The sequence below is a fragment of the Serratia symbiotica genome (assembly GCF_000821185.2).
GTDB lineage: Bacteria > Pseudomonadota > Gammaproteobacteria > Enterobacterales > Enterobacteriaceae > Serratia > Serratia symbiotica.
Genome location: NZ_CP050855.1, coordinates 2699253 through 2756923, shown reverse-complemented (window position 1 = coordinate 2756923; position 57671 = coordinate 2699253). Strand labels below are relative to the sequence as shown.

The window sequence follows — 57671 nt, the reverse complement described above, 5'->3', positions numbered from 1 at the left end:
GGATTGCGCCTTATGTCGTCTCTGTGAGTTCATGCGGGGCGGTAATCATTTCTGCTCGGCTTTGTTGAATAAATCAGATTTTGGTTCAGCAGTTCCGTGACAGCTCCATCAAATCGCAACTAATAAAAATCACATGTCTCTCAATGTAATGACGCCATCTATATTGATGTCATTAATAAAATCTTGATCGTGACTGACGATAAGAACGCTGCCGGTAAATCATTCAACGCCTGCGCTAACAGTTTTCTCGACTCCATGTCCAGATGATTTCCTGGTTCATCACGTATCAGATATCTGTAACCTGACCGGAAAAGTTTATGCAAAGTAAGACGTGTAAGCTGACCACTGCTTAATACGTCACCGGGCAAGAAAGGGTCTGTAGGGAGTTCCATCGCCAATAGTTGTTGCTCGATTTCCTCTTTCAACAGCCAATTATCACCAATCAGATCAAAGTCGGACAATGCGCAGTAACCATCTCTGACTCTGCTAAGAGCCAGTAGAATATCTTTTACGCCGAGAAAGTCGCATATTCTAAGCTGCGATAAATAGGATTTATCAGCACCTACTTGAGATAACCTCCCCACCTTTTATTATGATGCCCTCACCGCCGCTTTTGCTGTATCTGTAGTGGTCAACTAAAACTGGCCACCGCGTTAGAGTTTTTCCAGTATCGGTTTTCCGATTCGTTTGGTGGTAACCCACCGTTATATTCATGCGGCCTGAGCGCGCTGTAATACCCAACGATATAGTCCGTTATTGCGTGGGCTGCATCGCTGAAGTTTATGTAACCCGTCACCGGTACCCATTCGTTCTTCAGACTCCTGAAGAAGCGCTCCATTGGGCTATTATCCCAGCAGTTTCCACGCCGACTCATACTCTGTCTGATCCGATACCTCCACAGTGACTGCCGGAACTGTCTGCTTGTGTAATGGCTGCCCTGATCGCTGTGGAACATCACTCCGGCTGGTTTTCCCCGGGCCTCCCACGCCATCTCCAGCGCTTTGATGGTCAGCCTGCTGTCCGGTGAGAACGACATTGCCCAGCCCACCGGTTTTCTCGCGAACAGGTCGAGAACAACGGCGAGGTAGGCCCAGCGCCTGCCTGTCCAGATATAGGTCACATCGCCACACCACACCTGATTAGGCTCTGTCACTGCGAACTGCCGCTCAAGGTGATTCGGGATAGCGATGTGTTCAAGGCCACCGCATTTATACCGATGAGTGGGCTGTTGACAACTGACCAGCCCCAGCTCTTTCATGAGCCTGCCGGCGAGCCATCGTCCCATCCTGAAGCCCTTCATGGTTGCCATAGTTGCGATACTCCTTGCGCCAGCAGAGCCATGGCTGACGCTATGCAGTTCCAGTACCTGGCTGCGTAATACAGCTCGTCTGCCATCTGGTTTTTCAGGACGGTTTTTCCAGTATTTGTAGCTGCTGCGATGAACCCCGAACACGTGGCAGAGTGTGACCACCGGATAATGCGCTCTGAGTTTCCCGATTATCGAGAACTGTTCAGGGAGTCTGACATCAAGAGCGCGGTAGCCTTTTTTAATATTTCGTTTTCCATTTCAATACGTTGTATTTTTTTCCTCAGCTCACGTATTTCAATTTGTTCAGGAGTAATGGGAGAGGCTTTAGGTATTTTTCCCTGCCGCTCATCACGCAACTGCTTCACCCATCGCGTCATTGTGGAAAGGCCGACATCCATAGCACTGGCTGCATCTGCCACGGTGTAGTTCTGGTCAACGACCAGTTGAGCGGATTCGCGTTTGAACTCTGCACTGAAATTTCTTTTTTTCATTGAAGCACCTGTAATGTCCTGAGGTGAGCATATCACCTCTGTTCAGGTGGCCAAATTCAGTGTGCCACTACAATCAGCAAGAGAGCTTTCAAAGCCTGGCTGTTCGACACGGATAAAATGGCAAAGGAAGAAAGCAATGATATACAGCGTCGTATAGGCAATAACGACACCAATTGTGCTGAAGTAAGGCAGAAGAACAACGGCAATGGCTGGCGCAAGGAAGTTAGACAGACCTGCGGAGAGGTTATAGACCGAAATGGCCGCACCTTTGTGACGAGGCTCCAGTGCCGGAAATACCGCAGCCATCGGCACGAATGCCGCGACAAATATGCCTAATGCGATAGCAGGGATCAGCGCCATACCGAAATTATGACCAAAGTGCTGCGGCACATAGTAAAATACCAGGCTTGAAGCCGCCATCCCAAGGCAACCAAACCAGCGAACAACCCGCATCCAACCCATTTTTTCGGCGACGATCCCCCAGAAAATATTGGAGAAAATGGTAGTAAAGAAGAATACCGCCCACACCTGTAGCCATTCGGTCGTCGTGAAGCCTAGTTCATCTACAAACATCAGGGGCATAATCACCGCAAAACCAAATAGAGAAAGGGTGTTGATAATCCGCACCATGCTCGAATACATGATGCTGCGATTGGTGTACAGTAGCGTAATAGCGCGGCTTAGTTCATTCAGTTTCTCACGCGTCATAAGGTTGTGCATATGCGTTGGGGTTTGCACCTTACGCAATGAAATCATGGCAATCAATCCACCTGTGAGGCAGAAGAACAGCGCCATCCACAGCGTCCCCAACTCCCCGACAAGCGGGATAGTAAAGCTCGGAATATAGCTACCGGCTACGCCGATACCGATGGAATAGACCGCCCAGTACCAACCAAGCGCTGAACTGGAGTTTTCACTCTTCACGTTATGGATAATGACCACGATGAAAGAGTAAAGGAATAGCGGGTAGGCAAACCCGCGAATACCGTAAAACAGCAGGATCAGCGGGTAGTTTGTATGCCCCAGACCGAAGACAAGGAACAGAACATGGAAAATGCACCACAGCACAAAACCAATAAACATGGTTTTCTGCGGCGTGATAATTTCAGCCACCACACCGGAAACCCAGGCAGAAAGTGCCGCTGCTAACCCATAAAGCGTGAAGGCAAAAGAAGCCTGTGCAGGAGAGAATCCCAGCTCTTTGATGTAGTGGGACAAAAATGCCAGCTCAAAACCGTCTCCGGTCATAAACACGGCAATAGCTATGTAGCCCCACAGCAGATGTAGCGGTAACCCAAACCACTGTTTGTTAGTAACAGACATAGTGACCTCATTTTCGTGTACAAGAGGATCCCCCGGTTATGACTGGGGTTTTTTATTATAAAAATCAGTCATTTCTAAAATTCAGATCGTTCTCATACAAAGACTTAAATTGCGTATACCTTTTCAGTAGGCTTTTATGCTGTACAGGGCGTGCACGCCATGTCTGGTTGATTTCCGGTTTCTTGCAAACTGTAGCCAGATCTTTGCCCGCAGCCAGACACGCTAACCGCGCCGCGCCAAGAGCACCACTGGTTTCACCACCTTCGTGTGTCACGACTGAGATATTGAGAACATCCGCCAGCAGTTGCGCCCAGAGCGGGCTGCGCGCACCTCCTCCCACCAACGAGCATTGCGCTAAGTGTGTGCCACTTTCCTGCAACACATGAAGACCATCGGCGAGGCCGAAATTGACACCTTCCAGTACGGCGTAACCCATCGTTGCGCGATTGCTGGCGTGCGTCAGACCGTGAAACATCCCTTTGGCATCAGGATCGTTATGGGGAGTTCGTTCGCCCGATAGATAGGGTAAAAACATCGGCGCGTTTGCTCTTTGGCTATCGCTGAGTTGTGCTACCTCCTCCAGCAATGCGGCTTCAGTAATCCCTACCAGACGGCAGAACCATTGCAGGCAACTGGCAGCACTGAGCATCACGCTCATCTGGTGCCAACGATCGGGTAACACATGGCAAAACGCGTGGACAGCAGAAGCTGGAGCCGGGCGATATGCTTCGTTCACCACAAATAAAACCCCGGAAGTACCAAGTGAAATAAAGGCATCACCGGGATTTACAGCCCCCACGCCAATCGCACTCACCGCGTTATCCCCCCCACCCCCGGCAACAACCACTGACGGGTTCAATCCCCAACGTTTGGCTATTTCCGGTGCAAGTGTGGCGGAAATGTCGCAGCCTTCGACGAGTTCGGGCATGTTGCGTCTTGAAAGTCCGCATTTCTCCAGCAGCGCGTCAGACCAGTCGCGCCTGGCGACATCAAGCCAGAGCGTGCCAGCGGAATCCGACATGTCAGAGATTTTTTTTCCTGTCATTTGCCAGCGCAGGTAGTCTTTTGGCAATAAAACTGTGTCGATGCGTTTGAAATTATCGGGTTCTTGTCTGCGAACCCACAGCAGTTTCGGTGCAGTAAAACCTGGCATGGCGAGATTTCCGGCAATCGAATGCAGCTCAGGAGCGATTTCCTCAAGCTCCGCGCACTCCAGAGCACTACGGGTATCGTTCCATAAAATCGCCGGACGAATAACTTCCCCCGCAGCGTCAAGCAATACCGCACCGTGCATCTGCCCGCAGAGGCCAATGGCTTTTATCGCCGCCCAGTGTTGCTCACATTTCTCTTTCAATGTGGCCATCAGGTAATGGGTGGCTTCCCACCAGGCCTGTGGACTTTGCTCTGACCAGTGTGGATGAGGCCGCTGAAGAGTCAGAGGTGCGCTATGGCTGGTAACAATCTCGCCGCTTTCATCAATGACCAGCGCCTTGACTTCAGAAGTTCCAAGATCGATGCCTAAATACATGGTTCACCCCTCAGCGGATTAGCGCGTAAATTGCTTGAATTTTTTCACGTAACAGCACGTCGAAATCCTCACGCAGCGTTAACTCTCCGAACAGGGCCTTGTCGTTGGCAAAAAGCGCAATCGGGTCTTCTGCGTTAAACATGGCGTGAACCGCGTCTGCATCCAGAATGCCATCTTGATATTCGTAAGGCAGTTGCCCCTTATGCCACTGCTCCATGAAGACAAAGAACAGTGCAGGCAGCATTGCGGTTGCGTGCGGGATCACACCACGCTGATAACATGCGCTCATCGTCGGGGTAATCATTGCCGGGATTTTTGAGAAACCATCCGCCGCTACGCGCTGGTTGGTATCTTCAATATAGGGGTTGGTGAAGCGCTTAAGGACAATGTCACGGTATGTCGGCAGGTCGATGCTGTTATCACCCAGTCTTGGGATAACATCTTCGGTGACATAGCGATCGGCAATGGCATAAATGGCGTCAGTTAGGGTGCTTTCATGGATAAACTGCTTGCCCATCAGCGTTCCGGCCCAGGCAATACAGCTATGGGACGCATTCAGAATGCGGATTTTTGCCTCTTCGTATGGAATAACAGATTTAACCATTTCCACACCGACGGCTTCAAGATCAGGCCGAACATCGCGGAAATTGTCCTCAACCACCCATTGAATAAAGGTTTCACTCATCACCGGTGCTTTGTCATCAATACCGGTTTTTTCTTTAATACGTGCTGGCAGATCCGCCGCTGGGCGTGGTGTGATGCGGTCAACCATGGCATTTGGGCAACTGGCATTCGCTTTTAGCCAGTCAATAACGGCATGTTTTTCTCTCAGTGCGAGGAACTCTACCAGGCCATCATGGAAGCGTTCACCGTTATGACGTAAGTTATCACAGTTGAGCAACGTTAACGGACTGGCATGATTGACCATACGTTGTTCAAGAATACGGGTAATAACGCCATAAATCGTTTTATTACCGCCCTGCAAGTCACAGGCTAAATCAGCGTTACCGACCTCGAGTTTATGAGCGGTATTCAGATAGTAGCCGCCCTCCGTCACGGTAAAAGCGATAACTTTGGTCTCAGGTTTTGCACCTTCAGCAATCAATGGCTGCAAATCTGCCTGCCACGGTAACAATTTATGAATAGACGTTATTTCTTCATAAATACGTTTACCCTCAGGACTAACGGTTTCTAACACGTAGCGGCCTTGCTGCGCAGTCAGAGCGGTAACCACATGTTCAGCATCATTACGAATATTACCGGCGGCGATATGCCAGCGGGCATCTCCTTGTGCAATCAAACGGTGCAGATACCAGGCCTGGTGCGCGCGGTGAAAAGATTCCAAACCAATATGTAACCAGATGTAACCAGATTGCGTTGTCATAACATTGCTCTCAATTTCAGTTTGCGAGCAAGAATGTAATTGAAAAGTTAAATAATTTAAGGGCTTTATGTCACAAAGATCAATTGACCTAAAAAATAACAAATGATCAAAAAGAGGAGAAATTGAGTTGCCTGCACGTCCCAAAATGTGGATATACATTCGGGAGCTAACTCTCCCGTTTACAATATTAAAGTACTGAATAAATTTATAAATGAAGAAGATACCCGGCAGAAAGTTCGCGCCGCCTGGATGTACTACATAGCCGGGCAAAACCAGAGTGAAATTGCTATGCAACTGGGCATTTCACGTCCGGTGGTATACGCCTGATTGCTGCTGCGAAAGACGAAGGGATTGTTTCTATTGGGCTGAATCATCCTGTCGTGAGTTGCCTGGATTACGCACAGATGCTCAAAGAAAAATATGGGCTAGTTGAATGTAACGTTGTGCCCGCTTTTACTAGCGACGTGACGCTCGATAGCGTTTCCTTTGGCTGTTATCAGTTAATGGAAAAATACCTAAGAACCGATGGCGACAAAGTTATTGGGATAGGCTTCGGGCTTACGTTGAAAGAGACTATCAGACGCATCGATTTTGATAGCGCTAACACCCGCTGCGTCGCCTTAATCAGCGCCATGGATGCTGGTGGGAAATGTAACTATTACGATGACGTTCCACTGCTGTTGGCGAATAAAATTCAGGCTAACTATTATCAATGTCCTGCACCACGCTATGCGCAAACCTCCCTTGAACATCAAATGTGGTGTCCATATCGTCTGTTCAAAAGCGTTTCAAATGTCGCAAAAGAATCTGACGTTATTTTTGTCGGTATCGTCGCGCTCACTCAGGAAAGCCCAATATTTAAAGATGGGTTTATTACTCTCGAACAGCTTGAAATGCTGACGCTGCAAGGGGCTATCGGGGAAATTCTGGGTCGCTTCATTGATGCTAACGGTGACGTCGTGGAGAGTGATATCAATAACCTGATCACCAGTTACGATATGCGCCGCAGCCTACGGTGAAGATAAGCGCCGGGTTATTTTTTCAGCGCTTAAGGGCAAATGGATTAACGGCCTGGTCACCGATGAACACACTGCCCGTTAGCTGAGCGTTGGCGGAATTTCGATGCATTGAATCTTCGCATCTCCAGAATCAATGATTGAAAACACCGCCTCAAGCATAGCCGGGACATCCTGCCTGACCATATCGATATCATGCCCCAGTAATGGGACAAAAGGATCCCAGTCAAAGCAGCCCATCGGCGGTTGTCGCTCCCCTGTTTGCCCACGCGCAGCCAACCACTGAACTACACCTTCCAACGATATAGTCGAATTAACAAACAAACCATAGACGCCATTTTCTGGGGGAGTAAATGCTGTCAGCGTTTCCTGAACATGTTTTGGTGAATAGCCGTCGATAAAAATACTCTTCGCGCAAACCACTAGCCCCGCTTCTTGATGTGCATCGCGAAAACCCCGCAGACGCTCACGCGTGTTATGGTCATTGCGTCGTCCACCGACAAACGTTAGCGGAATTTTTTTTCCGAAACGCTTTTGGGTATTAATCAAAATACGTTCAGTGAGTAACTTTGCGCCGTCATAGTTATCGGAAATAACCGAAGGTGCCAATGTTCCAGGCAAATCGAGGTTTAAAGTATGTACGCCAGCCTGAGTGCAGAGTTTAGAAATTTCATCCGCCCGCGTCGCCCCTGTCGCAATAACCCATTCAACCTGCCAGGAAAGCAGGGTACGGACCGCATCAAGTTCCAGGTCCGGGTTGCGACGGGTGCACGTAATGATAGGAAACAGGCCGCGCTCACGCGCCATCTCTTCAAATTTTTCAACGATTGAACCGAAGTAGCGGTTGTCGTATTTCGGCACAATCATGCCGATAACACGTGATTTTTCTTTTCGCAGCAAGCTGGCCTGCCGATTGACGGCATATCCTTGTTCCTGCGCAATCTGCGTGACTTTCTCTGCCAGTTTTGCGCTGATGCGGCGCTTCTTCCAGGTGCCGTTAAGAATTGCGCTTACTGCACTCGCTGAAACGCCCGTCAGTTCCGCCAAATCGTAAATGGTAATTTTCTTCGTATTCCTGGCGTGCATCACAAATTTTTCTCTCCATGTCTAATTGTGCTTGTCGCAAATATCATCTGGTGCTAATTCTGCTCTATCGATTGAGCAAAAATGACGACATCCCAAAATTCTGGCCCACTGAAGAGGATTATAAAATGAAAAATACCATACCCTCTAAGAATAACTCTCTCAGCGGTAAAACTGCGGCCATCACAGGTGCAGCTTCCGGTATTGGTCTTGCATGTGCCAGAACTTTACTGGCTGCCGGCGCTAAAGTTGTACTTATTGACCGCGACGGTGAAAAACTGGAGAAATTGACGACTGAAATGGGTGAAAATGCATTTCCACTGGTCGTCGATCTGATGCAGTCACAGCAGGTCGATAAAATTCTTGAGGGCATTCTGGAACGCGCGGGACGTTTGGATATCTTCCATGCCAATGCCGGAGCCTATATCGGCGGCCCGATTGCAGAAGGTGATCCTGATGTTTGGGATCGCGTGCTGAATCTTAATATTAACGCTGCATTTCGTAGCGTGCGTGCCGTTCTACCTCATCTGATCGCACAGAAATCAGGCGATATCATCTTCACCAGTTCAGTTGCCGGTGTGGTGCCGGTTATCTGGGAGCCAATTTATACCGCGTCAAAATTTGCAGTACAGGCCTTTGTTCACTCCACCCGTCGCCAGGTTGCACAATATGGTGTACGTGTAGGCGCAGTGTTACCAGGCCCGGTAGTTACTGCCCTCCTCGACGACTGGCCGAAAGAGAAAATGGAAGAAGCGTTGGCAAATGGCAGCCTGATGCAGCCCATTGAAGTTGCTGAGTCCGTGCTGTTTATGGTTACCCGCAATAAAAACGTGACCGTTCGCGATTTGGTAATACTGCCAAATAGTATGGATTTGTAATTCCAAATAAACGGGCTATGAAGATGAAAAATAAAGCCGTAGAAAAAAATACTGTCATTGGCGTCGATGTTGGGTCGGGCAGTGTGCGCGCTGGGATTTTCGATCTTTCTGGGCATTTACTTGCCCATGCTACGCGCCCTATTACAACGTTTCGTAGTGCAGGCAACAAAGTTGAGCAGTCCAGTAACGAAATCTGGCAGACTGTATGCCAGAGCATTGGTGAAGCAGTTGGCGCTGCGGGTGTAGCGCCAGCAAGCGTAAGCGGTATTGGCTTTGGTGCGACCTGTTCACTCGTTGTGCTGGGTCGAGGCGGTGAACCGCTGCCGGTTGGGGATATCACGCAACCAGAACGTAATATCATTGTCTGGATGGATCACCGCGCAACTGAGCAGGCCGAACGCATTAACGAGACTCAACACCCGGTATTACAGTATGTCGGCGGCAAAATGTCACCGGAGATGGAAACCCCAAAAATCCTGTGGCTGAAAGAGAACCGCAGGGAAATCTATGATAGCGCATGGCAATTCTTCGACCTGGCAGACTTTCTCACTTGGCGCGCGACCGGTGATTTGGTTCGTTCAACTTGCACAGTAACCTGCAAATGGACCTACTTGGCGCACGAAAAACGTTGGGAGCCAGACTACTTCCGCATCATTGGTCTTAATGAGCTGGCAGATGAAGAATTTGTACGTATCGGCCAGAATATCAAAGAGCCGGGAACGCCTTGTGGACAAGGCTTAAGCGCCATGGCGGCTGATGAAATGAGATTGCCTGTCGGCACCCCTGTTGCCATCGGCATGATTGACGCACATGCGGGGGGTATTGGCACAGCGGGGATTGATAATGGTGCGCTGCATAATCTTGCCTGGGTTTTTGGTACTTCTGCCTGCACCATGACATCGACAGAAAACCCGGTCTATATTCCGGGCGTATGGGGTCCGTACTATTCAGCAATGGTTCCGGGTATGTGGTTAAGCGAAGGTGGTCAGAGTGTTGCCGGAGCGGCTATCGATCAGCTCGCAACCTTCCACCCTGCTGCTGGCGAAGCAAAAGAACAGGCGCAGGCGCTTAATGTTCCTTTGCCAGTATACCTTGCGGATTTGGCACTGGCTAAAATTACCGATCCTTCCCGCGCTATCGAACTGGCCCGAGGTCTACATGTGGTTCCGGAGTTTTTAGGTAATCGTGCACCGTTTGCTGATCCTGAGGCCAGAGCTGTTATTGCCGGGTTAGGGATGGAACGCGACTTGGACAATTTAATTGCACTGTATATCGCCGGGCTTTGTGGGATAGGCTACGGGCTGCGGCAGATTATAGATGCTCAACATCAGCAAGGAGTCAAGACTGATAAGATAGTCATTAGCGGTGGTGCAGGGCAACATCCGTTGGTACGTCAACTGCTGGCCGATGCCTGCCAGCAGCCCATTATCACTACGCAATGTAGCGAACCGGTGTTGCTGGGTTCAGCGATTTTGGGTGCTGTAGCCGGGGATGTTGCATCAACCGTGCATGAAGCTATGACGCTAATGACTAAACTGGACAGGCAATTCGAGCCACAAGAGGCTTATCGCCAGACGCACCAGTCACGCTATGAGAGCTATAAGCTCTTACAGCAAACGGCTAGGGCGATTCGAAATAATTAAAATAGGGCGGATCACTGCCCGCATAAGATAACCTGTGTCATTCATGGACATCGTTTCACTATAATACCTCACGATGAACAGGGAAATTCAGCTGTGATTACCGCGAGTAAAACTCTATGAAACGTCTGGTGATGCGGAGTTAGTATGCTGTCGCTGTGATATTTCGCCTCCCACATTACGTAAATGGAGGCGCAGGTATCTGGCACAGGGAATGGTTGGTCTGGAAAGCCATAGCTGTCGCCCTAGAAGCTTACCATCAACTAAAACCGGCCCAGACGAAGTCAGCGCTGTTCTGGAGTCACGTTCACAGTAGAATTTGGGTGCCAGGCGGATCCAACGCGAGTTCAAGTGGCTTCATTCAATCTCTTTGGCGATGGCAACGATCCATAAGGTTGTTAGCCAGAATCAGATTAAGCCAGTGGTTAAATTTCGACAGAAAGCTGATTTTATTCGCGACAGGGTATTAAGGCTTTACTCACGTCGCACAGCTGTAAACACGCTGGATTTTATCAATTGTGTTATTGAAGAAATGCCTTTCTCAATACAGTGGTTCCAGACGGAGCGGGAAAGAGAGTTTTTTGCCGTTAAGGTATAGGAAGAATTAAAAGAATGCGGTATCAAATTCCGCCCAAACAAGCCTGCTTCACCTCATACACCGGGTACCAGACACTGTTTACCCAGCCGGACATTCAGGAGGCGGCCTGCTGAGCGCACTTGGCCTAACAGCCGGTTGTGTGAACTGTTGCCTTACCCAGAAAATCATTTCGTCTGATAGTGGTAATGAGTTTATCCCCCCCCCCAAAAAAAAATGCAAAAACCATGTGAGTTGGCGCAACGCTTACGCTGCTATTGGCGCTGGCGGTGCTGATCGGGCTGACAGCCTGGTTGAGTTGGCGCGGGTGGCACCAAGATAAGCGCCGCGATGATCGGTTGAGTCGTTGGCTATCGCCGGGGTGGCTGCGCGTTACCTGCTCGCTGAGTTGGCTGGCGGTGCTTACCGGCGGCTACTTGCTGAACCAGCAGCAGATGCCAGTGTCTTAGCATCTGCTGTGGCAAGTGCTGTCTGGTTGATCTTTCAAGCAGCGCTCTCCTTCCTGCCTAGCTGGATTGCTCAGGAAGGGCGGCGGGTCGCCAGCCCCCGCCGCACGCATAAAAATGTACCTTACGATCACGCTTTGCTCGAAATACCCAATACCCAGGCTTCTGGCGCGTTGCCGTCCAGCAGAGCCTGTGTTGAGCCGTCGTAATCGATGCGGCCATCCACCACCAGCAGTGTGCGCGGCGCGATACGCACGGCGTCCTCCAGATTGTGCGACACCATCAGTAGCGTCAGCTTGCGCTGTTCGCACACAGCCAGCAACAGTTGCAGCATCTCATGGCGTAGCGCTGGATCAAGCGCCGAGAAAGGTTCGTCGAGCAGCAGGATCGGCCGTTGGCGGATCAGGCAACGTGCCAGGGCAGCACGCTGCCGCTGACCACCGGACAACTGCGATGGTAAACGCGGCAACTGTTCTTCCAACCCCACCTGACGGGCGATCTGCGCCAGTTGCTGCTGTTGATCCGCGCTCAGGTGCAGGCCGGGATCCAGACCCAGGCCAATATTCTGCGCCACCGTTAGGTGAGCGAACAGGTTATTTTCTTGAAACAGCATCGATACCGGGCGTTTGGCTGGCGGCGTGACGGTGTGATCTGCGCCGTTAAGCACCAGCTTGCCACTGGTGGTTGGCAAAAATCCGGCGATCAAGCTTAGCAGGGTGCTTTTCCCTGCACCGCTTGGCCCTAGCACCGCAACGCGCTCACCCGGCTGGATGCACAGGTCAAAGCACATGGCTAGATGTTCATAGCGATAGGTCAGTTTTTCAAGCGTCAGCATATGTCCTTCATCTTTCAAGTTGCCGCTTTGTGGCATTCAACTCGTTTTCCGACCGATTTGTCGCTCAGTTGCCACCTTGCAGCACCTTGAAATCTATAGGGCTGAGCGGCCTGGTAAACGTTCGATCAGGGTAAACAGCAGGAAACATAGCAACAGCAACAGCAGCGCAGTCACTGCGCCATCGTGACTGCGGTAGGCACCCATCTGCTGGTACAGGTAAAAAGGCAAGGTACGGAAATGCGCGTTGCCAAACAAGGCGACCACGCCGAAATCGCCGATGGACAGCACGCAGGCGAAAGCCAGCGCTTGTGCCAGCGGCTGGCGTAGCGCTTTCAGTTCAATCAGCCGCAGCCGTTGCCAGCCGTGTATGTCCAGTGACAGACATAGCAGGTTGTAGCGTTCGGCCAGATCACACATCGGGTTTTCCAACACCTTCAGCGCATAGGGCAGCGCCATCAGCGCGTTGCTGAGGATCACCAGTGCGTAGGGTGACTGTGGCACTCCAAGGGTATGGCTGAGCAGCAAGAAGAAGCCGGTAGCCAGTACGATGCCCGGCATTGCCAGGATCACCATGCCGCTCAGCTCCAGTGTCTGGCTCCAACGGAGCCGTTGCCGTAGCTTTAGCTCACGGCTGCTCCATAGCAACATCAGGGTCAGCGCCACGCACAATAACCCGGCACCGAGCGCGATGCGCAGCGAGGTCATTAGCGCCTGCCATAGCTGCGGCTGCTGCAACACGCTTGCCAGCGCCTGGTTGATGCCGTTGGTCATCACCGCCAGCAGTGGCGGCAGCAGCAGCAACAGGGCGGCGGCGATCAGCAGGCCATCGACGATGCGGCACCACTGGCTGTCTGCCGGGTTGCGCCAGTGGTGGGCATGGGTGTTGCCCACCGGCAATGCGCGGCTCAGTTGCTGGCTGAGCAGCACCAGCCCCAGGCAGCAGCCCAACTGGATCAGTGCCAGCAGCGCGGCGCGGCTGAGATCGTAGTCGTAGCTCAACGCCTGATAGATCGCCAATTCCAGGGTGGTGGCCTGCGGCCCGCCGCCCAGCGCCAGCACTGTGGCGAAGCTGGCGAAGCACAGCATAAAGATCAGTGCAGCGCTCGGCAGGAGTTGGCGGCGCAGCGCTGGCCATTCGACAATGCGCCACTGCTGCCAACTGTTCATACCGAGCTGAACCGCCAGTTGGCGCTGTTCGACCGGTATATTCTCCAGCGCATGCAACAGCAGGCGGCTGGCTAGCGGCAGGTTAAAAAAGAGGTGCGCCAGTAAAATGCCCCGTAAACCGTAGGGCGAGAAGCTGTAGTTAACACCCAGCCAACTGCACAACGTGGCCAGCCAGCCCTGCTGGCCATAGACGCTGAGTAGCCCGAACACCGCCACTAGCACCGGCAGCACCAACGTCATGGCGCATAGCCTAAGCAGCCACTGCCTACCAGGGAAACGGCGGCGATACAGCGCCCGCGCCAGTAAGATGGCGGGCAGCACCGAGAGCAGTGCCGACAGCAGTGCCTCCCAGAAGGTGAAGCGCACCACATGCCATAGGTAGCTGTCCTGCCACAAGTTGCGCCAGTCGCTTTCTGGTGCATAGTGCCACAGTGAGCCGAGCGCCAGCGTGGCGATGGTCAGGATCAGACCTGCGGCCAACAACCCAGGCCACCACCAAATGGGGATCAGTGGCTGACGGCGGTTTGCCATGCCCGAACCCAATTGCCGCGATGTTTAGCCACTTCGTCGGTGCGGTATTGCAGTGTGGTTTGCACAGTGGTCATCTGTTCAAAGCCGATCGGCAGTGGGGTGTCGATGACGGGATACATCCAGTTGCCGAGAGGGATGCTGCTCTGGAATGCTGGCGTCACCATAAACTGCATGAAGCGCTTCGCCAACGCAGGCTGTTTGCTGGCCTTGAGTTTGCCGGCAACCTCGACCTGAAGATAGTGGCCTTCGCTGAATTGGGCGGCGGCATAACTGTCTTTTTTTTCTTTGATCAGGTGGTAGGCCGGGGAAGTGGTGTAGCTGAGCACCAGATCGGCTTCGCCCTTGAGGAACAGGCCATAAGCTTCGCTCCAACCCTTAGTGACGGTGACGGTTTTTTTCGCCAGTTGTTGCCAGGCCTCTGGCGCTTTTTCGCCATAGACTTTTTGCATCCATAGCAGCAGGCCAAGACCAGGGGTACTGGTGCGCGGATCTTCGTAAATTACCCGCCAGTGTTGGTCACGGCTCACTAGTTCTTGCAGGCTTTTAGGCGGGTTTTTCAGTTTGTCCTTGTTGTAGACGAAGGCAAAGTAGCCGTAGTCGTAGGGCACGAAGGTTTTATCCTGCCAGCCCCCCGGTACGGTCAGTTTGCTGGTATCCACATCGCTCGGTGCGAACAGGTCGGTTTGCTGCGCCGCTTGCAGCAGGTTGTTGTCCAGCCCAAGCACCACGTCGGCGGCGCTATTTTTGCCTTCCATGCGCAGACGGTTCAACAGCGATACGCCGTCTGCCAGTGTGACGAATTGCAATTCGCAGCCGCAGTCGGCCTCGAAGGCTTTTTTCACTGCTGGGCCGGGGCCCCAGTCGGCGGCGAAGGAATCATAGGTATAAACCGTCAGTGTCGGCTTGGCGAGCGCCGATGCGGCGCACAGCAGCAGTAAACAGGGCAGGTATTTTTTTTTGACCACTTTGCACTCCTGAAAAATAAAAGGGCAAGGGTATCTGAGGGGGCGAGGCGGTGAGGCTGGGTCGCTAGGCTCAAATCCCTCCGCCGGTATTGACCGGATCAGGTTCGACGGGTGTGCTCTCAGCAGAAAAGGGCCAGCCCCTTTTCCGCACCCCGATGAGACGGCACCATTGTAAAGACTAACCGATGCAAGTGAAAGGCGCTAAGAACCGCATTTAGTCCTCTGACGGTGCAAACCAGGCAGATTTGAAGTCAAACCAGCCGAGGGTGTTCATGCGCACACCGCGCATGCTGCGCTGGCCGTGTAATTGCAGCCAGTGGTGAAACAGCGGATGTAACAGGTGGCTGCTGACCAACCGTTGGCAGAACGCTGCCAGCGGCAGGCTGTTGGCGCGCCACAGTGCGGCTTGCTCGGCCAGATCCTCACTCATGCAGTGCTGCATCAACGGCATCTCATACAGAGTGGCGAACAGCGAGAACGCCAACGGTAGGGTGAAGTTGGCGCTGCCGAGCCACAGATCGCTCTGCGCTTTGCCTTGGTGCCAGGTGGGGTAATCCACGCTCTGTACCCTCAATGTGATGCCGTGTTGTGCCAGCAGCGGTTTGATGGTTTGACAGATGGCGTGGAACTCCGAGTGCTCGTTGAAATAGGTGATCGTCAGCGCGCTCAGGCTTGGCGGTTTCGGCTGTTGCGTCAATGTACGGTTATGATGCCAGCGCGGCAGCAGGCCGTAGGCGGGCGACCAGTAGCGTTGATAGACAGTCTCGGCGTTGTTCAACAGGGAAATCGGGTTGAGCAGTGCGCACAGCCAACTACGGATAGCCGCATCGGCCGCCAGCGGTGAGCGTTGATCGAACAGCAGAAAATAACAGCCTTCCTCCAGTCGGCTTTCCAGCTCGTTTTTGCTGGTGTCGTCACCCTGCAATTGTACGCCGGAGTGCATCAGCTCTTCAGTCAATTCTGGTAGTACCCAGATATTCACTTCGTCGATCAGCGCCCGGTAGCCAAAATAGTCGTCGAAGGCGTGGATCTTCATTTGGCTGTGGTGGTTACGCACCATGCTATACGGCCCAGTGCCGATCGGGTGGCGGGCGAAATCCGGCAGGCTTTGCCATTCACGCGGCAGGATCATCGCATGCACGCTGCCCAATAACCATGGTAGCCAGTAATCGGGGCTGTGCAGATGCACATCGATGACGTGAGGGGATGGTGATGTCACATGCTTGATGTGTGAAAACAGTGGCTGCGGCATCAGGCGGGTGAGCGAACGGATGACATCTTCCATCTCCAATTCGCGACCGTGGTGAAAACGAATCGCTGGACGCAGATAAAAACGCCAGTGTAGTGGCGTCAAGACTTGCCAGTGATGGGAAAGATCTGATTCTGGTTCCCCATTTTCCTCATTTATCCGCGTCAAACCGCTGAAGATCTGCCGAGCCAAGTGTGTTTCCGAACGCCGCAGTGCTGAGCCGGGCAGCAGGTTGTACAGTTGGCGATAGTAGAGCACCCGTAGAATGTGTTTTCCTTGGCGAAAGCGGCGGCCGAGTTGGGATAACAGCATTTGGCGAAGCTCATTTTTATTGCCGACCAACTGTACCAACTGATCGATGCGATCTTGATCCAGTAACTCTTCAGCCCACTGCTGCTGCAACGCCAGGCCGGTGTAATGGAAGGTGAGGAGAGAACGCTTGCTGCGCCCCGGTTCCGCTTGCCAGGTGAGCCAATCCCGCTGCTGCATGGTGTTCAGCAGCGAACGCATATGACGCCGCGAGCACTTGAGCACGTCTGCCAACTGCTGAAGCGTGGTTTCGGTGGTCTTGCCATGGTAGCGCTGCCACAAGCGGATGAACTGCTGCTGCAATCTGGAAGTGGACATAAAAGAGGAATACTCCTGTGTCAATTCGTCAATTTATCTTTTCCCATATTACGCCGACAATTTTCCTCAACGAACGGGGGAGGGCGAATAATGAAAACTTTCTTGTCAAAACAGTTTTATCAGCGCTATTTCAGTGCGGTGCGCCGCCAGCACGCTGATTGGTTGGGGGTGGTGCCAGAACAGGCACGGCTGGAGATGCTGGCTCACCTGCTCCAGTGGGATCTTAGGCCGTATCCCACCGTTGAATCTGACACCGCAGCAGACCCAACAACCCGTTATCCCGACGGAGGGGGCGGCCAATAGTGGGCTATGGGCAAGCCCGACAACGTAAACTAGGCCTGTGTTACCCGCCGCTCATTTGGCCCACTACACCTCACGACCCGCACCTTGCTGCGGGTCAAATGACTACAGCCTTGACATGAAGGACAAACAGTATCGCGAGCCTCTGTGATAAGGCAACAAAGTGATGCCCAATGGATTTCATACCTTAGCTAGGCGGCAAGGGGAGAAAATCCAACAACGCTATGATTTGAAATACGAAGAGCAAAAGAGTTTCTGAGTAATGCGGCTGTTTCGCCAGCCAGTGGGGCAACCCACAGGTTTTTTTATCCTGTCAGGCGTTCATCTTCTTGCAATTTACATCAGCTATCCTAAGGTTTTCACTTCTAAGAGCACTGACTAAGAGAAGATATGAAACGCCCCAATTGGTTGTCCCAACGCTTTAATCCCATCTTTGCCGCTTTCCTGCTGATCGCCTTTCTTTCCGGCATCGCTGGCGCGTTACAGGCACCGACGCTGAGTCTGTTCCTGACCACTGAGGTGAAAGTGCGGCCGCTATGGGTCGGGTTGTTCTATACCGCCAACGCGGTGGCTGGCATCCTGGTCAGCTTCCTGTTGGCTAAACGTTCCGATACTCGCGGCGATCGGCGTAGGTTAATTTTGCTGTGTTGCGTGATGGCCGTCGGCAATTGCTTGCTGTTCGCCTTCAACCGTGACTATCTGACGCTGATCACCCTGGGGGTGTTGATGGCGGCGATCGCCAATACCGCGATGCCGCAAATTTTCGCTTTGGCGCGGGAATACGCTGACAATGAAGCGCGTGAGGTGGTGATGTTCAGTTCGGTGATGCGCGCTCAACTGTCGCTGGCGTGGGTGATCGGCCCGCCGCTGTCGTTTGCGTTGGCGCTGAACTACGGTTTCACCAGAATGTTTCTGATAGCTGCTGCTACCTTTGTCGTCTGTTCGTTGCTGGTCGGGTTCACCTTGCCCTCGGTACCGCGTGCGAAGGCGATGGACAATACCTTGCAGGGCGGTACTACTGTGCTGATCGCTCCTGCCAACGCTTGGCGCAACCGCGATGTGCGTCTTTTGTTTATCGCCTCAATGCTGATGTGGACTTGCAACACCATGTACATCATCGACATGCCGCTGTACATCACCGCCGATCTCGGCTTGCCGGAGAACCTGGCGGGGGTGCTGATGGGTACCGCAGCCGGATTGGAGATCCCAGCGATGTTGCTGGCGGGTTACTGTGTCAGGTACTTCGGCAAGCGCAACATGATGCTGTTTGCGGTGCTGGCTGGGGTGCTGTTCTACGCCGGGTTAGTGGTGTTCAATGGTCGGTCGGCGCTGATGGCGTTGCAGTTACTCAATGCCATCTTTATCGGCATCGTCGCGGGTATCGGCATGCTCTATTTCCAGGATCTGATGCCGGGGCGGCCAGGTGCTGCGACGACGTTGTTTACCAATAGCATTTCTACCGGGGTGATCTTGGCGGGTGTATTACAGGGAGCACTGGTGGAAAATCTGGGTCACTATGCAGTTTACTGGCTGGCAGCGCTGCTGGCAGTGGCAGCGCTGTGGATGAGCACCCGGGTGCGGGACGTCTGAGAAACGTTGGCATTATTGACCTATATCATTGAGAATGATGCGCCACACAGCCAAGCTATGCGGGCACCGAGTGCGATTGCTGCGCTCTTTTCCATCTTGCTTGAGATGCCGATCCGTTTAGAAAAAAGTGGGTACGTTATGGATACACTGACACCGCTCAGACCTGTTCCTTCACTGTGCGCCGTTGCTGCTGCATTGATTATTTGGTTCCTTATCCCAGTGCCGGCAGGCGTTGCCGCTAACGCCTGGCAGTTGCTGGCGCTGTTTGTCGGCACCATCATTGCCATCATCGGTAAGGCGATGCCGATCGGTGCCGTTGCGGTGATCGCCATTGCGCTGGTGGCTGTTACTAGTGTCACTCATCCCGACAATCCGGGCGCGGCGTTGGACGATGCGCTGAGCGGATTTTCCAACCAGTTGATCTGGTTGATTGGTTTTTCAATCATGATCTCCCTTAGTCTGAACAAAACCGGGCTGGGTGCGCGCATTGGCTACTATTTCATTTCGCTGTTTGGCAAAAAGACGCTGGGCATCGCCTATGCGCTGACGCTGGCAGAATTGACTCTGGCACCGATTACCCCCAGCAATACTGCGCGCGGCGGCGGCATTATCCACCCGATCATGAAATCGATCGCTGAAAGCCTCGGCTCTAAACCTGAACTGAATACCTCTGGCATCATGGGCCGCTATCTGTCGTTGGTGAACTACAACATTAACCCGATCACCTCGGCGATGTTTATTACCTCCACTGCCTCTAATCCGCTGATCGTTAGCCTGATTGCCAAAGGTACGTCCGGCAGCGTCGAGCTTTCCTGGTCGATGTGGGCGGTAGCCGCGCTGGTGCCGGGGCTTTGCTCTTTGTTCGTCATGCCGCTGGTGGTTTACCTGCTGTATCCGCCTGAGGTGAAAAGCACCCCGGATGCGCCGCGTTTCGCTCGCGACAAACTACAGGAACTGGGGGCGTTGACGCTGCCGGAGAAAATCACCCTGGCGGTGTTCACGCTGCTGCTGCTGTTGTGGGCGGGCATTCCGGCGATGATTTTCGGCCCGGCGCTGACAGTCAACCCGACTACGGCGGCGCTGATTGGTCTGGCAGCGCTATTGGCGACCGGCGTGCTGAGCTGGCAGGACGTGCTGAAACACAAAGGTGCCTGGGATACTGTGGTGTGGTTCTCGGCGCTGGTGATGATGGCCAGCTTCCTCGGTAAGTTGGGGTTGATCGACTGGCTATCGCAGACTGTGGGCAAAGGTATTGACCAAATGGGCATGAGTTGGGTAGGTGGTACCGTGCTGTTGATCATTATCTATCTGTATTCTCATTACTTCTTTGCCAGCACCATCGCGCACGTCACCGCGATGTTTGCCGCTTTCCTCACTGCTGGGATTGCGCTTGGTGCACCGCCAGCACTGCTGGCGCTGATTTTGGCGTTTTCTTCCTCATTGATGATGTCGCTGACCCATTATGGCACTGGCACCGCACCGATTATTTTTGGCTCCAACTATGTCACGTTGGGTGAGTGGTGGAAAACCGGGTTTGTGATGGGCGCGATTAACCTGCTGATCTGGATGGTAATCGGCGGGGCTTGGTGGAAGTGGCTGGGTTACTGGTAATACCCGTCATACTTGAAGCAACTGCTGCGTATGTTATTCGGCCCAGCCCTGGGCCTCGTCCCTTCGGTCGCTGCAGGCAGCGTTCAAATCTGCTCCCGGCAGATTTGTCACTCCCCGGTCACTAAGAGCCTATCCCATTAGGCTCTAGGGGCCTGGCTGACTTGCCGCAGCACCGATTATTTAGGCTATGAGAAGATGATCAGTGCAAAAACGCTGGCTGTTGTGCCTCAAAATGGGAGATATCCGCTTCGCGCTGTAGCGTCAGGCCGATGCTATCCAGCCCATTGAGCATGCAGTGGCGGCGGAAACTGTCGATCTTGAACGGGTAGCTTTTGCCGCCAGCATTAACCGTTTGGTGCTCCAAATCGACCATGAACTCAATGCCTTCGTTGCTCGCCACCTGCTTGAACAGCTCATCGATCTGCTGTTCGCTCAGGGTGACTGGCAGTAGCTGGTTGTTGAACGCGTTGCCGTAGAAGATATCGGCGAAGCTCGGTGCAATCACCACCTTAAAGCCGTAATCAGTCAATGCCCAAGGTGCATGCTCACGCGAAGATCCACAGCCAAAGTTTTCCCGTGCCAGCAGGATACTGGCCCCTTTATAACGCGGTTTGTTCAGCACGAACTCCGGGTTTGACTGCTGGCCTGCATCGTCGAGGAAGCGCCAGTCGTTAAACAGATGCTGGCCGAAACCGGTGCGGGTGACTTTCTGTAAGAACTGTTTGGGAATGATGGCATCGGTATCAACATTAGCAGCATCAAGCGGTGCTACTAAACCGGTGTGTTGAGTAAATTTAGCCATGTTAGCCCCTTTGGTGAATATCGCGGATATCGGCGAAATGGCCAGCGATGGCAGCCGCAGCGGCCATCGCCGGGCTGAGCAGGTGGGTACGCCCACCGCGCCCCTGACGCCCTTCGAAGTTACGGTTGCTGGTGGATGCACAGCGTTCGCCTGGGTTTAGGCGGTCGTTGTTCATTGCCAGGCACATTGAGCATCCTGGCAGACGCCATTCAAAACCGGCTTCAATAAAAATTTTATCCAGGCCCTCGGCTTCTGCCTGTGCCTTTACTGGGCCGGAGCCTGGCACTACGATCGCTTGTACGCCGTGGGCAACCTTATGCCCCTTGGCGATCACCGCCGCCGCGCGCAAATCTTCAATGCGTGAGTTGGTGCAAGAACCAATGAACACTTTGTTGATCGGCACCTCGGTCAGTTTGATGCCCGGTTCCAGATCCATATATGCCAGTGCTTTCTCAGCAGAGGCACGCTCGACCGGATCGCTGAACGATTCTGGCAGTGGAATGGCCTGGTTGACGGCGATCACTTGGCCTGGGTTGGTGCCCCAAGTGATCTGTGGCGCAATGTCTTCGGCACGCAGGGTGACCAGGGTATCGAATTGAGCGTCGTCGTCGGACTTCAGCGTACGCCAGTAACTGACCGCCAGTGCCCAGTTGCCGTCGGTCGGCGCAAACTGCCGACCTTTCAGGTAATCGAAGGTGGTGTCGTCTGGTGCCACCAACCCTGCTTTGGCACCCATTTCGATCGCCATGTTGCACAGCGTCATACGGCCTTCCATGCTCAGCGCTTCGATCGCATTACCGCAGAATTCCACCACATGGCCAGTACCGCCAGCGCTACCGATTTTGCCGATCACCGCCAGCACGATGTCCTTGGCGGTAATGCCTATGGCGGCAATACCGGTCACCTCAATCTTCATGGTTTTGGCACGACCCTGTTTCAGCGTCTGAGTAGCCAACACATGCTCCACCTCGGAGGTGCCGATGCCGAACGCCAATGAACCGAAGGCACCGTGGGTGGCGGTGTGGGAATCGCCGCAGACGATGGTCATGCCTGGCAGTGTGATGCCCTGTTCAGGGCCGATCACATGCACGATGCCCTGGAACGGGTGGTTCAGGTCATACAGCGTGATGCCAAATTCCGCGCAGTTCTTGATCAACGCCTGCATTTGGATGCGCGCCATCTCGCCGCTGGCGTTAATGTCTTTGGTTTGGGTCGAAACGTTGTGATCCATGGTGGCGAAGGTCTTGCCCGGTTGGCGCACCTTGCGGCCCATAGCACGCAGGCCATCGAAGGCTTGCGGCGAGGTCACTTCATGCACCAGATGACGGTCAATATACAGCAGTGGCGTCTCGTTTGGCGCTTCGTACACCACGTGGGCGTCGTACAGCTTCTGATATAAGGTTTTTGCCATGTTATGCCCCCTGAGTTACAAAGCGGGCGATGATGTCGCCCATTTCATCGGTGCTGACGGCTTTACCCTCGCCGACCAGATCGGCGGTGCGGTAGCCTTGTTCCAGCGCCTGGTTGATGGCGCGCTCCACGGTATCGGCGGCATCAAAAGCACCCAGGCTGTAACGCAGCAGCAGGGCGGCGGACAGGATCTGGGCGATTGGGTTGGCGATGCCCTTACCGGCGATGTCCGGCGCTGAACCACCCGCCGGTTCGTATAGGCCAAAGCCTTGCTCGTTCAGGCTGGCTGATGGCAGCAGGCCCATTGAGCCGGTGATCATCGCGCACTCGTCGGATAGGATGTCGCCAAACAGGTTGGAGCACAGCAGCACATCGAACTGCGATGGATTTTTAATCAACTGCATGGTGGCGTTGTCGATGTACATGTGTGTCAGTGACACCTCTGGGTAGTCTTTGGCAACCTGATTGACGACTTCACGCCACAGGATCGAGCTTTGCAGCACATTGGCCTTATCGATCGAGGTGACCTTGCTATGGCGTTTGCGGGCGGACTCGAAGGCGATGCGCGCGATGCGTTCAATCTCGTATCGGTGATACACCTCGGTATCAAAGGCGTACTCCTGCATGCCTTGGCCTTCGCGGCCTTTCGGCTGACCAAAGTAGATGCCGCCAGTCAGTTCGCGTACGCACAGGATATCGAAACCGCGGGCAGCAATGTCGGCGCGCAGCGGGCAGAACGCTTCCAGCCCCTGGTACAAACGAGCAGGACGCAGGTTGCTGAACAGCTTGAAGTGTTTGCGTAGTGGCAGTAGAGCGCCGCGCTCAGGCTGCTCGTCCGGTGGCAAGTGTTCCCACTTCGGGCCGCCTACTGAACCGAACAGGATCGCCTCGGCCTGCTGGCAGCCGGCGAGAGTTGCTGGCGGCAACGGGCTGCCGTGGCGATCGATGGCGATGCCGCCAATGTCATACTCGGCGGTGGTGATGCGCATATCAAAGCGCTGGCGCACCGCGTCCAGCACCTTGTGTGCCTGAGCCATTACTTCTGGGCCGATTCCGTCTCCGGGCAAGACGGCAATAGGGTAAGTCTTCGTCATGTTCACACCGTTTCCTGATTATTTTGATGGGTGCTTTGCTGCAAGCGCTGTTTTTCTTTTTCTACCTGCTGTGAGCGCCAAATATTATTCAATACGTGAACCATCGCCTTGGCGGAGGATTCGACGATGTCGGTCGCCAGACCCACACCGTGGAAGAGGCGGCCGTTGTAGGACACCACGATATCCACCTGGCCCAACGCATCGCGGCCCTGGCCTTTGGCAGTCAGTTGGTATTTCACCAGTTCTATCGGGTAGCCGGTGATGCGGTTGATCGCCTGATAGACCGCGTCAACCGGGCCATTGCCAGTGGCCGCCTCGGTTTTCTCTTCGCTGCCGCAGATCAATTTCACCGACGCGGTGGCCATAATGCTGCTGCCGGACTGCACGCTGAAGTAGTCCAAACTGAAATGCTCCGGCTCTTCATGCTGCTTGTTAATGAAAGCCAAGGCTTCCAGATCGTAATCGAACACCTGGCCTTTTTTGTCGGCCAGCTTCAGGAAAGCGGCATACAGGCTGTCCAGGTTGTAGTCCTGCTCCTGGTAGCCCATCTCTTCCATGCGGTGTTTTACCGCTGCGCGGCCAGAGCGGGAGGTCAGGTTCAACTGCACCTCCTTCAGGCCGATCGACTGCGGGGTCATGATTTCGTAGTTTTCGCGGTTCTTCAGCACGCCATCCTGGTGGATGCCGGAGGAGTGGGCGAAAGCGTTGGAGCCGACGATAGCCTTGTTGGCTGGGATTGGCATATTGCACAGTTGGCTGACTATCTGGCTGGTGCGGAAGATTTCCTGGTGGTTAATGTTGGTGTGCACGTTCATGATGTCCTGGCGCACTTTGATCGCCATGATCACTTCTTCCAGCGAGCAGTTGCCAGCGCGTTCGCCGATGCCATTCAACGTGCCTTCTACCTGGCGTGCGCCGGCCTGTACTGCCGCGATGGAGTTACCGACCGCCATGCCCAGATCGTCGTGGCAATGGACAGAAATAATGGCTTTATCGATGTTGGGAACGCGGTCATACAACGTAGTGATAATACCGCTGAACTGGTTCGGTGTGGTGTAGCCGACGGTGTCTGGAATATTGATGGTGGTGGCACCGGCATTGATGGCGGCTTCTACCACCCGGCACAGGTTGTCTATCGGCGTGCGGCCAGCGTCTTCACAGGAGAACTCAACGTCGTCAGTGTAGTTACGGGCGCGTTTGACTGAACGAACCGCCATCGCCAGTACCTCATCGAAAGAACGCTTCAATTTCGATTCGATGTGCAGCGTTGAGGTGGCGAGGAACACATGGATGCGGAATGCCTCCGCCACGCACAGTGCTTCGGCGGCGACATCAATGTCTTTATCCACGCAGCGCGCCAATCCACAGACGCGGCTGTTTTTGATCTGCCGGGCGATGCTTTGCACCGATTCGAAGTCACCCGGCGAGGAGACCGGGAAGCCGACCTCCATCACATCGACGGCCATTCTTTCCAGCGCCATCGCAATTTGAATCTTCTCTTTAACGCTCAGGCTGGCTTGCAGTGCTTGTTCACCGTCACGCAGCGTGGTATCGAAAATAATGACTTGTTGGCTCATTGTAGGTATCCCTTATCGTGTTGATTTCACGCTAAGCGGGCAAAAAAAAACCCGCGCGTTAGCGCGGGTTCTTATGAGATGATGGGCTGAGTTTAGTTGTTTACTCCATCCACCAGCATACCGCGCAAACAAGATGCGTTGAGTAGTAGGCTTAGTAGTTGAAGAGTACGGATCATGCGAGTTCAGCTTCTCATAAAATTATCTCATTGCCTTACATGATACGTTATTGTTTTGGCAGTATCAATACTTAATTGAATGCGTGGGTGATTCAGCGCGGCTAAATTGGCCCTGGAGAGCAGAGGGAAAGTGGCCAAAAAGAGCCATCTCAGAGAAAGATAAGGAGGGATTTGCGCACTGCTCAACATAAATAAGTCAAATATATACGGTGGCAATTGCTTCTGCATGTTGTTGAGTTAAAATTTATGATGAAGCAATAAAGTCTGTGATTAGGGGGGCAGTCAATGATCAAAAGGTATTATTAATTTCACAAATAATCCAATTAAAAGTTATATATTTATTTTATTGATTTTTCGCTAAAATAAAAAGAATAACGATTTTTACATAAATAGCATGAAGGATTTAGGTGGTTTGATTTTTCGTGATGTATTTCTATAACCTAGCTTATAAAAAATGGTTAGTTAGTATTTATAATGTGTATTATCGATTGTTACTAACTATTTATTAGCGCCTATCTCAGTAGGCGTACGGTGTTGCAGCCAGTTTGAACCAGGACAGCGTGTAACAACTGGAGCGTACAGGGAGTACGTGAGAATAGTGAGCACTTACAAGGGCCAAAAGGTAAATAAAATAGCCTAATGGGATAGATGCTTAGTCTGTCACTGGCGACATTAACTATCCACAGCGCTGATGCCTCTGCTGCCTACTCTGTATCGGGTAAAGGCCATAGAGACGAAACAGGGGGATGATAGCGGGAGTAATGGATTTTGTCGTGGAGGAACAAAACAATGGGGTTTCTCATTGTTTTTCCTACATAGGGACAGGAATATTTACACAGGAATTAGTGGAGTAAGTAAGATATGGCTGAATATGATTCAGAGATTACCATGGTTAAAGAATCTGCGGATATTCATTTGCGCAGTGTTGATCTTAATTTATTGACCGTGTTTGATGCGGTCATGCAGATGCAAAATATTACACGAGCCGCTAATTCATTAGGGATGTCGCAACCGGCGGTGAGCAATGCCGTTGCACGTCTGAAGGTGATGTTTAATGATGAGCTTTTTGTGCGGCGGGGGCGCGGGATACAGCCTACGATGCGTGCCAGGCAGCTTTTTGGGCCGGTACGTCAAGCGCTGCAACTGGTGAGAAATGAGCTGCTGGGTGCCAAGTTTGAACCAATTAGCAGCGAGCGGGCTTTCTCGTTATCGCTTTGTAGCCCGCTCGATTTACGCTTGGGGGGAACTATAATCAATCATGTTAAACAGGTAGCACCCCAGCTTGGATTGAAAATAAAATCCTACATTAACAATGATATAGAGCATCAATTGCGCTATCAGAACGTTGAGTTTGTTATTGGCTATAGCTGTTTTGAGTCGATGGAGTTCCGTAGTGAAGCATTATTTGACGACGAATTGGTGCTGGTGGTAGCGCAGCAGCACCCAAGAATTACCAACCAGATTACGCTGGAACAAACCTTGATGGAACAGCATGCCGTGGTTTCTCTGGAGAGTTTCGGATCTTTCAGCAAATTCTACTATATTGATGATGCTATGCAGCGCACAGTGACCCAGCAGTGTACGGATTTATACAGCGTATTGACGATAGTTTCCCTCACCGAGATGGTCGCCATTGCTCCTGCTTGGCTGGTACGGCAACAAGCTGAAGCACTGAAAATAAAAGCAGTGCCTTTATGCCAGTGTGAAAATAAAGCCACCTGCTATCTATCCTGGCATGAATCCTCTGAGTGGGATAAAGGGCATCAATGGATGAAAACTATACTTACCGAGGCAGGTCATTCAGAATAAATCCATATTGAATTATTTTGGAAATGTAATAGCAATCATTTAAATAAATTTCTATGTGGAAAAATTAATAATCATCCCTGTTTTGAGTTTGATGCTGATAAATTAGCCGTTTTTATATCGATCTGAGTATCTTATGAAAAAATCAACATGAAGTTATATTCTGCCATTGCCAACTTCTTCTGGCTTTTTTATCTGATATTATGCTCCGGCTTGTTAGATCACCTTTTATCACCGACATAAAACCTTGTCACCGTTCCTACATCCCATTCGTGTGGGTACGGTGAAATAACCTGAATTTTAGCTCGCACTGCTGCGCGGGGGCATCTTTTACCATTACCTAAGAGTGGATAGACTGAACTATGCAGAAAAGTAACCTCCTATTGTGGGGCCATTTTGCCGTTTTCCTGCCTTAGAATTGGAGGTTATGTTAGGCAGTATCCCGCCGTTTCCCGCGAGCGCCGCTGGCGGTTATTTGCAGGCGCAGCAAGGCGTGGCCGTGAGGTTTGGTGCACCAAATCAGCGGTTCGTCACCTAAGGTCGTCTTCAAATGGTTCCAGCCCTTTGGGCTACGCCCCAAAAGCCGGTAGGCTTGAACACTAGCCCTGTATCCTGTGCCTTGATTACGGGCTTTTGGGGTTGCGACGGTGACATGGCTAAAGACCGGACACAGCCTATTCAGTTATCTTCAATCGTAAAAACGTGGCGGCATTCACCCGCAGCCGGTGCCATATTTCGGCCTGGTTGGCGTGTCGCGCGGCGAAAAATTTATACCCGTCATACGTTAAGTTGCCTATGCGTGAGCTTCCCTCTCTCACCCCAGTCACTGACGGGTGTCAGCGCCTGGGGACTAATGCGCCTCATCTTTGAGGTTCAGCCTGCGGCCCCGCGCAAGCGTTGTTCAAATCGGGTTCCGACCGATTTGTCGCTGTATTGCCGCCTTGCTGCAACTCTAATTATTTAGGGTATACGCCAATGCGGATGTCATTCCAGGTATGACGGGTATACCGGCATAGTCTGGTGGCAGTGGCGCAGCTTGTCCCCGTTATTCTGCGATGATTTTTTGCCTATTGTGCTGGCATTTTTCGGCAAAAGCGGTTGCTAGCCAGAGTTTTCTGCTGTTAGATCGCAGAGGCTGGATTGAATAAGCACACGAGATATCAGGGTTAGTCTGGATATAATCTTCACTTCTATTTTCAGTTTTATTAAGGGGTTAACGTGAAATTGGATGAAATCGCCCGCCTCGCGGGTGTTTCGCGCACCACGGCCAGCTATGTCATCAATGGCAAAGCAAAGCGGTATCGTGTCAGCGATAAAACCGTCGAGAAAGTGATGGCCGTGGTCAAGGAACATAACTATCACCCGAATGCTGTCGCGGCAGGATTGCGTGCCGGAAGAACTCGCTCTATCGGCTTGGTGATACCGGATTTGGAAAATACCAGTTATACCCGTATCGCCAACTATCTGGAGCGTCAGGCGCGTCAGCGTGGCTATCAGTTGTTGATCGCCTGTTCGGAAGATCAGGCGGACAACGAAATGCGTTGTATCGAACATCTGCTGCAACGCCAAGTGGATGCGCTCATAGTCTCCACTGCCTTGCAGCCGGAGCACCCGTTCTATCAACGCTGGGCCAACGGTTCGTTACCGATCATCGCCTTGGATCGCGCGTTGGATCCTCAATATTTCATCAGCGTAGTGGGAGCCGATCAGGAAGACGCCTATGCGCTAGCGCAGGAACTGCGCACTTTCCCGGCTGAGAGCATGCTATACCTGGGAGCGCTACCTGAGCTTTCTGTCAGCTTCCTACGTGAGCAGGGGGTCCGTAAGGCTTGGCAGGATGATCTGCGCCACGTCGATTATCTCTATGCTAGCAGTTATGAACGTGAGGCCGCTGGCGCACTGTTTGCCGAATGGCTCAAAACGCATCCAATGCCGCAGGCGCTGTTCACCACTTCGTTCTCTTTACTGCAAGGGGTCATGGACGTCACGCTGAAGCAATATGGCCGTTTGCCGACCGATTTGGCGATCGCCACCTTCGGCGATCATGAACTGCTGGACTTTTTGCAGTGCCCGGTACTGGCGGTAGCACAGCGTCACCACGATGTGGCTGAACGGGTGCTAGAGTTGGTGTTGGCCAGCTTTGATGAACCGCACAAACCCAAGCCAGGTTTAACGCGTATCCGCCGCAGCCTATTCCACCGTGGTAGCCTCAGCCGCAAATAATCCATATAAACAGAAATTCATCGCTACCCTGATGGTTTAAACATATTCTCGCCAAACAATTGCTATACAGTAGGCTTATCGCCATGAATACGGTGAGCATCGTGACATCGTCGGCTTAACAGCGCAGATGCGCCATAATATCGCTACATAAAACGGGTGACTGGATACTGAAGTAAGTAGGCGGTGTCCGGCAATGGCACGTGAGCGTCGCTAGCGGTCATTGGAAGCTGGCCGTGAGGTGTGGATGGTCAAACTCAGCGGATCGTCACCGAAGACACCTTCAAATGGTCCCAGCTCTTCGGGGCTGCGCCGCCACCACGGTCAATGACTGGACACAGCCTAGCCGATTCGATGCGCTTGCATAGTAGGAATTTGGCCGCGTAGTCAAACGGCACACAGGAAGCGGATCACGGTATTTGCCATCATTGATTGCGTTTGGTTGTTAATCTCAGTTTTTGTGTTTACTTGCAGTGTGTCTAACTAACTTATTGATTTAATATCTTAATTTTGGCGATTTATTGTTCCTGTTGCCATTACCTCCGAGTAAAATTTGGTGCGCAGGAGCTAGAATTGAATTACTTATAAAATCCCATAAAAAACAACTAAGTGAGTTTATTTGGTACTGCACGGTCTGTTTTTAAAGAAACAGGGCGGGAATAAGAGATGTAAAGAGATGAAATCATAATTGTTTGGGAATAATCTTATCGAGTTGATTTAATTAAAAATTAACTCCTCCCTATAATATCCGAACCATTTATTTCTTTACTCTAGGCGTACCATAAAGGTTTCAACTGATGTAAAAGAGTGCGGGCAATATTCGTTGAACGTTATTAATCCAGCGGCTGACGTCCTATTCTGCTGCATGTAACGTGCCACGTGGAGCCTTGTTTGGCGCGGGCTACCATGGGATAGAGACATGCGCCACTGAGTTGAAAAGAAGATATCGATTGTAGAAGGAAGTCATAAATTAATTAATCATCAATTCGTCAAATTTTTAATCAGGTTCTTCCCCTCAGGAAATTCTCTCCGCTAATCATGGTGTTAATTTTTTAATTGCCGGATAAATAACGTTCATTTTACGAGTTAACCAGAGAAATATTGCCAAAGCGCTGCTGCTCTAGCTTGACAAGGTTTTCATACCCTCCGTACACTCTATTATGTGGGGATTTGTGGGGTAAAGTGGCGAAAACGGTCATAAAGGGGTAGCTCAGCAATGTTTCGTGGCGCAACGATGGTCAATCTCGACAGCAAAGGGCGGCTTGCTATACCTACCCGATATCGGGATTCGCTACACGAGGAGTCGCAAGGCCAAATGGTGTGTACCATTGACCTCTGCCAGCCCTGCTTGCTGCTTTACCCTTTACCTGAATGGGAAGTTATTGAACAAAAACTGTCCCGTCTATCGAGTATGAATCCCGCCGAGCGCCGTGTTCAGCGTTTGCTGTTGGGGCATGCCAGTGAGTGTCAGATGGATAGTGCTGGTCGGTTGCTGTTAGCCACTACACTGCGCCAGCATGCTGGCCTTACTAAAGAAGTGATGCTGGTTGGGCAGTTCAACAAGTTTGAACTGTGGGATGAACAGACCTGGTATCAACAAGTCAAGGTTGATATCGATGCTAAACAGTCGCCTCAGGAACCTTTGTCTGAGCGGCTACAGGACTTGTCGCTATAAGCATGTTGAAAAACTACAAACACGCCACCGTACTGTTGGATGAGGCGGTTAACGGCCTCAATATTCGCAGTAACGGCACATATATCGACGGTACTTTTGGGCGTGGCGGTCATTCTTGTCTGATCTTGTCCCAACTGGGGCCGGAAGGACGCTTGCTGGCAATTGACCGCGATCCTCAGGCTATTTCAGCCGCCAAATCTATTGATGATCCTCGTTTTACCATCGTACACGGCCCCTTTTCTGCTTTGTCAGACTATGTGCGGGAACGCGAACTGGTAGGGCAAATCGATGGCGTCCTGCTTGATCTGGGCGTTTCTTCACCGCAGTTGGACGATGCGGAACGCGGTTTTTCCTTTATGCGTGATGGGCCGCTGGATATGCGTATGGACCCGTCCACCGGGCTATCTGCCGCTGAATGGTTGATGAAAGCAGAGGCCGACGACATCGCCTGGGTGCTGAAAACCTTTGGTGAAGAGCGTTTCGCCAAGCGCATTGCGTGCGCCATCGTGGAAAGAAACCGCGTGGAGCCAATGACCCGCACCAAGCAACTGGCTGATCTGATCGCTGGTGCCAGTCCAATCCGCGAGAAACACAAACATCCGGCAACGCGCAGCTTCCAGGCGATCCGCATCTATATCAACAGCGAATTAGAAGAAATCGAATGTGCGCTCAATGGCACGTTAGAGGTATTGGCACCCCAGGGCCGCTTGTCGATCATTAGCTTTCATTCGTTGGAAGACCGTATCGTGAAGCGTTTTATACGCCACCACAGCCGTGGCGCGCAGGTGCCAGCGGGTATACCGCTGACCGAAGAGCAACTACGCAGCATGGGGGGGCGCACGCTGAAAGCGCTGGGCAAAATGAGGCCTTCGGAAGCTGAAGTGGCGGGCAACCCGCGTGCGCGTAGCTCGGTGCTGCGTATTGCACAGAGGGTACTGACGTGATCGGTAACCAACGTCTTGGCCTGGTCGGGGTGATTGGCGGCGACCTGCTGCGCAATGCCAAGATCCCACTGATTTTACTGGTTGCGGTACTGGTTTCCGCCATTTTTGTGGTGACCACTGTGCACCGTACCCGCCTGCTAACTGCCGAGCGCGAGCAGTTGGTGTTAGAGCGTGACGCACTGGATATCGAGTGGCGTAACCTGATTTTGGAAGAGAATGCCCTCGGCGCTCACAGCCGGGTTGAACGTATTGCTACTGAAAAATTGCAGATGCAACATGTTGATCTATCGCAGGAAAACATCATCGTTAAACAATGAAGAGTTTAACCCAAATACCGGAATAGTAGAGAAGGAAACGCATGAAAGCCGCGCGTGCCGGTAAGTTGAAACGCCAAGAAGATCAGGCCAGCTTTGTCAGCTGGCGCTTTGCGTTGCTGTGCGGCTGTATTTTATTGGCGCTGCTGGGATTGATGCTGCGCATGGCTTATTTGCAGGTCATCAACCCGGATCGCCTGGTAAAAGAAGGTGATCTACGTTCGCTGCGTGTGCAGGAAGTGCCCACTGCACGCGGCATGATCAGCGATCGCGCTGGACGCCCGTTGGCGGTGAGTGTACCGGTCAACGCCATTTGGGCAGATCCAAAAGAGCTGAACGCGCGCGGCGGTATTACCCAGGACAGCCGCTGGAAGGCGCTGTCCGACGCGCTGAATATCCCGCTCGATCAACTCTCCAACCGTATTAACACCAACCCGAAAGGGCGCTTCGTCTACTTGGCGCGCCAGGTCAACCCAGAGGTCAGCGATTACATCCACAAGCTGAAGTTACCAGGGATTTTCCTGCGCCAGGAATCGCGCCGTTACTATCCGGCTGGTCAGGTGACCTCGCACATTATCGGTGTGACCAACATTGACGGCCAAGGTATCGAAGGTGTTGAAAAGAGTTTCGATCGCTGGCTGACCGGGCAACCGGGCGCACGAACCGTGCGTAAAGACCGCTATGGCAGGGTGATCGAAGATATCTCCTCGGTAGACAGCCAGGCGGCGCATAATCTGGTGTTGAGCATCGATGAGCGCCTACAGGCGCTGGTGTATCGCGAACTGAACAATGCCGTGGCCTTCAACAAGGCGCAATCCGGCACCGCTGTGCTGATCGACGTGAACACCGGTGAAGTGCTGGCGATGGCTAACAGCCCATCCTATAACCCGAACAACAAGGCTGATACGCTGCAAGACACTATGCGTAACCGTGCTATCACCGATGTTTTTGAGCCTGGTTCTACCGTAAAGCCGATGGTAGTGATGACCGCGTTGCAGCACGGTCTGGTGAAAGAAAATAGCCTACTGAATACCCTCCCTTACCGCATTCAGGGCCATGATATCAAAGACGTGGCGCGCTATGAGGAGCTGTCGATAACCGGGATCTTGCAGAAGTCGAGTAACGTTGGCGTTTCCAAGCTGGCGTTAGCAATGCCGTCCTCAGCGTTAGTAGATACTTACTCGCGTTTTGGACTAGGAAAGGCGACCAATTTGGGGTTGGTTGGAGAAAGCAGTGGCATATACCCTAAAAGACAACGGTGGTCTGACATCGAAAGGGCCACCTTCTCTTTCGGCTACGGGCTAATGGTAACGCCGTTACAGTTGGCGCGAGTCTATGCAACGATCGGCAGCCTGGGGGTGTATCGCCCATTGTCGATCACCAAGGTTGACCCTCCGGTCGCTGGCGAACGCGTTTTCCCTGCATCTGTGGTGCGCACCGTAGTGCATATGATGGAAAGCGTGGCCTTGCCGGGGGGCGGTGGGGTGAAAGCCGCCATCAAGGGATACCGTATCGCCATTAAAACCGGTACGGCCAAAAAGGTTGGCCCAGATGGCAAATACATCAGCCGCTATATTGCCTATACCGCTGGCATCGCGCCAGCAAGTCAACCACGTTTTGCCCTGGTGGTGGTTATCAATGACCCGCAGGGTGGGAAGTATTATGGCGGGGCCATTTCCGCACCGGTGTTTGGGGCCATTATGGGCGGCGTCTTGCGTACCATGAACGTCAAGCCGGATGCGTTGCCCATTGGTGATAAAAGCGAATTAGTAATCAACAAGAAAGAGGGTTCAGGTGGCAGATCGTAATTTGCGCGATTTACTCGGCCCGTGGGTGCCGACGGCACCCAGGCGCGCGCTGCGGGAAATGACCTTAGACAGCCGTATTGCTGCGGCTGGGGATCTCTTTGTCGCCGTTGTGGGTCATCAAACGGATGGACGCCGTTATATCCCACAGGCTATCGCCCAGGGCGTTGCTGCGGTGATTGCTGAAGCCAATGGTCAGGCCGAAGACGGTGCTATCGTTGAAATGCATGGCGTGCCGATTATCTATCTGAGCCAACTGAACCAACGCCTTTCCGCGCTGGCCGGGCGTTTTTACCACCAACCCGCCGAGCGTCTGCGCCTGGTTGGCGTCACTGGCACCAATGGCAAAACCACGACCACGCAACTGCTGGCGCAATGGAGCCAACTGCTGGGTGAGACCAGTGCGGTGATGGGAACCATTGGCAATGGCCTGCTGAACCATGTCTGCCCGGCTGAGAATACGACTGGCTCTGCGGTGGATCTCCAACACCAATTAAACGATTTGGCTGAGCAAGGTGCGACCTTCGCCGCCATGGAGGTTTCCTCCCACGGGCTGGTACAACACCGGGTAGCGGCGTTGCCATTTGCCGCTGCGGTCTTCACCAACCTGAGCCGCGATCACCTGGATTACCACGGTGACATGGCCAATTACGAAGCGGCTAAATGGACACTGTTCGCTGGGCATGATGTGGGCCAGATGATCATCAATGCCGATGACCAGGTTGGGCAGCACTGGTTAAGCAAATTGCCGGATGCAGTGGCGGTCACTATGCAGGATAACCTGCTGCCGGGTTGTCACGGCCGCTGGTTGAAAACCACTGCGATCAGCTATCACGACAACGGTGCTACCCTCCGTTTCAGTTCCAACTGGGGCGATGGCGAAATCGCAAGCCAGCTAATGGGGGCCTTCAACGTCAACAATTTGCTGTTGGCGTTGGCAACGTTGCTGGCACTGGGCTATCCGCTGGATAAGCTGGTGGAAACCGGTAGCCGTCTGCAACCGGTGTGCGGACGGATGGAAGTGTTTAACGCACCGGGCAAACCAACGGTAGTGGTGGATTACGCCCATACGCCAGATGCGCTGGAAAAAGCGCTGGAAGCGGCACGCCTGCATTGCCAGGGGCGGTTATGGTGTGTCTTCGGCTGCGGCGGCGATCGCGACAAGGGCAAGCGGCCATTGATGGGCGGGATCGCCGAGCAGTTTGCCGATCGGGTGGTGCTCACCGATGACAATCCGCGTACCGAAGAACCGCAGGCGATCATCAATGATATTCTTGCCGGGCTGCTGGACGCCGGGCAGGCGCTGGTGATCCCTGGCCGCGCTGAAGCGGTGACCAGCGCCATCATGCAGGCGCAGGAACAAGATGTCGTGCTGGTGGCGGGTAAAGGCCACGAGGATTACCAACTGGTGGGTAACCGACGTCTGGACTACTCTGACCGCGCCACTGTCGCTCGACTGTTGGGGAGGCTGGCATGATCCCTGTCTCCCTTTTGGTACTGGCTGAGATATTAAGTGCTGAGTTGATCGGTGCCGATAGCCAAATTATTGAGGTGAAGACAGATACCCGTAAGGTGACCGCCGGTTGCCTGTTTGTGGCGTTGAAGGGCGAGCGTTTCGACGCGCACGATTTTGCTGCCGCTGCCGTGGCCGCAGGGGCTGGGGCGTTGCTGGTAAGTCAGCGCTTAGCGCTGGATGCACCGCAGTTGGTGGTGGCAGATACCCGCCTGGCATTGGGGCAACTCGCCGCCTGGGTGCGTCAGCAGGTACCGGCGCGCGTGGTGGCGCTGACCGGCTCCTCTGGCAAAACATCAGTAAAAGAAATGACCGCCGCCATTCTCAGTGAGTGCGGTGAGGTGCTGTACACCGCCGGCAACTTTAACAATGATATCGGCGTGCCGCTGACACTGTTGCGTCTGCAACCACAGCATGATTTTGCGGTGATTGAACTGGGCGCTAACCATATTGGCGAAATTGCCTATACCAGCGCATTGGCGCGTCCGCAGGCTGCCCTGATAAACAACCTGGCGGCTGCCCATCTGGAAGGTTTCGGTTCATTGGCGGGGGTTGCTCAGGCGAAAGGGGAAATTTTTACCGGCCTGCCAACTGATGGCGTGGCGATTATCAACGCCGACAATAACGACTGGCCGCACTGGCAGAGCATGCTAGACGGCAAGACCGTCTGGTGCTTCTCGCCACAAGCCACCGCAGGGGTGGAGTTCTTCGCCAGCGAGGTGCGGGGCGATGGCAACGGCACGCAGTTCCAGCTACACAGCCCGTTTGGCAGCGCTGAGATCGTGCTGCCGCTGCCGGGCCGCCACAACGTGGCCAATGCCTTGGCGGCGGCGGCGTTGGCGATGTCAGTGGGGGCCTCCCTCAAGGCAGTGCGCCAGGGGCTGAGCCAGTTGCAAGCGGTGCCGGGGCGTATGTTCCCGATCGTGTTGGCGGCAAACAAGCTGCTGTTGGACGACAGTTACAATGCCAACGTGGGGTCGATGACCACCGCCGCGCAGGTGCTGGCGGAGATGCCGGGTTACCGCGTGATGGTGGTGGGTGACATGGACGAACTGGGGGCAGAGGCGCAAGAGTGCCATCGTCAGGTGGGTGAAGCCGCCCGTCGGGCGGGTATCGACAAAGTGATCAGCGTCGGCAGTTTGAGCCGGGTGTTGAGCGTGGCGTCCGGCAACGGCGAACATTATCAGGACAAAGCAGCCGTGATTGCGCGCGTGGCAGAATTACTGGCGGAACATGAGGTCATGACGGTGTTAATCAAGGGTTCACGTCGTGCTGCAATGGAGCAGGTGGTCTGTGCGTTACAGGAGAAAACACCATGCTAGTTTGGTTGGCTGAGTATTTGGTTAAATATTATTCAGGATTTAACGTCTTTTCCTATCTGACGTTCAGGGCCATTGTCAGCCTGCTGACCGCACTGTTCCTTTCGCTATGGATGGGGCCTCGGGTGATCACGCATCTACAGAAAATGTCCTTCGGTCAGGTGGTGCGCGACGATGGCCCTGAGTCGCACTTTAGCAAACGCGGCACGCCGACCATGGGTGGCACCATGATCCTGACTTCTATCACCATTTCAGTGCTGATGTGGGCTTACCCATCCAACCCGTATGTGTGGTGCGTGCTGTTGGTTCTGGTAGGTTACGGCATCATCGGCTTTGTTGATGACTATCGTAAGGTGGTGCGTAAAGACACCAAGGGGCTGGTCGCTCGCTGGAAGTACTTCTGGCAATCGGTGATAGCGCTGGTCGTCGCCTTCACCATGTATGCCGTAGGCAAAGGCACGCCCGCCACCGAACTGGTGGTCCCCTTCTTTAAGGATATCGTGCCGCAACTCGGTCTGCTGTATGTGCTGCTGGCCTATTTCGTGATCGTCGGCACCAGCAACGCGGTCAATCTGACCGACGGGCTGGATGGTCTGGCGATCATGCCAACGGTGTTTGTCGCCGCTGGGTTTGCGCTGGTGGCCTGGGCGACAGGTAACATGAACTTTGCCAGCTACCTGCATATTCCGTATCTGCGTCATGCTGGTGAATTAGTGATCGTCTGTACCGCTATCGTCGGTGCTGGCCTGGGCTTCCTGTGGTTCAATACTTATCCGGCACAGGTATTTATGGGAGATGTCGGCTCGTTGGCATTGGGCGGGGCATTGGGCACCATCGCGGTGCTGCTGCGTCAGGAGTTCCTGTTATTGATTATGGGCGGTGTGTTCGTGATTGAAACGCTGTCGGTCATTTTGCAGGTGGGATCGTTCAAGTTGCGCGGGCAACGTGTTTTCCGCATGGCACCCATTCATCATCACTATGAATTGAAAGGCTGGCCGGAACCGCGCGTGATTGTGCGCTTCTGGATTATTTCGCTAATGCTGGTGCTAATTGGCCTGGCGACGCTGAAGGTGCGGTAATCATGGCAGATTATCAGGGTAAAAAAGTCGTCATCATTGGGTTGGGGCTCACTGGGCTGGCCTGTGTTGATTTCTTTATGGCGCGCGGCATCATGCCACGCGTTATGGATACCCGCGTCTCACCGCCAGGGCTGGATACGTTGCCTGGAAGCCTAGAATGCCACCTAGGCAGCCTGCATCAGGGCTGGCTGCTGGCGGCGGATTTGATCGTCGTCAGCCCAGGCGTTGCGCTGGCGACGCCGGCGTTGAGCGCCGCAGCAGACGCCGGCGTGGAAATCGTCGGCGATGTTGAACTATTCTGTCGCGAAGCACAGGCACCCATCGTGGCGATCACCGGCTCCAATGGCAAAAGCACCGTCACCACCTTGGTGGGTGAGATGGCGAAAGCCGCTGGCTGGGCGGTGGGCATTGGCGGCAATATCGGCCTGCCGGCGTTGAGCTTGCTGCGTCAGGAATGTCAACTGTACGTGCTGGAGCTATCGAGCTTCCAACTGGAAACCACCCATAGCCTGCGGGCGGCAGCGGCGACTATGCTGAATGTCACCGAAGATCATATGGATCGCTATCCGTTTGGTTTACAGCAGTATCGCGTGGCCAAATTGCGCGTTTATGAGAACGCGGGTGTTTGCGTAGTGAATACCGACGACACATTGACCCTGCCGGTGCGCGGTACTGACGCACGCTGCGTCAGCTTCGGTGTGGATGTGGGCGACTACCACCTGAACTGTCAGCAAGGCGAAACCTGGTTACGGGTGCGTGGTGAGAAAGTGCTGAATACCCGCGAGATGAAGCTGACTGGCCGTCATAACTACACCAATGCCCTGGCGGCACTGGCGCTGGCTGATGCGGTCAATATCCCGCGTGCCTCCAGCCTGAAGGCACTGACTACCTTCACCGGCCTGCCGCACCGTTTTCAGTGGGTGTGGGAATGCAATGGCGTGCGCTGGATCAACGATTCCAAAGCCACCAACGTTGGCAGTACCGAAGCGGCGCTGAAGGGGTTGCAAGTGGAGGGTATGCTGCATCTGCTGCTGGGTGGTGACGGCAAGTCTGCGGATTTTTCCCCGCTGGTACGCTATCTGCAAGGCGACAATGTGCGTCTGTACTGTTTTGGCCGCGACGGCGCACAGTTGGTGCAGTTGCGTCCCGCGGTAGCCACCTTGACCGAAACCCTGGAACAGGCGATGCGTGACATCGCCTGTCGGGTACAACCTGGTGATATGGTGTTGTTGTCACCGGCGTGCGCCAGCCTTGATCAGTTCCGTAATTTTGAAGTGCGTGGTGATAGTTTCGTCCGCTTGGCACAGGAGCTTGGCGGATGAGACTACGCTTGCCGAACTTTGGGCTGAGAGAAGGGGTAAAAAACTGGGCGGCGGGATCACGCGACGATTCTGCCAAGGTGATGTACGACAGCACACTACTGTGGCTGACCTTTGGTTTGGCGATTATCGGCTTTGTGATGGTGACATCGGCTTCAATGCCGATCGGCCAGCGTCTGGCGGACGATCCTTTCCTATTCGCCAAGCGTGACGCGTTGTATCTCGGCGTGGCCTTTGGCCTATCGATGGTGACGTTGCGTATCCCGATGGACGTTTGGCAGCGTTACAGCAGCGTGATGTTGTTGATGTCGATGGTGATGTTACTGATCGTGCTGGTGGTCGGCAGCTCGGTAAACGGGGCATCGCGCTGGATCGCGCTAGGCCCGTTGCGCATTCAGCCAGCGGAGTTGTCCAAGCTGTCGCTATTCTGCTATCTGGCGAGCTATCTGGTGCGCAAGGTTGAAGAGGTGCGCAGCAACTTTTGGGGCTTCTGCAAGCCGATGGGGGTGATGGTGGTGTTGGCAGTGTTGCTGCTGGCACAGCCGGATCTTGGCACCGTGGTGGTGCTGTTTATCACTACCTTGGCGATGTTGTTCCTGGCAGGGGCGAAGATGTGGCAGTTCCTGGCGATCATCGGCTCTGGCGTGTTCGCTGTGGTGCTGCTGATTATTGCCGAACCTTACCGTATGCGCCGTGTGACATCGTTCTGGAACCCCTGGGCCGATCAGTTTGGCAGCGGCTACCAACTGACCCAGTCGTTAATGGCGTTTGGCCGTGGCGAGTTATGGGGGCAAGGGCTAGGTAACTCGGTGCAAAAATTGGAATATTTGCCAGAGGCGCACACTGACTTCATTTTCTCGATTTTAGGTGAAGAACTGGGCTATATCGGTGTGGTTTTAACCTTGTTGATGGTATTCTTCGTCGCTTTTCGCGCGATGTCGATCGGTCGCCGCGCCTTGGCGAGTGATCAACGATTTTCCGGCTTCCTGGCCTGCTCGATTGGCGTGTGGTTCAGCTTTCAGGCACTGGTTAACGTCGGTGCTGCCGCTGGCCTGTTACCGACCAAAGGTTTGACGTTGCCGCTGATCAGCTATGGCGGTTCGAGCCTGCTGATTATGTCGACTGCGATCGTGCTGTTGTTGCGTATTGATTATGAAACGCGCCTGGCCAAAGCCCAGGCGTTTGTGAAGAGGTAAGGATGAGCGGGAAACCTAAGCGTTTAATGGTGATGGCAGGCGGTACCGGTGGGCATGTGTTCCCAGGGCTGGCGGTTGCGCATCATCTGATGGCGCAGGGCTGGCAGGTGCGTTGGCTTGGCACCGCAGACCGAATGGAAGCCGATTTGGTGCCGAGGCACGGCATTGAGATTGATTTCATCCGTATTTCCGGCCTACGTGGTAAAGGGCTGAAGGCTCAACTGAGCGCACCGCTGCGCATCTGGCAGGCGGTACGGCAGGCGCAGCTAATCATGCGCCGCTTCCAGCCGGACGTGGTGCTGGGCATGGGGGGGTATGTTTCCGGCCCCGGTGGCTTGGCAGCTTGGCTTTGCGGCATCCCAGTGGTACTGCACGAGCAGAACGGCATCGCTGGTTTGACCAACCGCTGGCTGGCGCGTATCGCTAAAACGGTATTGCAGGCTTTTCCCGGTGCGTTCCCGAACGCTGAGGTGGTGGGTAACCCGTTACGCCGTGATGTGCTGGCTCTGCCATTGCCAACTGAACGCCTGCAAGGGCGAGAAGGCCCCATCCGCGTGCTAGTGATTGGTGGGAGTCAGGGCGCGCAGGTGCTTAACCAGACAGTGCCTGAAATCGCGGCGCGCTTGGGCGATAGCATCACGCTCTGGCATCAGGTAGGTAAAGGCGCTCTGGAGAGGGGGCTGCGCGACTACGAGAGGGCAGGGCAGACGCAGCATAAAGTGACCGAGTTTATTGATGATATGGCCGTCGCCTACGCCTGGGCTGACGTGGTGGTGTGCCGTTCCGGCGCGCTCACTGTCAGCGAGGTTGCCGCAGCGGGTCTGCCGGCGATTTTTGTGCCGTTCCAGCATCAGGATCGTCAGCAGTACTGGAACGCCCTCCCACTGGAAGAGGCCGGCGCGGCGAAGATTATCGAACAGCCACAGTTCAACGCTGATACGGTGTGCGAGCTGTTGGCGAGTTGGCATCGCCCGATGTTGTTGGCGATGGCCGAAAAGGCACGCTCGGTGGCCATTCCTGACGCCACCGAGCGTGTGGCGGCGGAACTGATACGAGCCGCCAAATAAATGCACAGATTCGGTACGCCGGATCTGAATTAAAGAGTCAGTAAGGGGCCGGCAAGCCGAACCTGGATTAGAGAGAGTGATGAATACACAACAATTGGCGAAACTACGTACTATAGTGCCTGAGATGCGACGCGTCCGGCACATCCACTTTGTCGGCATCGGTGGTGCTGGCATGGGAGGTATCGCCGAAGTGTTGGCTAACGAAGGTTATCAGATCAGCGGCTCCGATCTGGCACCGAACCCAGTAACCCAACAGTTGAGTGCGCTCGGAGCGACGATTTACTTTAATCACCGCACGGAAAATGTGCTGGATGCGAGCGTGGTGGTGGTGTCTAGCGCCATCTCCGCCGATAACCCGGAGATTGTCGCCGCCCGTGAAGCCCGCATCCCGGTGATCCGTCGTGCCGAGATGCTGGCCGAATTAATGCGTTTTCGCCATGGCATTGCTGTCGCCGGTACGCACGGCAAAACCACCACTACGGCGATGGTATCAAGTATTTATGCCGAAGCCGACCTGGATCCGACCTTTGTCAACGGCGGGTTGGTGAAAGCGGCGGGAACCCATGCGCGTTTAGGCTCCAGCCGTTTCCTGATTGCAGAAGCGGATGAGAGCGATGCATCGTTCCTGCATCTACAGCCGATGGTGGCGATCATCACCAACATTGAAGCTGACCATATGGACACTTACCAGGGTGATTTTGAAAACCTGAAGCAGACCTTTATCAATTTCTTGCACAACCTGCCGTTCTACGGCCGTGCGGTGATGTGCATTGATGATCCGGTAGTACGGGAGTTATTGCCATGCGTAGGTCGCCACATCACCACTTACGGCTTTAGTAACGATGCTGACGTGCGCATCGAAAATTACCACCAGCTAGGTGCTCAGGGGTGCTTTACTCTGAGCCGGCAGGACAAGCCACTGATAACGGTGACCCTCAATGCACCGGGTCGCCACAATGCGCTGAACGCGGCGGCGGCGGCGGCGGTAGCGACCGAAGAAGGCATTGACGACGAAGATATTTTGCGCGCGTTGGCGAGTTTTCAAGGCACGGGGCGTCGCTTCGACTTCCTTGGAGAGTTCCCGCTGGCTACGGTCAACGGCAAAGCAGGCAGCGCAATGCTGGTGGACGATTACGGTCATCATCCCACTGAAGTGGATGCCACGCTGCAAGCAGCACGCGCCGGTTGGCCGGACAAACGCTTAGTGATGATTTTCCAGCCTCATCGCTATACGCGTACCCGTGACTTGTACGACGATTTTGCTAACGTGCTGTCGCAGGTAGATGTGCTGCTGATGCTTGAGGTATACGCGGCGGGTGAAACGCCGATCCCGGGTGCGGACAGTCGTGCGTTGTGCCGCACTATCCGCAGCCGTGGCAAGCTGGACCCGATTTTGGTTTCCGATGCTGACAGCGTGCCGGAAATCTTGGCACAACTGTTACAGGCCGATGATTTGGTGCTGGTGCAGGGTGCCGGAAACGTAGGTAAAATCGCCAGAAAATTAGCTGAAGTGAAATTGCAACCACAGAAAAAAGAGGAAGAATATCATGGCTGATAAAGTTGCTGTACTGCTAGGGGGCACTTCCGCTGAACGTGAAATTTCACTGCAATCCGGTGCTGCCGTAATAGCCGGGCTACGAGAAGGCGGTATCGACGCCCATGGCATTGACCCGCGCGACTTCCCGGTGATCCAGTTAAAAGCGCAGGGGTTCAATAAAGTATTTATCTCGCTGCACGGCCGTGGCGGTGAGGATGGCACCATACAGGGGCTGCTGGAGTTACTTGAATTGCCTTATACCGGCAGCGGCGTGATGGCGTCAGCGCTGGGCATCGACAAATGGCGCAGCAAAATGTTGTGGCAGTCGATGGAGTTGCCGGTAGCACCTTATGTGGCGCTAAATCGTAAGCAGTACGCTGGCGATGAAAAAGCAGCGCTACTAGATCGCCTCGCTTCGCTAGGCTTTCCGTTGATCGTCAAACCGAGCCGCGAAGGCTCCAGCGTTGGTATGAGCAAGGTTAGCGAAAGCAGCGCACTTGAGGTAGCGCTGGAAGAGGCTTTTCGTTATGACGACGAAGTGCTGGTGGAAAAGTGGCTGAGCGGCCCGGAATACACCGTGGCGATGTTGGGCGATCAAGTTCTGCCGTCGATCCGCATTCAGCCCGCAGGTAGGTTCTACGATTACCAGGCCAAGTACCTCTCGGGTAATACCCAGTACTTTTGCCCAAGCGGCCTGAGCGCGGAACAAGAAGCCGAGATGGCAGCGCTGGCGCTACGCGCCTACCGTGCGCTGGACTGTCGTGGCTGGGGTCGTATAGACCTGATGCAGGATAGCGATGGTAGCTTCTATCTGCTTGAGGTGAATACGTCTCCCGGCATGACCAACAATAGCCTGGTGCCGATGGCAGCGCGCCAGTTTGGACTAAGCTTCTCGCAATTGGTAACGAGAATTTTGGCGTTGGCCGAGTGATATGCCGCAAGCGGCTCTGAATGCGCGCGATCGCGAGGTGGGAAGCAACTCGCGCCGCAGCAATGGAACCCAATTGGCGGGGATGATCTTCCTGCTGCTGGTGCTAGGAACGATCCTATGGAGCGGTTGGGCGGTGATTAGCTGGATGAAAGACGCCAGCCACCAGCCGCTTTCGCGGCTGGTGGTAACCGGGGAACGTGACTACACCACCAATGATGATATCCGCCAGGCGATCCTGGTACTGGGCGCACCAGGGACGTTTATGACGCAGGATGTCGATGTCATCCAGCAGCAGATTGAGCGACTGCCATGGATCAAGCAGGTTAGCGTGCGTAAGCAATGGCCGGATGAACTGAAAATCCACCTGGTGGAGTATGTGCCGGTAGCGCGTTGGAATGATTTGCATAGGGTGGATGCTGATGGCACATCGTTCAGCGAACCAACAGAGTGGGTGGGCAAACAGACATTGCCGCTGCTCTACGGCCCGGAAGGTAGCGAAAAGGAGGTGCTGGAGGGTTACCGTGCCATGGGCAGCATGTTAGCTGCCAGCAAATATACGCTAAAAATGGTAGCGATGAGCGCACGCCATTCCTGGCAGTTGGCTTTGGATAATAACGCTCGCTTGGAACTGGGGCGTGATGACCGCATAGGTCGTCTACAGCGGTTTATCGAGCTTTATCCGCTATTGCAGCAGCAGGCTCAGGCGGAAAGTAAGCGCGTCAGTTATGTCGATTTGCGCTATGAATCTGGTGCCTCGGTAGGTTGGGCACCGTTGCTCATCGACTCGCAAGCGGTTGAGGCTCAGCAAAACAGTAATCAGCAACAGAATCAGGCACAGGCAAAATAACAATGATCAAGTCGACGGACAGAAAACTGGTAGTTGGACTGGAGATCGGGACTGCAAAAGTCTCCGCACTGGTGGGAGAAATTCTGCCCGATGGCATGGTCAATATTATCGGGGTAGGAGGTTGCCCGTCGCGCGGTATGGATAAGGGCGGCGTCAACGATCTGGAGTCGGTAGTGAAGTGTGTACAGCGTGCGATTGATCAGGCCGAACTGATGGCGGATTGCCAAATTTCTTCAGTTTACCTCGCATTATCGGGGAAACATATCAGTTGCCAGAACGAAATAGGGATGGTTCCTATCTCAGAAGAGGAAGTGACTCAGGAAGATGTGGAAAACGTGGTGCATACCGCTAAATCGGTGCGTGTCCGCGACGAACACCGCATCTTGCATGTGATCCCTCAGGAATACGCCATCGACTATCAGGAAGGCATCAAGAACCCGGTCGGGCTGTCTGGTGTGCGCATGCAGGCCAAGGTGCACCTGATCACCTGCCATAATGATATGGCGAAGAACATTGTCAAAGCCGTAGAACGTTGCGGTTTGAAAGTTGACCAACTTATTTTTGCCGGTCTGGCTGCCAGCTATGCGGTACTGACTGAAGATGAGCGCGAACTGGGTGTCTGTGTAGTGGACATCGGGGGCGGCACCATGGATATGGCGGTGTACACCGGTGGTGCGCTACGCCACACCAAAGTGATCCCCTACGCCGGAAACGTGGTCACCAGTGATATTGCCTACGCCTTCGGCACACCGCCGACCGATGCGGAGGCTATCAAAGTTCGGCACGGCTGTGCGCTTGGGTCGGTTGTGAGCAAGGATGAGAGTGTAGAGGTGCCTAGTGTTGGGGGGCGTCCTCCGCGCAGTCTGCAAAGACAGACACTGGCTGAAGTCATCGAGCCACGCTACACCGAATTGTTGAATCTGGTTAATGATGAAATTTTGCAATTGCAGGAGCAATTGCGTCAGCAAGGGGTAAAGCATCATCTGGCAGCGGGTATTGTGCTGACCGGCGGTGCCGCCCAAATTGATGGCTTGGCAGCCTGTGCGCAACGGGTGTTCCACACCCAGGTACGCGTTGGTCAACCCTTGAACATCACAGGTCTAACGGATTATGCGCAGGAGCCTTACTACTCTACGGCGGTAGGTCTGCTGCACTATGGAAAAGAATGTCACCTGAATAGTGAGGCAGAGGTAGAAAAACGCGCCTCGGTGGGCAATTGGTTTAAACGCATCAATAGCTGGCTGAGAAAAGAATTTTAATGTCTTAACAAAGAGATCATGCTGAGCCATCTTTTTATGATCTTGCAGCGACAGGCAGAAAACGGAGAAAAACTATGTTTGAACCAATGGAACTAACCAATGACGCGGTGATTAAAGTCATCGGCGTCGGCGGTGGCGGTGGCAACGCCGTTGAACACATGGTGCGCGAGCACATCGAAGGTGTTGAATTCTTTGCCGTTAATACAGACGCTCAGGCGCTTCGTAAAACGGCAGTTGGCCAAACTATCCAGATTGGCAGTGCTATCACCAAAGGTCTGGGGGCGGGTGCGAACCCGGAGGTGGGCCGTAATTCAGCGGAAGAGGATCGTGAAGCCCTGCGCACCGCACTGGATGGCGCAGATATGGTGTTCATCGCAGCGGGTATGGGTGGCGGTACGGGGACTGGTGCAGCACCAGTGGTGGCTGAAGTGGCTAAGGATCTGGGTATTCTAACCGTGGCCGTGGTGACCAAGCCGTTCAATTTTGAAGGCAAGAAACGTATGGCGTTTGCCGAGCAGGGCATCGCCGAATTGTCCAAACATGTGGACTCCCTGATCACCATCCCGAACGATAAACTGTTGAAAGTTTTGGGTCGTGGCATTTCCCTGCTAGACGCGTTCGGCGCGGCCAACGACGTGCTGAAAGGTGCGGTGCAGGGGATCGCCGAACTGATCACCCGCCCAGGTCTGATGAACGTCGACTTTGCTGATGTGCGTACCGTAATGTCCGAAATGGGCTACGCGATGATGGGTTCCGGTATTGCCTGCGGTGAAGACCGTGCTGAAGAAGCAGCCGAAATGGCGATCTCCAGCCCACTGCTAGAAGATATCGACTTGTCTGGCGCTCGCGGCGTGCTGGTCAACATCACGGCTGGCTTCGATCTGCGTTTGGATGAGTTCGAAACCGTGGGTAACACCATTCGTGCCTTCGCTTCCGACAACGCCACTGTGGTTATCGGTACTTCGCTGGATCCGGAGATGAACGATGAACTGCGTGTCACCGTGGTGGCAACGGGTATCGGTATGGACAAACGTCCTGAAATCACCCTGGTGACCAACAAACAGGCCAGTCAGCCCGTGTTGGATCATCGCTATCAGCAGCACGGCATGTCACCGTTGCCGCAGGAAGTGAAACCGGCCAAGGTGGTTAACGATCAAGCTATGCAGCCGAATAAAGAGCCAGACTATCTTGATATTCCCGCCTTCCTGCGTAAGCAGGCGGATTAGAATATCCTGAAAATTTGGAACCTCCGCTCTTTGTGCTAAACTGTTCCGCTGGCTATGCTATAGGCTTGGTCGGTAGGATGGATAACATTGCGAGATAAAACGATGATCAAACAAAGGACATTAAAACGTATTGTTCAGGCGACAGGCGTCGGTTTGCATACCGGCAAGAAAGTCACGCTGACAATGCGCCCCGCGCCGGCGAATACCGGGGTCATCTATCGTCGCACTGACTTGAATCCACCGGTTGATTTTCCGGCTGATGCAAAATCCGTGCGTGATACCATGCTTTGTACTTGTCTAGTGAATGAGCATGACGTGCGTATCTCTACCGTTGAACACCTTAACGCTGCATTGGCGGGGCTTGGCATCGACAATATCATCATTGATGTTGACGCCGCCGAAATCCCCATCATGGACGGCAGCGCCAGCCCGTTTGTGTTCCTGTTACTGGATGCTGGCATTGAAGAACTGAACTGCGCGAAGAAATTCCTGCGTCTGAAAGACCGCGTGCGTGTTGAAGATGGCGACAAGTGGGCCGAGCTGTCTGCGCATAACGGGTTCCGTCTGGATTTCACTATTGACTTCAACCACCCGGCTATCGACGCCAGTGCGCAACGTTATCTCCTTGATTTCTCGGCCGACTCGTTTGTGCGTCAAATCAGCCGTGCGCGTACCTTTGGTTTCATGCGTGATATCGAATATCTCCAGTCTCGCGGTTTGGCCTTGGGCGGCAGCTTCGACTGTGCCATCGTGGTGGATGATTACCGCGTACTGAACGAAGACGGCCTGCGTTTCGAAGATGAATTTGTACGTCACAAAATGCTGGATGCTATCGGCGACTTATTCATGTGCGGCCACAACATCATTGGTGCGTTTACCGCGTACAAGTCAGGCCATGCGTTGAACAACAAACTGTTGCAGGCCGTGTTGGCCAGGCAGGAAGCGTGGGAATACGTCACCTTCCAGGATGAAGCGGAAATGCCGTTGGCATTCAAGGCACCGTCCACTGTATTGGCGTAAATCGCCGTTGTTGGGATACCGGCAGCAGTGGTCACTGACTCGCGAGGGCCTGGCAATTTAGGCCTCTGATGAGGTGAATATTGGCTGTGGGTGGTTTTGTAGGCCCAATACCGTGTCGTTGGCTACTTATCATGACGGGTTGCGTTGGTACTCTCTCCGGCCAATGCAGCCAGTTTTTCCAATATCTTGCGCAGCTTCTCCGGGCTGTGGTTCGCCAATCCCATCACTGCCCTAGCGCTTTCTTGGCTCAGATGACGTCGTAATGGTGTGGCTTGCTGCGTGTTTTTAACCCGATGCTCCCCATTCGCCATCAAGCCTGGATTAATCCTAATGTCGATTGACGACAATGATGGTAGAATTTGCGCTCGTAGTGTAGAGAGCAACATGGGTTGTTCGTAGCGCAAGCGCATCATCCAACTGGCATTTGCCGCTTCTAACACTAAAATACCTTGTCGGACGTTCGCGACGCGGCACCAAAGATGTAGTTGAGCGGGTAACAAGCTCTTCACTGCACGGTTAAGCTTGAGCAGTGCCAGCGCGTGTTGCTGGACGTTATGCAGCGGTGCTTTGTCTGCGGTGAGGGCGTCGTCGAACAGGACATCTAATAATTGTGGACGGCTATCGCGCATAATGGCTCCGGCGGATTGTAATCTCGTGATCGGTATTCTAAATCGTTGGCGACAATTTGGCAGACGTTATTTCTGGCCCCATCTCCTGTTAGGGATGGTTGCGGCCACGCTTGGCATACCTTCAAGCTTAGCAGGCAAGACCGATCCGGCTGCGTTGCCGAGTACCTCCTCTAGCTTTAATCGGCAAAACTCAGCCAGCGGTGCTTATAACAGACTGGTGCTGTTGCAGGAAGCACGCAGCCGCCCGGCATTCAGCGTTGACTATTGGCACCAGCATGCGCTACGCACCATCATTCGTCACCTTTCTTTCGCATTGGCACCGCAGACGGTGTATATGCGGGGGCTGGAAAACGAAACTGAAGCGGTGGAACCTCCGTCACAGGTGGCACAGTTGGCGCTGCTTTCCACCCTCAACGCGTTGTTGACACATGAACCGAAGCCGCCGACCATCATTCGTTACATTCATTATAACGTGCTGCCCGCACTGGCCCTGCATCAAACCGGACTGTGGCTGGCGCAGGTGCTGGGCATTCGCGCCGGGCCTGGCGTTCTCGGCTGACTTTGCCCATTGGGCGACAAAAACACCAAATACAGCAAGTTGATGGCCACTTTGGGCTGTCATGACAGAGATATCAAACATCATGTTAGTAAAATTATTGACCAAAGTTTTTGGTAGCCGTAACGATCGTACGCTGCGCCGCATGCGCAAAGTGGTTGAGCAGATCAACCAGAGGGAACCGGACATAGAGAAATTGTCCGATGATGAACTGAGAGCCAAAACCAACGAATTCCGCGCGCGTCTGGAAAAAGGCGAGGTGTTGGAAAACCTGATCCCAGAAGCGTTTGCCGTAGTGCGTGAGGCGAGTAAGCGTGTATTCGGTATGCGTCACTTCGATGTACAACTGTTGGGCGGTATGGTGCTGAACGACCGCTGCATTGCTGAGATGCGTACCGGTGAAGGTAAAACCCTGACCGCCACCCTGCCTGCCTATTTGAATGCCCTGGGTGGTCGCGGTGTGCATGTGGTGACCGTCAACGATTATCTGGCGCAACGTGACGCCGAAAACAACCGCCCGTTGTTCGAATTTCTCGGCCTGAGCATTGGCATCAACTTGCCTGGCATGTCGGCACCGGCCAAGCGTGAAGCTTACGCCGCAGATATCACCTACGGCACTAACAACGAATACGGCTTTGACTACCTGCGTGACAACATGGCGTTTAGCCCGGAGGAACGGGTTCAGCGCGAATTGCACTATGCACTGGTGGATGAGGTGGATTCTATCCTGATCGATGAAGCGCGTACCCCGCTGATTATCTCCGGGCCTGCTGAAGATAGCTCCGAGATGTACATCAGAGTTAACACATTGATCCCTAAACTGATCCGTCAGGAAAAAGAAGACTCTGATTCCTTCCAGGGCGAAGGTCACTTCTCAGTGGATGAAAAAGCGCGTCAGGTGCACCTGACCGAACGTGGCCTGATTTTGATCGAAGAAATGCTGGTAGAAGCTGGCATTATGGAAGCAGGCGAGTCACTGTACTCTCCGACCAACATCATGCTGATGCACCATGTCACCGCCGCGCTGCGCGCCCATGTGTTGTTCAACCGCGATGTTGACTACATCGTTAAAGACGGGGAAGTGATCATCGTTGATGAACACACTGGCCGCACCATGCAGGGCCGCCGCTGGTCAGATGGCCTGCACCAGGCAGTGGAAGCCAAAGAGGGCGTGGCGATCCAGAATGAGAACCAGACACTGGCCGCCATCACCTTCCAGAACTACTTCCGCCTATACGAAAAGCTGGCGGGCATGACCGGTACTGCCGACACCGAAGCCTTTGAATTTAGCTCTATCTACAGGCTGGATACCATTGTGGTGCCAACCAACCGTCCAATGATCCGTAAAGACATGCCGGATCTGGTTTACTTGACCGAGATGGAGAAGATTGGCGCGATCATTGATGATATCCGCGAGCGCACCGCCAACGGCCAGCCGGTGTTGGTGGGGACCATCTCGATCGAAAAATCCGAGGTGGTCTCCCGCGAACTGACCAAAGCAGGCATCGACCACAAAGTACTTAACGCTAAATTCCATGCTATGGAAGCGGACATCGTGGCACAGGCCGGTCAGAGCGGCGCGGTAACCATCGCCACCAACATGGCGGGTCGTGGCACTGATATTGTATTAGGCGGCAATTGGCAGGCGGAAGTTGCTCAGTTGGAAGAACCGACCAAAGAGCAAATCGCTGCCATCAAGGATGCCTGGCAAGTACGTCACGATGCGGTACTGGCAGCGGGTGGCCTGCACATTATCGGCACCGAGCGCCATGAATCACGCCGTATCGATAACCAGCTACGTGGCCGTTCTGGCCGTCAAGGTGACGCCGGCTCATCCCGTTTTTACCTATCGATGGAAGATGCCCTGATGCGCATCTTTGCGTCGGATCGCGTTTCTGGCATGATGCGCAAACTGGGCATGAAAGAGGGCGAAGCGATTGAACACCCATGGGTGACCAAAGCGATCGCCAATGCCCAGCGTAAAGTGGAAAGCCGCAACTTTGATATCCGCAAGCAACTGCTGGAATATGACGATGTCGCCAACGATCAGCGCCGCGCCATCTACAGCCAGCGTAACGAACTGCTGGATGTGTCTGACGTTAGTGAAACCATCGCCAGCATCCGTGAGGACGTGTTCAAGAGTACCATTGATAACTACATCACGCCGCAATCGCTGGAAGAAGAGTGGGATATTCAAGGGTTGGAAGAACGCCTGAAAAACGATTTCGACCTGGAAATGCCCATCGCCGAATGGCTGAACAAAGAGCCTGAGCTGCACGAAGAAACGCTGCGTGAGCGTATCCTGGAGAATGTTAAGCAACAGTATTTGCACAAGGAAGACGTGGTTACCAGCGAGATGATGCGCAACTTCGAGAAGGGCGTGATGCTGCAAACGCTGGATTCCCTGTGGAAAGAGCACCTGGCGGCGATGGACTATCTGCGTCAAGGCATTCACCTGCGCGGTTATGCACAGAAGGATCCTAAGCAAGAGTACAAGCGCGAATCCTTCAACATGTTTGCTACCATGCTGGAATCGCTGAAATACGAAGTGATCAGTGTGCTGAGCAAGGTGCAGGTGCGGATGCCGGAAGAGGTTGAGGCGCTTGAGCAGCAGCGCCGTGAAGAAGCTGAGCGTCTGGCGCAGCAGCAACGGCTCAGCCATTACGAAGAGAACGCGTTGGTCACTGATGTTGCTAACGTACCGGTGATCGCTGAACGCAAAGTTGGCCGCAACGATCCTTGCCCCTGTGGTTCCGGCAAAAAATTCAAACAATGCCATGGCCGTCTGCACAAGTAAGCCGGGCCGCGTTTATGCCCAAAATAATTCGAGTAGCATCGAGACGGCAACTGAGTGACAAATCGGTCAAAAACCGATTTGAACAGCGCTTGCACTGAACCTCAGGAATGAGGTTTATTAATCCCCAGTCACTGACTCAAGTCAGTGACTGGGGTGAGCGAACGTAGCCAACAAAGATGCGGCTTGAAGTATGGGAGAACCGATGGCACCCAGGGGATCAGCTTGCTGAACCCCTGTTTTTTGGGCCTCAATCTGGAGGGTGTGATGAAATATCTGAACGTCGCTGTGGGCATTATCCGTAACGCTCAGCAGGAAATCTTTATTACCCGCCGTGCCGCCGATGTGCACATGGCAAATTTCTGGGAGTTTCCCGGCGGCAAAATTGAACAAGGCGAAACGCCGGAGCAAGCGCTGAACCGCGAGTTGCGTGAAGAGACGGGTATCGAAACTGAGCAGGCAACGTTGCTGAAGGTGTTGGAGCATCGCTTCAGCGATCGTATCGTCACGCTGTATTTTTATCTGGTAGAAGGCTGGATGGGCGAACCTTTTGGCCGTGAAGGCCAGCCAGTGCGCTGGGTGAAACAGGCAGACCTGCGTGAGGAAGAATTCCCACAAGCCAACATCGACATGGTCAAATTGCTGGTGGAACAGGCCAACACTGCGCAATAAAGCAGACAGCCTAGGTGTTAACACTGACCCGATAGGGGCAAATCAGCGATAGCTACTGGGTTTCAGCCATGCATCTCACCCTTTCAGAGTCGCTACAAGCAGCGTTTAAATCGGGTAGAAATCACATCTCTGTGACTTTTCCCCTGCGGAATGCCGCTTTGCGGCATCCGATCGATTTGTCACTCACTCCAGTCGTCACTTTCCGACAGATCGTCATTGCTCGGAATGCGTTTATCTTCATCGGCCCACTCGCCAAGATCGATCAATTGGCAACGCTTGCAGCAGAACGGGCGGTGGGGACTGGTCTCACCCCATACCACGTCATTGCCACAGGTTGGGCATTTTACTACGGACGTCATAACGGTTCTTTACCCCTTGCCACATCTGAATGGATTTTATGTCAATTATTCAGCAACAGGCCAATTCAAAGGCCAAACGTTCCGGTACCACACCATGCTCATTGTCTAACGGCAGGAAGCGAATAGCGTAGCGGGTCTTGTGACCAGAGATCTGTGGGTAGAGTTGTTGTGTCAGGTTGATGCTCAGGCGCAGCATATCTGCCCCTTCGGCGTTACCCTGGAAGAAACCGTTCAGGCTTATTTGGTTGCGAAACGGCCCTGTTTGACGGATCAAATCCAGCGCCATGGTTAGCGCCTGGTTTAGCGGTGCGAGCGTCTGCAACCAATTAACGATATCGACATCGCGATCCTGTTGAGGGGTGTGCATCCACATATGCAGGGTCGGCAGATCGAAGCTACAGCAACCACCGGGAATGCTCAGTCGTTGGCGCACCAGGCTAATCAGCCTGTCTTCGCGCAATGCCTGGCCGAGACGCGGTGCCGCCATCAGTGCCGCCGCTCGCGCTTTAAGTTGGTTACGCAGTTGGTCGATTAGCGGCATGTCGACGCCCGGCACATCGACCCAGGTCAGCAGTTTCTGCTGCTGGCGTTCCAACTCCTTTAGCAGTTCGGTGCGCACTTCGCCGCGTTCCAGTACGTCCAGCAGATCGGATAGGGTGCGGAAGAAGGTTAGAGCGATGGCGGTTTCGCTCAAAGCTTGTTGGCCGTACAACTGCTGCAATAAGAACTCGATACGCAGCCAGGTACGCATTTTTTCATTCAGTGGATGTTCAAAGAGAACGCTTGGGGAAACATCACTCATGCAGTTTAATCCTGTTGGGGCGCTGATGCCGCCAGTTCAAGGTAGCGACGATGCAGTGCATCGACTGATAGCTCTATCTCCAGAGCGATGCCGCTGTTGTCAATAATGTCATCTGCAATGGCCAGACGCTGCTCGCGTGTGGCCTGCGCGGAAAGAATATCCTGTACCTGTTGGCGGCTGATACCGTCACGCGCAACGGTTCTAGCTCGTTGAGTTTCTGTGTTGACATCGATCACTAAGACTCGATCGGCACGATCCTGTAGGCCATTTTCTACCAGCAGCGGCACCACCCACAGAGCATAAGGGCTGGTAGCCTGCGCCAACTGGCGTTGGGTTTCCTGACGGATCAGCGGATGCAACAATTGATTCAGCCAGATTTTGCCATCAGGCTGGCTGAAGATCCTCTGGCGCAGCACCGCACGATTTAATGCACCGCTCGCCAGCAATATTTCATTACCAAACCGTTCAGCGATCTTCGCTAGGGCTGGGGTGCCCGGCTCGACAACTTGCCGGGCAATCACGTCAGCATCGACAACGGCTACGCCGTGACGCGCAAAGGCGTTTGCTACGGTCGATTTGCCGCTGCCAATACCCCCGGTTAACGCAACAATGTAGGCCATGATGTTAGGGGTATCCGAAATTCGTAAAAATATAAACGAATCATAAAGCGATCGTGCAGAAGTGCAAGTCAGCAGGCGGCATCTGCTCTATACGGCGATAAGAAGCGCAGTTGGAGAAGGAAAAAAACAGCGAGAAGTCACACGGCGGATGCGCAGGTTAATTTGTCAGATTGTGGCATAAATAAACGTGCAATCGCAGTCTTGTCCGGTGTTTATTAGCGCGTATGATAGTGTCACTGGAACTGGCGTTAATCTACTTATTGCCTTTACAAACCACAGCGTCGCGAGCTGGCCGCAACGTGAAATTTATAGGGTCGAATATCTTCCTGCGATCTTGTGCCATAAACCAGGGAATCATTAGTCATGCGTATTGAAGAAGATGTGAAATTAGGCTTTAAAGATGTGCTGATCCGTCCTAAGCGCTCCACGTTGAAAAGCCGTTCTGAAGTTGGACTGGAGCGCCAGTTCAACTTCAAACATTCAGGTAGTCGCTGGTCAGGTGTGCCGATTATCGCCGCCAATATGGATACTGTCGGTACCTTCCGCATGGCAGAGGTTCTGGCTTCTTTTGATGTTCTCACTGCGGTGCACAAACATTACAGCGTCGAGCAATGGGCGGCTTTTATACAGCGCGTGCCTGAGTCGGTATTGCGTCATGTGATGGTTTCCACTGGCACCTCTGAAGCTGACTTCGCCAAAATGAAGCAGATTTTGGCGCTGTCTCCGGCACTGAGGTTCATTTGTATCGATGTGGCTAATGGTTACTCGGAGTCTTTCGTCGCCTTCTTACAGAAGGCGCGTGAGGCTTGTCCGAACCATGTGATTTGTGCCGGCAACGTGGTCACTGGTGAAATGGTGGAAGAACTGCTCCTATCCGGTGCCGATATGGTTAAAGTCGGTATTGGCCCAGGCTCGGTGTGTACCACCCGGGTGAAAACTGGTGTAGGCTATCCGCAGCTATCTGCCGTGATCGAGTGTGCAGATGCGGCTCACGGCCTGGGTGGCCAGATCGTCAGCGACGGTGGCTGTTCGGTGCCTGGCGACGTGGCCAAAGCCTTTGGCGGTGGTGCTGACTTCGTGATGCTGGGTGGCATGCTGGCTGGTCACGATGAATGTGAGGGCGCCGTGGTGGAAGAAAATGGCGAGATGTTCATGCTGTTCTACGGTATGAGTTCCGAGTCGGCGATGAAACGCCATGCGGGCGGGGTGGCTGACTACCGTGCGGCGGAAGGAAAAACCGTTAAATTGCCGCTGCGTGGTGAAGTTGAGTACACCGTGCGCGATATCCTTGGTGGTTTGCGTTCCGCCTGTACTTATGTTGGCGCGGAACGCCTGAAGGAACTGACCAAACGCACCACCTTCATCCGCGTGGCTGAGCAAGAAAACCGCATTTTCGGCACCAAGTAACGCACACCAAGTCCTGACAGCGGGCGCAGTTGGCTGGCGTCCCGTTGTCCTCATTGGTTTACCCCAATACGTTCCCCAATTGAAAGATTGGCAGGTACATGGCGATCACTAGCGCGCCGACTATCCCGCCAACCACGAGCATCAGCAGAGGTTCTAACGTCTGCGCCAGCGTATCGCTCAGTTCCAGCGTTTGCCGTTCATGACACTGTGCCAGCTTGTCGAGCAGACTGTCTAACGAGCCGGATTCTTCACCCACCCGTACCAATTGCTGGCAAAGTGCCGGAAACAGCGGCTGATGACTTAGGGCTTGGTGAAACCTTTCCCCTTGAGCGATCTCGCGCTGCACTTGTTCTAGCGCTTGCCGATAAAACAGGTTGTCCACCGCCAGCGCCGCCGCATTCAGCCCTTCCACCAGCGTCAATCCCGCTTGCTGGGTCATAGCTAGGATGCGAAATATTTGGCTTAACGCACTTCCCTCGATCAACCGGGCTACCAGCGGTAGCCGCAGTTGAGTTGCCTGCTCGCGGCGGCGCCACTGCGGCTGCGGGTGCAACCAGCGACAATAACCAAAGATCGCACTACCCAGCAGCAGGGCAAAATATGGCCCTGTGCTGATCAGCAGGGCGGACACGCGCAGTAGCCCTTGGGTAAATCCCGGTAGTGGCGCATCGAAAGACTGATAAACTCCGGCAAATTCCGGCAATACCATCACCAGCATCAGCACGCTGACCAGCAGCGCTATCGTGCAAACGAACAAGGGATAGCGTAGTGCCTTAACCACCTTGTTGTGCAGCTTTTGCTGGGATTCCTGTTGTTGCGCTAGTTGCCAGCAGCAATGATCCAGATGCCCGGTCAGTTCACCGATGGCGATCAGTTGGCGGTAAATCAGCGGGAAGACGGCCTGCTGTTGGGCAATAACCTCTGAAAAAGGGTGTCCTTGCTGCACCCGTTCACTCACCTGCTGCAACAAGCAGCGCCAGGGAGGGGAAGGATGTTCCGCAGCCAGAAATTGCAGTGCATTGACCAGTGGCAGACCCGCTTGTAGCAAGGTTGCGAGCTGACGAGTGAAGTGGATCAGTGGATCGCCACGCCATTGTCTGGGTGTGATGCGTTTACCGTGCGTGATCC

Annotated in this window: 47 protein-coding genes, 2 pseudogenes and 1 riboswitch (1 of these 50 only partly in view); of the genes and pseudogenes, 30 read left to right on the top strand and 19 right to left on the bottom strand. The window is 53.7% G+C overall.

The annotated features are described in order from the left end of the window. Positions 1 to 158 precede the first annotated feature (158 nt). The 5 genes from SYMBAF_RS13725 to dalD form a co-directional block, all read right to left on the bottom strand. Positions 159 to 461 carry a P-loop NTPase family protein gene (locus SYMBAF_RS13725; RefSeq protein ID WP_152609004.1) on the bottom strand — a complete coding sequence of 101 codons (303 nt, stop codon included), beginning with the start codon at positions 459 to 461 and terminating at the stop codon, positions 159 to 161. Between the two features lie 170 nt (positions 462 to 631). Further along, a protein-coding gene (locus tag SYMBAF_RS13720) for an IS3 family transposase (RefSeq protein ID WP_152609001.1) occupies positions 632 to 1800 on the bottom strand; the annotation gives its coding sequence in 2 pieces (ribosomal slippage) (positions 632 to 1551 and positions 1551 to 1800; 1170 coding nt in all). 42 nt (positions 1801 to 1842) lie between these two features. After that, on the bottom strand, positions 1843 to 3123 hold the full coding sequence (locus SYMBAF_RS13715) for an RbtT/DalT/CsbX family MFS transporter (RefSeq protein ID WP_040262662.1): 1281 nt from the start codon (positions 3121 to 3123) through the stop codon (positions 1843 to 1845). 64 nt (positions 3124 to 3187) lie between these two features. After that, a complete protein-coding gene (gene xylB, locus SYMBAF_RS13710; protein ID WP_040262664.1) occupies positions 3188 to 4651 on the bottom strand; it encodes a xylulokinase in 1464 nt (487 codons plus the stop codon). A 10-nt stretch (positions 4652 to 4661) separates the two neighbouring features. Beyond that, complete coding sequence (gene dalD / locus SYMBAF_RS13705; RefSeq protein ID WP_040262666.1) at positions 4662 to 6035, bottom strand: D-arabinitol 4-dehydrogenase; 1374 nt, start codon at positions 6033 to 6035, stop codon at positions 4662 to 4664. Between the two features lie 249 nt (positions 6036 to 6284). Between dalD and SYMBAF_RS13700 the strand changes: the two are divergent. Continuing rightward, positions 6285 to 7136, top strand: a pseudogene (locus SYMBAF_RS13700) (sugar-binding transcriptional regulator). Here the strand turns inward: SYMBAF_RS13700 and SYMBAF_RS13695 are convergent. Further along, entirely contained in the window at positions 7133 to 8137 is a 1005-nt protein-coding gene (locus SYMBAF_RS13695) for a LacI family DNA-binding transcriptional regulator (protein ID WP_040262668.1), read from the bottom strand. The pseudogene SYMBAF_RS13700 and the gene SYMBAF_RS13695 sit on opposite strands and share 4 nt — an antisense overlap. Before the next feature lie 125 nt (positions 8138 to 8262). Between SYMBAF_RS13695 and SYMBAF_RS13690 the strand changes: the two genes are divergently transcribed. From SYMBAF_RS13690 to SYMBAF_RS13675, 4 genes and pseudogenes are all read left to right on the top strand, one after another. Beyond that, positions 8263 to 9012: an SDR family oxidoreductase gene (locus SYMBAF_RS13690; protein WP_040262874.1), complete on the top strand. Its 750-nt coding sequence runs from the start codon at positions 8263 to 8265 to the stop codon at positions 9010 to 9012. 23 nt (positions 9013 to 9035) lie between these two features. Beyond that, positions 9036 to 10655, top strand: a complete 1620-nt coding sequence (locus SYMBAF_RS13685; protein ID WP_040262876.1) for an FGGY-family carbohydrate kinase — start codon at positions 9036 to 9038, stop codon at positions 10653 to 10655. 73 nt (positions 10656 to 10728) lie between these two features. Further along, positions 10729 to 11316, top strand: a pseudogene (locus tag SYMBAF_RS13680) (helix-turn-helix domain-containing protein); the annotation flags it as partial. A 200-nt stretch (positions 11317 to 11516) separates the two neighbouring features. Next, entirely contained in the window at positions 11517 to 11696 is a 180-nt protein-coding gene (locus SYMBAF_RS13675) for a hypothetical protein (protein ID WP_152609005.1), read from the top strand. Between the two features lie 127 nt (positions 11697 to 11823). Here the strand turns inward: SYMBAF_RS13675 and thiQ are convergent, their stop codons facing one another. From thiQ to sgrR, 4 genes are all read right to left on the bottom strand, one after another. After that, positions 11824 to 12528 carry a thiamine ABC transporter ATP-binding protein ThiQ gene (gene thiQ, locus SYMBAF_RS13670; protein WP_040262878.1) on the bottom strand — a complete coding sequence of 235 codons (705 nt, stop codon included), beginning with the start codon at positions 12526 to 12528 and terminating at the stop codon, positions 11824 to 11826. Between the two features lie 93 nt (positions 12529 to 12621). Next, positions 12622 to 14226, bottom strand: coding sequence for a thiamine/thiamine pyrophosphate ABC transporter permease ThiP (gene thiP / locus SYMBAF_RS13665; RefSeq protein ID WP_040262672.1), 1605 nt, complete (start codon positions 14224 to 14226; stop codon positions 12622 to 12624). Next, positions 14202 to 15191: a thiamine ABC transporter substrate binding subunit gene (gene thiB, locus SYMBAF_RS13660; protein ID WP_052447608.1), complete on the bottom strand. Its 990-nt coding sequence runs from the start codon at positions 15189 to 15191 to the stop codon at positions 14202 to 14204. The genes thiP and thiB overlap by 25 nt, the downstream gene beginning before the upstream one ends. A gap of 57 nt (positions 15192 to 15248) precedes the next feature. Further along, positions 15249 to 15356, bottom strand: a riboswitch (TPP riboswitch). A gap of 49 nt (positions 15357 to 15405) precedes the next feature. Further along, positions 15406 to 17067, bottom strand: a complete 1662-nt coding sequence (gene sgrR, locus SYMBAF_RS13655) for an HTH-type transcriptional regulator SgrR (RefSeq protein WP_040262676.1) — start codon at positions 17065 to 17067, stop codon at positions 15406 to 15408. 90 nt (positions 17068 to 17157) lie between these two features. Here sgrR and sgrT point away from each other — a divergent pair, with 90 nt between their 5' ends. From sgrT to SYMBAF_RS13640, 3 genes are all read left to right on the top strand, one after another. Beyond that, positions 17158 to 17370 (top strand): glucose uptake inhibitor SgrT, encoded by a 213-nt coding sequence (sgrT, locus tag SYMBAF_RS13650; RefSeq protein ID WP_006709590.1) that lies wholly within the window; start codon positions 17158 to 17160, stop codon positions 17368 to 17370. Positions 17371 to 17757: 387 nt separating this feature from the next. Then, positions 17758 to 18957: an MFS transporter gene (locus SYMBAF_RS13645; protein WP_040262678.1), complete on the top strand. Its 1200-nt coding sequence runs from the start codon at positions 17758 to 17760 to the stop codon at positions 18955 to 18957. Between the two features lie 138 nt (positions 18958 to 19095). After that, complete coding sequence (locus SYMBAF_RS13640) at positions 19096 to 20568, top strand: DASS family sodium-coupled anion symporter (protein ID WP_040262880.1); 1473 nt, start codon at positions 19096 to 19098, stop codon at positions 20566 to 20568. Between the two features lie 199 nt (positions 20569 to 20767). On the opposite strand, the gene leuD is transcribed toward SYMBAF_RS13640, so the two are convergent. Genes leuD through leuA form a run of 4 tightly spaced genes read right to left on the bottom strand, consistent with a single transcriptional unit; the run spans position 20768 to position 25451 of the window. Next, positions 20768 to 21370 carry a 3-isopropylmalate dehydratase small subunit gene (leuD, locus tag SYMBAF_RS13635; RefSeq protein ID WP_040262680.1) on the bottom strand — a complete coding sequence of 201 codons (603 nt, stop codon included), beginning with the start codon at positions 21368 to 21370 and terminating at the stop codon, positions 20768 to 20770. A gap of 1 nt (position 21371) precedes the next feature. Continuing rightward, positions 21372 to 22781: a 3-isopropylmalate dehydratase large subunit gene (leuC, locus tag SYMBAF_RS13630; RefSeq protein ID WP_040262682.1), complete on the bottom strand. Its 1410-nt coding sequence runs from the start codon at positions 22779 to 22781 to the stop codon at positions 21372 to 21374. A gap of 1 nt (position 22782) precedes the next feature. Then, on the bottom strand, positions 22783 to 23874 hold the full coding sequence (gene leuB, locus SYMBAF_RS13625; protein ID WP_040262684.1) for a 3-isopropylmalate dehydrogenase: 1092 nt from the start codon (positions 23872 to 23874) through the stop codon (positions 22783 to 22785). Positions 23875 to 23876: 2 nt separating this feature from the next. Continuing rightward, entirely contained in the window at positions 23877 to 25451 is a 1575-nt protein-coding gene (gene leuA, locus SYMBAF_RS13620; RefSeq protein ID WP_040262686.1) for a 2-isopropylmalate synthase, read from the bottom strand. 1037 nt (positions 25452 to 26488) lie between these two features. Between leuA and leuO the strand changes: the two genes are divergently transcribed. The 18 genes from leuO to lpxC all read left to right on the top strand — a co-directional run bounded on the left by leuO (position 26489) and on the right by lpxC (position 48704). Next, positions 26489 to 27436: a transcriptional regulator LeuO gene (leuO, locus tag SYMBAF_RS13610; RefSeq protein ID WP_040262688.1), complete on the top strand. Its 948-nt coding sequence runs from the start codon at positions 26489 to 26491 to the stop codon at positions 27434 to 27436. A gap of 1215 nt (positions 27437 to 28651) precedes the next feature. Beyond that, a complete protein-coding gene (gene cra, locus SYMBAF_RS13605) occupies positions 28652 to 29656 on the top strand; it encodes a catabolite repressor/activator (RefSeq protein ID WP_040262690.1) in 1005 nt (334 codons plus the stop codon). Positions 29657 to 30869: 1213 nt separating this feature from the next. Continuing rightward, positions 30870 to 31328: a division/cell wall cluster transcriptional repressor MraZ gene (gene mraZ, locus SYMBAF_RS13600; protein WP_040262692.1), complete on the top strand. Its 459-nt coding sequence runs from the start codon at positions 30870 to 30872 to the stop codon at positions 31326 to 31328. A 2-nt stretch (positions 31329 to 31330) separates the two neighbouring features. Then, complete coding sequence (gene rsmH / locus SYMBAF_RS13595) at positions 31331 to 32272, top strand: 16S rRNA (cytosine(1402)-N(4))-methyltransferase RsmH (RefSeq protein WP_040262694.1); 942 nt, start codon at positions 31331 to 31333, stop codon at positions 32270 to 32272. Beyond that, complete coding sequence (gene ftsL / locus SYMBAF_RS13590) at positions 32269 to 32589, top strand: cell division protein FtsL (RefSeq protein WP_040262696.1); 321 nt, start codon at positions 32269 to 32271, stop codon at positions 32587 to 32589. Before rsmH ends, ftsL begins: the two co-directional genes overlap by 4 nt. A 41-nt stretch (positions 32590 to 32630) precedes the next feature. Further along, positions 32631 to 34394, top strand: a complete 1764-nt coding sequence (locus SYMBAF_RS13585) for a peptidoglycan glycosyltransferase FtsI (RefSeq protein ID WP_040262698.1) — start codon at positions 32631 to 32633, stop codon at positions 34392 to 34394. Continuing rightward, positions 34381 to 35868, top strand: a complete 1488-nt coding sequence (gene murE, locus SYMBAF_RS13580; protein ID WP_040262701.1) for a UDP-N-acetylmuramoyl-L-alanyl-D-glutamate--2,6-diaminopimelate ligase — start codon at positions 34381 to 34383, stop codon at positions 35866 to 35868. Before SYMBAF_RS13585 ends, murE begins: the two co-directional genes overlap by 14 nt. Then, a complete protein-coding gene (gene murF, locus SYMBAF_RS13575; RefSeq protein ID WP_040262703.1) occupies positions 35865 to 37226 on the top strand; it encodes a UDP-N-acetylmuramoyl-tripeptide--D-alanyl-D-alanine ligase in 1362 nt (453 codons plus the stop codon). Before murE ends, murF begins: the two co-directional genes overlap by 4 nt. Continuing rightward, complete coding sequence (mraY, locus tag SYMBAF_RS13570) at positions 37220 to 38302, top strand: phospho-N-acetylmuramoyl-pentapeptide-transferase (RefSeq protein ID WP_040262705.1); 1083 nt, start codon at positions 37220 to 37222, stop codon at positions 38300 to 38302. The genes murF and mraY overlap by 7 nt, the downstream gene beginning before the upstream one ends. A 2-nt stretch (positions 38303 to 38304) precedes the next feature. After that, positions 38305 to 39624, top strand: a complete 1320-nt coding sequence (gene murD, locus SYMBAF_RS13565; protein WP_040262711.1) for a UDP-N-acetylmuramoyl-L-alanine--D-glutamate ligase — start codon at positions 38305 to 38307, stop codon at positions 39622 to 39624. Next, a complete protein-coding gene (gene ftsW, locus SYMBAF_RS13560) occupies positions 39621 to 40817 on the top strand; it encodes a cell division protein FtsW (RefSeq protein ID WP_040262712.1) in 1197 nt (398 codons plus the stop codon). The genes murD and ftsW overlap by 4 nt, the downstream gene beginning before the upstream one ends. A gap of 2 nt (positions 40818 to 40819) precedes the next feature. Next, a complete protein-coding gene (gene murG, locus SYMBAF_RS13555; RefSeq protein WP_040262713.1) occupies positions 40820 to 41884 on the top strand; it encodes an undecaprenyldiphospho-muramoylpentapeptide beta-N-acetylglucosaminyltransferase in 1065 nt (354 codons plus the stop codon). Positions 41885 to 41963: 79 nt separating this feature from the next. Then, on the top strand, positions 41964 to 43439 hold the full coding sequence (murC, locus tag SYMBAF_RS13550; protein ID WP_040262714.1) for a UDP-N-acetylmuramate--L-alanine ligase: 1476 nt from the start codon (positions 41964 to 41966) through the stop codon (positions 43437 to 43439). Continuing rightward, positions 43432 to 44352 carry a D-alanine--D-alanine ligase gene (locus SYMBAF_RS13545; RefSeq protein ID WP_040262716.1) on the top strand — a complete coding sequence of 307 codons (921 nt, stop codon included), beginning with the start codon at positions 43432 to 43434 and terminating at the stop codon, positions 44350 to 44352. Before murC ends, SYMBAF_RS13545 begins: the two co-directional genes overlap by 8 nt. A gap of 1 nt (position 44353) precedes the next feature. Then, positions 44354 to 45199 (top strand): cell division protein FtsQ, encoded by an 846-nt coding sequence (gene ftsQ, locus SYMBAF_RS13540; RefSeq protein ID WP_040262718.1) that lies wholly within the window; start codon positions 44354 to 44356, stop codon positions 45197 to 45199. Positions 45200 to 45201: 2 nt separating this feature from the next. Next, positions 45202 to 46458, top strand: coding sequence for a cell division protein FtsA (ftsA, locus tag SYMBAF_RS13535; RefSeq protein ID WP_040262720.1), 1257 nt, complete (start codon positions 45202 to 45204; stop codon positions 46456 to 46458). A 74-nt stretch (positions 46459 to 46532) separates the two neighbouring features. Then, on the top strand, positions 46533 to 47684 hold the full coding sequence (ftsZ, locus tag SYMBAF_RS13530; protein WP_040262723.1) for a cell division protein FtsZ: 1152 nt from the start codon (positions 46533 to 46535) through the stop codon (positions 47682 to 47684). A 102-nt stretch (positions 47685 to 47786) separates the two neighbouring features. Further along, complete coding sequence (gene lpxC, locus SYMBAF_RS13525) at positions 47787 to 48704, top strand: UDP-3-O-acyl-N-acetylglucosamine deacetylase (protein ID WP_040262725.1); 918 nt, start codon at positions 47787 to 47789, stop codon at positions 48702 to 48704. Positions 48705 to 48826: 122 nt separating this feature from the next. Here lpxC and SYMBAF_RS13520 read toward each other — a convergent pair whose 3' ends face one another. Then, entirely contained in the window at positions 48827 to 49333 is a 507-nt protein-coding gene (locus SYMBAF_RS13520; RefSeq protein WP_040262727.1) for a DUF721 domain-containing protein, read from the bottom strand. Positions 49334 to 49358: 25 nt separating this feature from the next. Here SYMBAF_RS13520 and secM point away from each other — a divergent pair, with 25 nt between their 5' ends. From secM to mutT, 3 genes are all read left to right on the top strand, one after another. Continuing rightward, positions 49359 to 49892, top strand: coding sequence for a secA translation cis-regulator SecM (gene secM / locus SYMBAF_RS13515; protein ID WP_040262882.1), 534 nt, complete (start codon positions 49359 to 49361; stop codon positions 49890 to 49892). An 82-nt stretch (positions 49893 to 49974) separates the two neighbouring features. Further along, positions 49975 to 52686 (top strand): preprotein translocase subunit SecA, encoded by a 2712-nt coding sequence (secA, locus tag SYMBAF_RS13510; protein WP_040262730.1) that lies wholly within the window; start codon positions 49975 to 49977, stop codon positions 52684 to 52686. A 264-nt stretch (positions 52687 to 52950) separates the two neighbouring features. After that, on the top strand, positions 52951 to 53355 hold the full coding sequence (mutT, locus tag SYMBAF_RS13505; RefSeq protein ID WP_040262732.1) for an 8-oxo-dGTP diphosphatase MutT: 405 nt from the start codon (positions 52951 to 52953) through the stop codon (positions 53353 to 53355). A 179-nt stretch (positions 53356 to 53534) separates the two neighbouring features. Here mutT and yacG read toward each other — a convergent pair whose 3' ends face one another. The 3 genes from yacG to coaE are packed head-to-tail and all read right to left on the bottom strand — an operon-like array spanning position 53535 to position 55136. Continuing rightward, positions 53535 to 53714, bottom strand: coding sequence for a DNA gyrase inhibitor YacG (gene yacG, locus SYMBAF_RS13500; RefSeq protein ID WP_040262734.1), 180 nt, complete (start codon positions 53712 to 53714; stop codon positions 53535 to 53537). Positions 53715 to 53763: 49 nt separating this feature from the next. Continuing rightward, entirely contained in the window at positions 53764 to 54516 is a 753-nt protein-coding gene (gene zapD / locus SYMBAF_RS13495) for a cell division protein ZapD (protein ID WP_040262736.1), read from the bottom strand. A 5-nt stretch (positions 54517 to 54521) separates the two neighbouring features. After that, positions 54522 to 55136 carry a dephospho-CoA kinase gene (gene coaE, locus SYMBAF_RS13490; RefSeq protein ID WP_040262738.1) on the bottom strand — a complete coding sequence of 205 codons (615 nt, stop codon included), beginning with the start codon at positions 55134 to 55136 and terminating at the stop codon, positions 54522 to 54524. A 363-nt stretch (positions 55137 to 55499) separates the two neighbouring features. Here coaE and SYMBAF_RS13485 point away from each other — a divergent pair, with 363 nt between their 5' ends. Further along, the gene (locus SYMBAF_RS13485) at positions 55500 to 56543 is read left to right on the top strand and encodes a GMP reductase (protein ID WP_040262745.1); all 1044 of its coding nucleotides are present in this window, start codon (positions 55500 to 55502) and stop codon (positions 56541 to 56543) included. 58 nt (positions 56544 to 56601) lie between these two features. Here SYMBAF_RS13485 and hofC read toward each other — a convergent pair whose 3' ends face one another. Further along, on the bottom strand, positions 56602 to 57671 hold the 3' portion of the coding sequence (gene hofC / locus SYMBAF_RS13480) for a protein transport protein HofC (protein WP_040262747.1). Its footprint extends 130 nt past the window's final position; 1070 of the gene's 1200 nt are visible here — the last part of the coding sequence; the start codon falls outside the window, past its right edge; its stop codon occupies positions 56602 to 56604.

Excerpts from the sequence above, each read along its gene's own strand:
- SYMBAF_RS13715 (WP_040262662.1), bottom strand. The coding sequence starts at position 3,123 with ATGTCTGTTACTAACAAACAGTGGTTTGGGTTACCGCTACATCTGCTG.
- xylB (WP_040262664.1), bottom strand. The coding sequence starts at position 4,651 with ATGTATTTAGGCATCGATCTTGGAACTTCTGAAGTCAAGGCGCTGGTC.
- dalD (WP_040262666.1), bottom strand. The coding sequence starts at position 6,035 with ATGACAACGCAATCTGGTTACATCTGGTTACATATTGGTTTGGAATCT.
- SYMBAF_RS13695 (WP_040262668.1), bottom strand. The coding sequence starts at position 8,137 with ATGCACGCCAGGAATACGAAGAAAATTACCATTTACGATTTGGCGGAA.
- SYMBAF_RS13690 (WP_040262874.1), top strand. The coding sequence starts at position 8,263 with ATGAAAAATACCATACCCTCTAAGAATAACTCTCTCAGCGGTAAAACT.
- SYMBAF_RS13685 (WP_040262876.1), top strand. The coding sequence starts at position 9,036 with ATGAAAAATAAAGCCGTAGAAAAAAATACTGTCATTGGCGTCGATGTT.
- thiQ (WP_040262878.1), bottom strand. The coding sequence starts at position 12,528 with ATGCTGACGCTTGAAAAACTGACCTATCGCTATGAACATCTAGCCATG.
- thiP (WP_040262672.1), bottom strand. The coding sequence starts at position 14,226 with ATGGCAAACCGCCGTCAGCCACTGATCCCCATTTGGTGGTGGCCTGGG.
- sgrR (WP_040262676.1), bottom strand. The coding sequence starts at position 17,067 with ATGTCCACTTCCAGATTGCAGCAGCAGTTCATCCGCTTGTGGCAGCGC.
- sgrT (WP_006709590.1), top strand. The coding sequence starts at position 17,158 with ATGAAAACTTTCTTGTCAAAACAGTTTTATCAGCGCTATTTCAGTGCG.
- SYMBAF_RS13645 (WP_040262678.1), top strand. The coding sequence starts at position 17,758 with ATGAAACGCCCCAATTGGTTGTCCCAACGCTTTAATCCCATCTTTGCC.
- SYMBAF_RS13640 (WP_040262880.1), top strand. The coding sequence starts at position 19,096 with ATGGATACACTGACACCGCTCAGACCTGTTCCTTCACTGTGCGCCGTT.
- leuD (WP_040262680.1), bottom strand. The coding sequence starts at position 21,370 with ATGGCTAAATTTACTCAACACACCGGTTTAGTAGCACCGCTTGATGCT.
- leuC (WP_040262682.1), bottom strand. The coding sequence starts at position 22,781 with ATGGCAAAAACCTTATATCAGAAGCTGTACGACGCCCACGTGGTGTAC.
- leuB (WP_040262684.1), bottom strand. The coding sequence starts at position 23,874 with ATGACGAAGACTTACCCTATTGCCGTCTTGCCCGGAGACGGAATCGGC.
- leuA (WP_040262686.1), bottom strand. The coding sequence starts at position 25,451 with ATGAGCCAACAAGTCATTATTTTCGATACCACGCTGCGTGACGGTGAA.
- leuO (WP_040262688.1), top strand. The coding sequence starts at position 26,489 with ATGGCTGAATATGATTCAGAGATTACCATGGTTAAAGAATCTGCGGAT.
- mraZ (WP_040262692.1), top strand. The coding sequence starts at position 30,870 with ATGTTTCGTGGCGCAACGATGGTCAATCTCGACAGCAAAGGGCGGCTT.
- rsmH (WP_040262694.1), top strand. The coding sequence starts at position 31,331 with ATGTTGAAAAACTACAAACACGCCACCGTACTGTTGGATGAGGCGGTT.
- SYMBAF_RS13585 (WP_040262698.1), top strand. The coding sequence starts at position 32,631 with ATGAAAGCCGCGCGTGCCGGTAAGTTGAAACGCCAAGAAGATCAGGCC.
- murF (WP_040262703.1), top strand. The coding sequence starts at position 35,865 with ATGATCCCTGTCTCCCTTTTGGTACTGGCTGAGATATTAAGTGCTGAG.
- mraY (WP_040262705.1), top strand. The coding sequence starts at position 37,220 with ATGCTAGTTTGGTTGGCTGAGTATTTGGTTAAATATTATTCAGGATTT.
- murD (WP_040262711.1), top strand. The coding sequence starts at position 38,305 with ATGGCAGATTATCAGGGTAAAAAAGTCGTCATCATTGGGTTGGGGCTC.
- ftsW (WP_040262712.1), top strand. The coding sequence starts at position 39,621 with ATGAGACTACGCTTGCCGAACTTTGGGCTGAGAGAAGGGGTAAAAAAC.
- murG (WP_040262713.1), top strand. The coding sequence starts at position 40,820 with ATGAGCGGGAAACCTAAGCGTTTAATGGTGATGGCAGGCGGTACCGGT.
- murC (WP_040262714.1), top strand. The coding sequence starts at position 41,964 with ATGAATACACAACAATTGGCGAAACTACGTACTATAGTGCCTGAGATG.
- SYMBAF_RS13545 (WP_040262716.1), top strand. The coding sequence starts at position 43,432 with ATGGCTGATAAAGTTGCTGTACTGCTAGGGGGCACTTCCGCTGAACGT.
- ftsQ (WP_040262718.1), top strand. The coding sequence starts at position 44,354 with ATGCCGCAAGCGGCTCTGAATGCGCGCGATCGCGAGGTGGGAAGCAAC.
- ftsA (WP_040262720.1), top strand. The coding sequence starts at position 45,202 with ATGATCAAGTCGACGGACAGAAAACTGGTAGTTGGACTGGAGATCGGG.
- ftsZ (WP_040262723.1), top strand. The coding sequence starts at position 46,533 with ATGTTTGAACCAATGGAACTAACCAATGACGCGGTGATTAAAGTCATC.
- lpxC (WP_040262725.1), top strand. The coding sequence starts at position 47,787 with ATGATCAAACAAAGGACATTAAAACGTATTGTTCAGGCGACAGGCGTC.
- SYMBAF_RS13520 (WP_040262727.1), bottom strand. The coding sequence starts at position 49,333 with ATGCGCGATAGCCGTCCACAATTATTAGATGTCCTGTTCGACGACGCC.
- secA (WP_040262730.1), top strand. The coding sequence starts at position 49,975 with ATGTTAGTAAAATTATTGACCAAAGTTTTTGGTAGCCGTAACGATCGT.
- mutT (WP_040262732.1), top strand. The coding sequence starts at position 52,951 with ATGAAATATCTGAACGTCGCTGTGGGCATTATCCGTAACGCTCAGCAG.
- yacG (WP_040262734.1), bottom strand. The coding sequence starts at position 53,714 with ATGACGTCCGTAGTAAAATGCCCAACCTGTGGCAATGACGTGGTATGG.
- zapD (WP_040262736.1), bottom strand. The coding sequence starts at position 54,516 with ATGAGTGATGTTTCCCCAAGCGTTCTCTTTGAACATCCACTGAATGAA.
- coaE (WP_040262738.1), bottom strand. The coding sequence starts at position 55,136 with ATGGCCTACATTGTTGCGTTAACCGGGGGTATTGGCAGCGGCAAATCG.
- SYMBAF_RS13485 (WP_040262745.1), top strand. The coding sequence starts at position 55,500 with ATGCGTATTGAAGAAGATGTGAAATTAGGCTTTAAAGATGTGCTGATC.